The following is a 57,671-nucleotide window of genomic DNA, read 5'->3' on the forward strand; positions in this document are numbered from 1 at the left end:
ATCGTCAGCCCCTTTTTTTAGTCCGGTAACGCGGTCTTCACTACTGTTTTTCGCAGTTAAGAACATGATGGGTACTACGGTGTTTTGCAAACGGATCGTTTCTGCCACTTGAAAACCATCAATCTCCGGGATCATCACGTCTAAGATGACCAAGTTGAACCGTTCTTCTTTGAATATTTTTAAGGCTTTTTTCCCATCGGTAGCGGTGGTTACTCGGTAACCTTCCATTTCCAGATTTAGCTTGATCGCCTCCAACAAATGCTCTTCTCTTCGACTAATAATATACGTTGCTTAGCTTGCATAATTTCCAAAATTTACTTCAAAAATACTTCCATTTGGTGTATTGTCTTTCACACGGATCGCAGCTTCATGCTTTTGCAATACAGATTTTACTATATATAAACCCAATCCTGTCCCTTTAGTTTTGCGAGTTGCCTCGCTACCTACTCGGTAAAACTTGTTGAATATCAATTTCTTCTCTGCATCTGAGATTCCTTCTCCGAAATCGGCCACCTCTAATACAATACCTTCGTCGCGCTGCTCCAGAATAACATTGATGTGCGCGCAAGGCGGAGAATACTTGATAGCGTTCTCGACCAGATTACTCACCACATTGATGATGGCAAATTTATCGGCATGAATCATCAGACCCGATTGTATGTTGGCTACGATAGCTTGTTGCGATTTACATGCGTTCTTCTGCAAGCGATCTACCACATTGTTCACGATTTCACTGAGCTCGAAGTTTTCTTTTGGAAAACTAAATGTCCGGCTTTCTAATTTAGTGGCCAATAATACATTTTCGACCAAGTAATCTAATCGTTCAATATCTTTTAGCGAGTTACCTAGAAATACCTGCTGCTGTTCTCTATCTAAATCCCTTTTCAAGATGGTTTGCAAATACAGCTTGACGGATGCTAAAGGCGACTTCAATTCATGGGTAACGGACAACAAAAAGTTTTGCTGTTGTTGGTGGTAATTGCGCTCGCGTTGCAAATGATTTTTAAGACGTATCACAGCCATAATAAAGATGGCCAAAAAAATCATTCCCTCGCCGATAATCATGCCCATGCGCTCAGGCACGTATTTGACAAAAATATAACCCCAGCTAATAAGCTGACACAAGGCGTAAAAAGCTAATACGTACAACCAAAAAAGGGCTCTCTTCATCTCAATAATTGAACAACAACAAAAATACTTAAATAAGCGATCATAAGAAAATTAGCTATGCTTTATGACAGAAAGAACAGATAGCCCATACTTCATTACTGGAGACTGATGTATCTTTGCACTATGTTTACTCATAAAAAAGACATTTTCTTTGATCTGGATCACACTATTTGGGATTTTGACCGCAACGCAACCGAAACTTTACAGGAGCTGTACGTAAAGTACGGATTTGATGAACTATGCGGTCATGCGGCTCCCGACAGCTTTATCACTGCATACACGAGCAACAATCACCGGCTTTGGGGGCTGTACCATCATAATAAGATTGACAAACCAACACTGCGTCGCCTGCGCTTTGAAGATACATTCACTGAGTTGGGTATCGATCCTAATTTGTTTCCTTGGGATTTTGAGGAGGAATATTTGGCCGTTTGTCCTAATAAAACGCATTTGTTTCCGCATGCCCACGAAACACTATCGTACCTAAAGGATCGTTATACTTTGCATTTGATTTCTAATGGTTTTCAGGAAGCTTGCGAGCGGAAATTGGCCGGAAACCAGCTGGCTGATTACTTCGACACGATTACCATATCAGAATTAGTTGGTATAAATAAACCGGATGCGCGGATTTTCCAGCATGCGCTTCATGAAGCAAAGGCAGCTAAGCAGGAATCCATCATGATTGGCGATAATCTAGATGCTGATGTGCGCGGCGCACAGAATTTTGGAATGGACGCTATCTTTTTCAATCCGCTCAGCGCAGCTGTACCAGACGATATTGAGCATAGCATTGCGGATTTGAAAGAACTGCAAAGATTGTTTTAAAGCTTCTATCAACAGCTATCTGTTTAATTAGACAATAAAAGCAGCAAAAGAAAAAGGCTTCTTCACGATGACGTGAAGAAGCCTTTTTCTTTTGCAAATTGTGAGCTATTACAACACCTTTACAGTGATGTTTCTCATCCATACTTTATCGCCATGATCTTGAAAACCAACTACACCAGATTTGCTCTTACCACCAACATTGTTCAGCAAGTGAAATGCCAATGGCCATTTAGCTTCGCTAAATTTACTTGCTTGCAACATTTGCGTCCATTCTGGAGTCCACAAAGCGTATTCTACTACTTTTTCATCGTTTTGGTAGTGGGTTACTTTTCCTTTATTAACGACGATTTTTGCTCTGTTCCATTGCTCGAATGGGAAACCATTTTGTGGCTTTGCTGGAATCATGTCATATAGTGAGCCTGATTTTCTGTTACCGTCTACTCCCATTTTAGCATCGGGGTGATTCTCATTGTCCAACAATTGATATTCTGGAGAAGAAATGTAGATGGGTTGTCCTTTCACTTCTTTGGCTAAGAAGAAAGCTCCAGAGTTACCTGATTTAGCTACTTTCCATTCAAATTCGAATTCGAAATTTTTCAAATCTGCTGCAAAGATGATATCGCCACCTTCTGGATTTTGCACACCGTCAGGCTTTGGATTGAAGTGCAATGTACCATTATCGATAGTCCACTTGCTAGGCACATGATCTTTAGCATACCCGCGCCATCCTTCAAGTGATGTACCATCAAAAATTACATGTGCTCCTGCGGAGTTTTTCTTAAATGACTTAACATTAACCATCGGTAATTCGAGTACCTCATATTCTGGTACGTTAGCCTCGTTTGTCATACTTTTTTTAGATGAACATGCCGAATGTGACATCATCATAACTACGGCTCCCAATACACCGAAAATTTTGTTCTTATTCATAGATTTATAAAATTTTATTCAAAGTAAGTAAAGCATTTCACAAACGGAAATTTAACTTAAAACTCTCCACCACCCATTTCTTCTGGGCCACTACCATTACGTTGGTCATCTCGTTTGAAAAGGTCTTGAACACCAAAGCGATAGGTAAATGTGAGTGTTAGCATTCGGCGGTTCCACCTGTTGGCCATAGCGATAGTTCGGTCTGGCAGAAAACTTTCCATCTCAAATCTTCTGGAGTTAAATACATCACGCACATTGAAAAGAATACTTCCTTTGTTGCGCAACACATCTTTTTTAAGTGCCATATCGACTCCCCACATGGCATTCATACGGCCTTGCGGACGCTCTCGACCGCTACGGTAATCGCCACGCATTTGCAATGAAAATGTAGGCATAAACTTCACATTGGTCATCAAGTTTCCATCCCAGTTAATGGTATTAACACGGTTTAGCCCCACTCCTTCTATATTTGGAGTAATGCGATTGTTGAATATATTGGCATTAGCCGTCACATCCCACCAAGGTGCCAGATCTACTTTCGAAATTAGCTCCAAACCGGCGTCATTGGATTGCCCGACGTTTTCCCATACAAAGTAAGATGCATTCTGAAACTCCTGCGGAAGATCAATTTCGGAAGGATCCCTTTGTAACGGATTGATCATATCGTTGGTACGGCGGTAAAACAATGTACTCACAAAGTTCCAGCGGTTATAAGATTTGGAGAAAGCTACCTCTGCTGCGTGAATATCCTCCGGTCTTAAGTTTGGATTACCTTGACGCAAATTGGACTCATCCGATGCGCTAATAAATGGATTTACTTGCCAACCATTCGGCCGACGGATACGACGTGAATAACTTACCTGAATTTTATCTCCTTGGCTACCTACTTCATAGGTTAGGTATGCGCTTGGGAAAAGTCGGAAAAAATCAAACCCTCCCTGAGTAGCGGGGCCAGTCCTTGGCACTGCCGTTTCAGACTCTACTTCGTAATAAGTGGATGTGAGTTGCATTTGCTCACCACGTAAGCCAATTTGTGCTCCTAATTTGGATGTCAGCATACGCTGATAATTGGCATACAAAGCGTGCACTTCATTTTTAAGATCAAATTCGTTACTGAAGAGGCCGTCGAGATTTAGATTCCCGGTATTTTCGCGATCTACAAAAGAATATTGCGCATCTTCGGAAGTACGTATAATCGAGCGATATCCGGCTTCAAATTTATGGTTTTCACCTATCGGCAATAGGTAGTCAATTTGCGCATTCCAGTTTCTTCCCATCTCCGTCGTGAGGTTCTGGCGTACGATATCTAAACGAGAGCCAGCAAAGATTTCATTAAAATCATTGGTACCATCTTCTGTACTGTAGCCATAAGAAGCATTGGCCGTGATCTCTTCTCCAGGTCGATTGAGTACTTGACGGAAGTCGAATTGTAAATCAAAACCCAAATCGTCTTCGTACTGCTGCGACACCCGGCTACCTGTAGGGCCATTTAGCGGAATGTTGTTGTATTGATATTGTAGCTCTTGCCGACGATTGTTGTCACGTAGGCTAAGGTTTCCGGCAAGACTGAATGTGGTCTTATCTGTCATGAAATAATCGCTACCCAATCTTACCGTGTGGTTTAGGCCTGTACGTCGAGAATCATTTTCGGAAAATATGCGACGCGGTGCTTCCAGTTCGCCTGTGTTGTCTCTGTATATGATGTTCTCATTAAAACCATCCCCACGGTTTACACGCCGGTTGAAATTGTAGCTACCAAAATGGTTGAATTTATTATCCCGGTAATTCAAGGTCGCGCTACCCATAGCATTACCAAAAGATCCCCCAGTCGCATTCAGCGATCCGTTGAAACCGATACGAGCGTTTTTCTTCAACACAATATTGATAATACCTGATTGGCCTTCGGCATCGTATTTTGAAGATGGGTTGGTCATGATCTCCACTTTGTCAATCACTTCTGCTGGCAGACTTTGCAATAATGCCGCAATATCTGACCCTGCCATCGCCGACTCTTTGCCATCAATCAGAATTCGCACACTGGAAGATCCACGTAAGCTTACCGTTCCATCCTGATCTACTTGCAGCGTAGGTACATTAGCCAATAATTCACTCGCTGTACCGCCCGCACTTACTAAAGACTGCGATACATCAAATATTTTTCGGTCGATACCGATTTTCATATCTGGTGTACGGCCTTGCACGGTAACTTCGGAGATCACCTTACTCTCTGTATGTAAAAAAACGGTATCTATTCTGAGTTGTTGACCAGCGGTCAATGAAACATTATCTTGCAGATAATCGTCGTACCCGACATTGGAAATACGCAGGGCAAATGTAGAAGCATCTAAATTGTCAATGGCAAACTGGCCATTTTGCTCACTTTGAGCACCACGTAAATAGGCTTTAGTAGTTTGCGTCAGGATATTGATGCTGGCGCCTGCAATAGGAGCTTTGGTCTCTGCATCAACAACGATACCGCGTATTTGAGCTTTTTGTTGCGCTTGTAATAATACTGGTAGGAGTAATAAAACGGCGCTAAAATTTCGGATTAAGAGCATGTTCATAAGTTTCGTATAGCAAAAATGGGCATTTGCTAGCGTAACTACGAGCACGTAACCGCATTATTACCTTACTAAAATTTTATTCCACGCTAACGGTAAGTCCTTCGGATTTAAGAATTTTGCGATAAATCTCCATTTCGGTATAAGAACCTTCCAGAATGGCACATTTGCCTTCGGTATGTACTTTAAATGCGATACGTGATGCTTCCCCTTCGGAGTATTGAAGATGATGCATCATGCAATGGATTACATGATCGAACGTATTAAAATCATCGTTCCATAAGATTAGACGATGTCCATCCTTTGCTGCCGCCAGAATCTCTTCTAACGTAAATGTCTCTGTAACGGTCTCCGTACCCATACTCGCAAAAATAAGGTATTTTTAGAAAATTCTCTACTTTTGTCGGGATTTCATAGTTAGCGAAAAAAGAAGGTATGTTTCAATCGAAGATAGCCGGCATAGGACATTACGTGCCAAAAAATGTATATACAAACAACGATCTGACCAAATTCATGAACACAAGCGACGCTTGGATACAAGAGCGCACGGGTATTCAAGAACGGCGCTATGCCGATCGAATTGGTGAAACGACTACTTCAATGGGCGTGGAAGCGAGTAAAATTGCATTAGATCGTGCTGGCATAACCGCTGCCGAAGTTGACTTTATTATTTTCGCGACGCTTTCGCCAGATTATTATTTTCCGGGATGTGGTGTGCTTTTACAACGGGAAATGGGTATGGGTGAGATTGGGGCGTTGGATGTTCGAAATCAGTGTTCTGGATTTGTTTATGCCCTCTCGATTGCCGATCAGTTTATCAAAACGGGCATGTACAAAAACGTACTGGTTGTTGGCTCAGAAAAACAATCTTTTGCTATGGATTTTGATACACGAAGTAGACACGTATCCGTCATCTTTGGCGATGGCGCAGGCGCAGTTGTGATGCAACCTACTACCGAAGCGGGAAAAGGCGTATTGAGCACGCACTTACATTCGGATGGTGCCGAAGCAGAAAAATTAGCGATGTACTATCCGGGCGCTGCTGCTGGCTTTGGATTAGAAAATCCGCCTCAATGGCCAGATCAAGAATTGGGCGGCATGCTCATGACGCCGCAAATGCTGGAAGATGGCACAGCGTACCCAACTATGGATGGCCAAGCAGTATTTAAAAAAGCTGTGGTGAAATTCCCTGAGGTAATCCACGAAGCTTTAACAAAGAACAATTTGTCGCCATCTGACATCGACCTTTTAATACCACATCAGGCGAACCTTCGTATCTCGCAATATGTGCAAAAGACACTCGGTTTGCCTGATGAGAAAATCTACAGCAACATCCAACGTTATGGCAATACAACAGCCGCCTCTATACCAATCGCGCTATCTGAAGCGTGGCAAGAAGGATTGATCAAAGAGGGCGATCTAGTATGTTTTGCAGCTTTTGGAGCTGGGTTTACGTGGGGATCGGCGTTGATCCGTTGGTAGTAGATGTTGCGGTATTTTAGGATTATTTTTTGGTATCAACTTTTTTAGCTGCGGCTTTTGTCGTTAATTCAATAACTCCGTTCGCTCCGGCTTTTCCGTATTTGTTTGTAGCGTTCGCATCTTTCCATACGTGCATAGATTCTATCGTATTGGGATCAAGCGTCTTGATATCAAATCCCTCTTTTTGAACAACTCCGTCAATTAATACTACAGGTTTTTTATCTGATGCCGTTTTGCTATTCACAGATTGTACTTCTTGATCATAGGATTTCGTATCGGTTTTTTCATCAGCTTTTATCCCACGATTGAAGTTCTTTGTCGATATTAAAACAACCCCATCTTTAGCTTTTTCACCATAGATTGCGCGAGCACTATTATCTTTAATAACACTGATACTTTCGATGCTATTAGGATCAATACCATCTAAATCACCTTTACTTTGTGGCACTCCATCAAGCACGTATAATGGTTGAGCGTCATCCCCAGACGATCTCTTCAATAGATAGGTCATGGTGCTATCTTTTTGAAATGTACTACGATCGGTTGCTGTTTTAGATTTTTCTAATGCACCTTTAGTTGATATTATTACAACCCCATTTTTTCCTTTATCTCCGTATGCTGCGGTAGCCGAACCTTCTTTTAATACATCAATTCTATCGATATCATTTGGATCGAGTTTTTTAAAATCCTTCGGTAGCATTACGATTCCATCTACTACATACAGTGGATCGACGGGTTGTTTTCCGATTGTTACTCCCTCATGCGCACCATCTGATTCATCTAACCGAGCATCAACTTGCTTAGGTATCACGGTATCTGCGGGATTAATGGTATTTTCCTTTTGCGATTCTGTCGATTGCAAATCATCTTTAAAAATACTCGCTTGACCCAATTCGACCGCATCTTTAATATTGGCTTCTACTTGGTTTACGGTGAATGCAGCTGAGGCGAGCACCAACACGGGTATGAGCATTGCATATTTGCTCAACTCCAACTTGGAGGAGCGCTTTTTGTTCATCATCATAATTCTTTGTTTTAACATTTTAAAATTGAACTTATTTGTGATCGGGGTAGCTAATCCCGTTCTGTTAACATGCAATAGATTGTATTGGTACGTCTGGCGGTCAATTCCTAAATCAAGCACCTGCTGATCCGTCAAGAATTCTAGATTCTGATGAATAGCGCTGCGCATAAGGAAAACCAATGGGTTGTACCAGCAGCAGATATATACCAACTCTGTCAAAAGCACATCCAACGAATGCAAGCCGTTGGTGTGTACCAACTCGTGTTTGAAAATATGCACGAGCTCTTGCTCATCGTGTTGCTTACGGTACAGGTATATATGCCGAAGAAAAGAAAATGGCACTACTGGAAAACGAACATTACGGTAGGAAAAGCTATGCCATAAGGCCGAAGACGAATTCCAATGGACGCGCAACACACTAGCCGACTGAATTAGTAGCCGCAAAAAGAAGAATGTTACGCCAACTGCGACTGCAACGAGCACGACATTATTAATGCTGTACAAATTGTCGGAAGCTGGTGTCGACACAAAATCTGGCATAAAATCCACCAATTCGCCAATGGGTTCTACATGGCGCGCAAACCAACTCCTGACATCTAAAAATGGATAGACGAAACTAAACAGCATGCCGACCAAAAAATAACCACGATTCAGGTTATAAAATGTAAGACCTTTTAGCAACAATATGTAACCTAGGTACACGACGCTCAACAATACATTGACCTGCAGAATATAGATTAATAGCTTTTCCATATTACGTGGTTTTATTGTTTTTAATCATATCAAGGATTTCTTCTAATTCTGCTGATGACAAGCGCTCTTCTTTGATGAAAAACGACACCATATCTTTATACGAATTGTGAAAATAATTGCCTACAAAGCCATTCATGAACTTCGCTTTGTATTCTAATGCAGATATTATTGGTTCATAGCGTTTTGCATTCCCCGCTTTTACCGCTTTTACATACCCTTTTTTCTCTAAATTACGAACGGTGGATGCCAAGGTGGTATAAGGCATTTCCTCGGAAGATTTTAGATTTGCCAAAATGTCGCGGATAAATCCACCCTCGGTTTCCCAAATGGCACGCATCGCTTCTTCTTCTTGTATTGTAAGTTTTTCCATAACTGAATCAATCATTTATACAATGTTACGAAAAGTTCGTAGAAACAAAGAAGGTTTTTGATTTTTTTACGAATTTTTCGTAGATGTCGATTTTACACGATGTATATATGTTGATATATCTTATTATATATGACGATTTCATGTTAATTTAATGCTTATCCACAGTCGAACTGTTTTTGATTTTTTATACATTTGTAGAAATCGAGTCAGAAAATTATGTCAGATAATAAAGCTTCAATAAACTTAAATGGGCAATCCTACGATCTTCCTGTAATCGTTGGAACCGAAAATGAGAAAGCAATAGATATCTCCAAACTGCGAGATCAATCCGAATTCATCACATTAGACCCAGGTTACAAAAACACGGGTGCTACCAAAAGTGCGATCACGTATTTGGATGGAGAGAATGGTATATTACATTATCGTGGATATCCAATTGAGCAGCTTGCAGAGAAATGCTTATTCTTAGAAGTTGCTTATTTATTAATATATGGTGAGCTACCAACGAAACAAGAATTAGAAAGCTTCCGCGCAGAGATCAAAGAACAAACCTTGATCCACGAAGACATGAAGAATTTCTTCGCAGGTTTCCCTTCTCAATCTCATCCGATGGGTCAGTTGTCTTGTTTGGTTGGCGCATTATCAGCTTTTTACCCGGAATCCTTGAATCCAAATGCGACCAAAGAGGAAGATAACAAAACGATTATCAACCTATTGGCCAAAATGCCTACGATTGTTTCTTGGATTCACAAAAAATCAATTGGCCACCCAATTGTTTACCCTAAGAAAGATTTGAATTACGTGGAGAATTTCATGAACATGCTATTCTCTGACGTTACTGCAGAAAGCTCTTTCGATCCTGCGATCATCAGTGCGATGCAAAAACTTTTGATTCTGCACGCAGATCACGAGCAAAACTGTTCGACATCTACCGTACGTATGGTAGGTTCGTCGAATGCCAACTTATACGCTTCTATCGCTTCTGGTATTAATGCGCTTTGGGGTCCACTACATGGTGGTGCGAACCAAGCTGTGATCGAAATGCTAGAAGCAATTAAAGATGATGGTGGTGATGCAGACAAGTATTTGGCAAAGGCTAAGGACAAAAATGATCCTTTCCGTTTGATGGGCTTTGGACACCGCGTTTACAAAAACTTTGATCCTCGTGCCAAGATCATTAAGCAGGCTTGCGATGATATTTTAGAAAAACTAGGTATCGATGATCCTGTTCTGGATATTGCTATCCGCTTGGAAGAAGCGGCTTTGAACGATCAATACTTCATCGATCGTAAATTATATCCAAACGTAGATTTCTATTCGGGAATTATCTACCGTGCCTTGAACTTTAAACCAGAGATGTTTACGGTATTGTTCGCGTTAGGCCGCCTACCGGGATGGATCGCACAATGGAAAGAAATGCGTGAAAACAAAGAGCCAATTGGTCGTCCAAGACAAGTATATACCGGCGAAACGAAAAGAGACGTCGTAGATATTGAAAAACGATAAATCGATAAAAATAAGAAGAAAAGCACCTCGATAGGTGCTTTTCTTTTAACCTATTAACCCATGCTTAGATTACCTCAATCCATTTTCCAAAAAAATACACGGATCGCTATCCTTGCCATTGCGCTACTATTTACATCATTACATGCTAAAGCGCAGTACGGTGGTTATCCATATGAACGCAATATGCGTCTAGGGTTAGTCATCAATCCCAACATCAGTTGGTTTAATTTTGATAGCTCGCACTCCAGTGGCAATCCAGGATATCGATTTGGCTATGGATTGTTAGCCGATTTTGGTTTTTCTAGAAATTATTATTTCTCGACCGGATTGATCATTAACGATCTACGTGCAGAGCAAGTTCAGTTATTCGAAGGAGGTACTCCCGCTACGGTGAATAACTCGATACGACTAAAATATGCAGAAGTACCCCTTACCATAAAACTGAAAACGGAAGATAGAGATTTTGGTCGTATCTATGGACAGTTTGGAGTTACTACGGGTATACGTGTATCCGCTAGACAGCAAAACGATTTGCCAAACGCAGAGACACAATCACTTTCTGGCACTGATTTAGTACGATTGGGATTACAGATCGGGACTGGAGTAGAATGGAATCTAGGTGGCAATCTCGGATTGTTGACAGGTGCAGCGTACAACAATGGTTTTACTCGCGCGATGCGCAACGGCGGCGAGCCAAAAATTTCCTACGTAGCACTCCAAGTCGGTCTATTATTTTAACATATTACTCATGAAAATCGCTTTAGCTCAACTCAATTATCGGATTGGAGATTTTGAAACGGATACCGCACAGATTATAGAAACCATAAACAAAGCTAAAAAGCAAGGAAACGAACTGATCATCTTTGCTGAATTGGCTATTGGTGGATATCCTGCTAAAGATTTGTTGCGCAATCCTGCCTATCTAAATGCCTGCGAGAAAGCTTTGCACGAAATTGCAAGTGCCTGTTGCGACATTTCTTGTATCATTGGTGCTCCAATTCGAAACAATCACTCGGAAGGAAAGCATTTGTTTAATGCGGCATTGGTTATTGAGCAAGGTGAGATAAAGCATACAGTTAAGAAAACGTACTTGCCGGATTATGACGTGTTTGACGAATACCGTTATTTTGAACCCAACAGAGACGTGCACTGTGTGACGATCGGCGACACAAAAATTGCTTTGACGATCTGTGAAGATTTGTGGGACAATGGGGTGGATAACACCTATATGGGTGACATCATTCAAGATCTAGCGGTAGAAAAACCTGACTTGATCGTCAACATAGCTGCCTCTCCTTTTTCATACACACATCACCAAACGCGTCTGGATATTATGCGGCGCGCGGTGTTGCGTATGCATGCGCCATTGATCTATCTCAATCAGTTAGGAGCTCATGCAGATATTATATTCGACGGACGATCTTTCGTATTGGATAACAATGGCGATGTAGTTACAGTTTTGTCGGCGTTTGATGCAGATTTCGCAGAACTGAGCTTAGAAAAAGGTAAATTTCAGCTAGAGGAACATCGAGAAGTATATCTGCCCGGATCGGAAATGGCTCAGATCCATGCGGCGTTGGTTTTCGGCATAAAAGAATATTTCACTAAATCAGGATTTTCAAAAGCAGTGTTGGGTTTATCAGGCGGCTTGGATTCTGCCATTGTCGCGGCATTAGCCTGTGAAGCTTTAGGCGCCGAGAATGTGCTGGCCATACTTCTACCTTCCAAATATTCTTCAGACCATTCGCTAAAAGATGCATTGGATTTAGTAGCTAATACCGGTTGCAACCATCAGATTGTACCTATACATAGTATGGTAGAAGCGTATGAAGAAGCATTGAGCGATCTTTTTAGCGGTTTAACGCCCGATCTTACAGAAGAAAATATACAGGCTCGTATACGGGCAACGGTACTGATGGCCGCCTCTAATAAATTTGGACATATCTTACTCAACACTTCCAACAAGAGCGAGGCTTCGGTTGGCTACGGCACGTTGTACGGCGATATGGCTGGCGCCTTAAGTGTTATTGGAGATGTGTACAAATCACAGGCATATCAATTAGCAGAATACATTAATCGGCATCACGAAATTATCCCGACAAATACTATCGTAAAACCACCTTCGGCAGAATTAAGACCAGACCAAAAGGATACAGATTCTCTTCCAGACTATGAATTACTAGATAGCGTTCTGTACCAATTGATTGAGCAGGAGAAATCAGCACAAGACATCATACAATTAGGTTTTGAAGAACAACTGGTAACCCGTGTTCAACATATGCTGAACAGAGCGGAATTCAAACGTTTTCAAGCGCCGCCTATATTGCGAATAAGCCCGAAAGCATTTGGCGCTGGTCGTGCCATGCCGCTAGTCGCTAAATATCCTGGTTAATCCTACGTCATTTCAACAGATTAACCATCTGTTATTTAGGAAAAATTCTATCTTTGAATCACGTTTGCTTTTGCGTAAGCCTGATCAGGTTGCTGTGCAAGAATAGTAAAAACATAATATCCTCATCAAAAACAGAATTTTAGTTTATGGAATCATACGATTTTGGTATAGTAGGTCTTGGTGTAATGGGTAGAAACCTATTACTTAATATGGCCGACCATACTTTTGCTGTGGCTGGATTAGACCTAGACACAGAGAAGGCTGCTTCATTACAGGCCGAAGCGGCAGCCAATCATCAAATCAAAGCTACCACAGATGTGGCAGCCTTTGTACAGGCGATTCGCAAACCACGTGCCATTATGCTACTTGTACCTGCTGGCAAACCTGTAGATAGCGCTATTGAAAGTTTGCTTCCTCACTTAGAAGAAGGCGATATACTAGTGGACGGTGGCAACTCGTATTTTCCTGATACAGAAAGACGATACACGTACCTTTCCGACAAGAATATTCATTTTTTTGGAATGGGAATCTCTGGCGGCGAAAAAGGCGCACGATTCGGGCCTAGTATGATGCCCGGCGGCGATGAAGTCGCTTACGAGCGTTTGCGCCCCATATTTGAAGCGATCTCTGCCAAAGTAAATGGCGATCCTTGCGTTGCCTACTTAGGCAGCGGGTCTGCCGGTAACTATGTAAAAATGGTGCACAATGGCATCGAATACGGTGTTATGCAATTGCTAGCAGAGATTTACGATCTGATGAAACGCGGTGCTGGCATCGCCGATGACAAGATTCAAGAGACATTTGCAAAATGGAATGAAACTGAGCTGCAATCGTTCTTAGTAGAGATAACAGGAGAAATCCTGAAACAAAAAGACGAAGATGGTACACCATTGATCCATGCGATCTCTGACTGGGCCAAATCCAAAGGAACAGGAAAATGGACTTCACAAAATGCCATGGACCTACAAGTACCTGTACCGGTAATTGATGCTGCAGTTAATATGCGCGACATCTCTAAATACAAACCGGAGCGTATCGAAGCGGCTAAACAACTGACATGGGAAGCGACTTCCTCATCCGACGTAGCAGAAGATCAACTGCTAAAACAGCTAAAAGATGCATTTCACGCGGCCATGCTTCTCACCTACGCACAAGGATTAGCACAGCTTACGGTCGCCTCTGATACCTACAAATACGGATTAGAATTAGAAACGGTCACGAAAATCTGGCGTGGAGGTTGTATCATTCGCGCAGCGGCGTTAGAAGATTTCCGCCAAGCTTACCACCGTAATCCAGACTTGCGCAACATCTTGCTAGATGAACAAATCGGTCAGCAATTACTGAAATTACAAGAGAATTTCCGCTCTGTAATCAATTTCGCAGTAGCAAAAGGTATTCCTGTAGCGGGGCTAATGAATGCCTTAGTATATTTTGATGCTTACCGCTCGGCCAACCTACCGACAAACTTGATACAAGCCCAACGCGATTATTTTGGTGCGCATACTTACGAGCGTATTGATCGCGAAGGAATTTTCCATACACAATGGGGCTAACGCCAAATGTTTTATCTGTCTAAACATGAAAACAAGTAAAAAAGCCAGACCAGCGATCATCGTTATATTTGGAGGAACAGGTGACCTCGCAAAGCGAAAATTAATTCCTGCCTTTTATAATCTTTTTCTGGACGACTGGATGCCCGAAAAATTTGCCATCATCGGGCTCGGAAGAACAGCACTTGACAATGATGCCTATCGCGAGCATTTGAAAGAAGGTTTGACCGAGTTTTCGCGTACGGGAGCACCCGATGCGGATAAGTGGACAGTTTTCAGTCCGCAGGTTAGCTACTTCCAATCGAATATTGAAACCCCAGAATCCTATCAAGAGTTGGCGGCTCAATTGGATGCGCTGGATGCCGAATGGGGAGAGCGAGCAAATCGTTTGTTTTATCTTTCAGTAGCACCGCGCTTTATTGGCGCAGCCGCATCAAACATCAATGCATCTGGCTTGGCTAGTATTCCAGCCCAAGACCGTATCGTAATCGAAAAGCCTTTCGGATACAATAAGAAAACAGCGATAGAACTGAATCAACTGTTGACCCAAACGTTTCAAGAAGATCAGATCTATCGTATCGATCATTATCTAGGCAAAGAAACGGTGCAAAATATCTTGGCATTTCGCTTTGGCAATGCGCTGTTCGAACCGTTGTGGAATCGTAATTACATTGATTCGATACAAATCACCGTGGCAGAGCAAGTCGGCGTAGAAAACCGAGGCGGCTACTACGAGGGAGCAGGCGCATTGCGCGATATGATTCAAAATCACCTCTTGCAAATCTTGTGCATGGTCGCAATGGAAGCTCCAGCTTCTTTCAAAGCCGAAGAAATTCGTAATCGCAAGGTCGATGTGCTGCGTTCGATACGCCGTATCAAACCCGAAGAAGTGAGCCGATATGCCGTACGTGGCCAATACCACGAAGGTTGGCTGCAAGGCGATAAAGTACCAGGTTATCGGGAAGAGACGGGTGTAAATCCGCAATCTAATACCGAAACGTATGCCGCCATTAAGTTTTATATGGACAACTGGCGTTGGCAAGGTGTACCGTTTTATTTAAGAACGGGCAAACGCATGCAGGAAAAACACTCGTCGATCACTATACAGTTTAAACCTGTTCCGCATTCTACGTTCTCCAATGGTGAGGCGGCAGAAAACCTGATGCCGAATCGACTGACCATCAACATTCAACCACAAATGGACATTCGATTGCGCTTCATGACCAAAAAACCAGGTTTGAGCATGAGTTTGAATCCTTCAGAAATGGTATTTGACTACGATACCTGCTCTACACAATCGCCAGAAGCATACGAAACCTTGCTGTTGGATGCTTTGAACGGAGATGCAACGTTATTCATGCGCTCGGATCAAGTCGAAGAAGCTTGGGACGTAATAACTCCAATACAAGAAGCGTGGGAAAGTCGGGATTCGTTGGATTTCCCGAATTATGCTGCGGGCACTTGGGGACCAGAAACGGCCGAAGTATTGGTCGCACAACAAGGACACGTGTGGGCAATTAATGCTTTGCATAAACCAAAAATAAAAGACGAAAACTGTGATTAAAATATACCCACAACCATCTGATATTTATCCTGCTGCTGCCGATCTTTTTGTGGCATCAGCTAAAAAAGCAATAGCTTCAAAAGGAAGCTTTACTGTGGCGTTGACTGGTGGATCCTCACCTGTAGAACTTTATAAGCTATTAGCAACGCCAGCTTACCTTGACCAGATCGACTGGACAAAAGTCTTTGTCTTCTGGGGCGACGAGCGCTGGGTGCCATTGGCTGATCCATTGAGCAATGCCAAGATGGCTTTCGAAACATTATTGCAACAAGTGCCTTTGCCAGAAGATCATATCTTTCCGATGTACGATATCGATCGCTCGCCGGAAGAATTTGCTGTTGTTTATGAGCAGCAGCTAAGAAGAGTACTTGGTACAGAAGGACAATTCGACTTGATTTTACTTGGTATGGGCGATGATGGACATACTGCTTCTCTGTTTCCGCATACGGCAGTATTGCAGGAGAAAACCAAATGGGTGGATGCCTATTATCTCGAGCCGCAGCAGATGCACCGCATTACGTTGACAGCAACTTTGCTCAACAAGGCAAAACAAATTTTAGTGATCACCTTCGGAGAAAAGAAAGCTCCAGCTTTGTACGAGGTATTAGAAGGCGTACGTAATTCAGAAGAATATCCTTCTCAATTGCTAAATCCTACTAATGGGGATATATTGTTTATGGTGGATAAGGATGCTGCATCTCGATTATCGGAAGCGGTAATTAGTCAATAATCTTTCAGCGGCTTGTATTACTCATTTCATGACCAAGGAAAAGCCTAACAAACTTATTGAAACAATAACGAGTTAGGCTTTTTAGCAGGTGATAGTTAAAGACATGAAACGAACAACGTACCGGCGTGATTAGTCCGTTGCAGACTAAACCAGAAACACTAAAAAATTAAGACATAACTTATTAAACCATTAACCTGGTAATGCGTCAAATAAGGAAGATAGACACTTGTTAGCAACTAAAAGTCATGAAAAAATACATCCTGCACATTAGCCTTCTTTTGGTAGTCACGCTAGTATTTTCAGCGTGTCGTACTAATAAATTCAACACCACTAAGGTGATGAATAAAGATTTCACCCAATACCGTACTTACGGTTGGTTGCCCCCTATTGATTCGTTATCAAAAGATTATTTTTCAAACGATATTGCACGTGAGAATATCATGATCGCTGCGAATACCGAAATCGAGAAGTTAGGGCTTACCTACTCGAAGGAGAATCCTGATATTTTGTTCCGTTATGTGGCCATTGTCAATAATAAAAGTCGCTTAATTTGGTCTAATCCAGGTTGGGGCGGCTGGGGAATGGGACCTTGGGGCTGGGGAATGGGCTGGGGAGGCGGTTGGTCTCAACCAGTTGGTCGCGAAGGCTATCGGTACGCTCATATCATTGTCGAAGCTTTTGATCGCCAAGCAGATGCCGTAGTGTGGCAAGCTCGAGGATCGAGAGAAGTCCGCAATCCAGAACGCGCTATTAACAGGCTTCCTACAATTCTACGTGGAATATTTAAACAATATCCAGTACGAAAATAGATTAGCATAAAATATTTATCATAACCAACGTACATCCGTACGTTGGTTATGATAAAGAAGGGGCAAGTGATAAACACTTGCCCCTTCTTTATTGGGAAAATTTTGGTAAAAAATATGTATTTTCGTTTTGCACCATGCGATGAACTAATCGCTAACCGACAGAATAGAACCTATATAGTGCGATACTAAATTAAAAAGAACACCTCATCTGACCATGAAGACATTAACAACTGACCAAAAAGAGAAACTGTTTGAAGGATTAGAAAAAAGATTTAGAGATAATGTACAAAGGCATATTGATCTAAAGTGGGATGATGTATTAAAGAAATTAGAAAGTGTATCCGACAATGCACTATATGCCCTGCATGCTATGGAGAATACGCAAGGGGAACCAGATGTGATCGGAACTGATGACAAAACTGGCGAATTTATTTTTTGCGATTGTGCGGCAGAAAGTCCTGTTGGCCGACGCAGTCTTTGTTACGATCAAGATGCCCTAGATTCGCGCAAACAAAATAAGCCAGCCGACAATGCGGTTGAGGCAGCACGTAAAATGGGTATAGAATTATTGGATGAGGAGGCTTACCATAGACTTCAAACCGTCGGAAATTTTGACACAAAAACCTCAAGCTGGCTCCGTACCCCTCATGAACTACGCAAATTAGGAGGTGCATTATTTGGTGATTACCGCTTTGGAAGAGTGTTTATATATCACAATGGTGCAGAATCCTACTATAGCGCACGCGGATTTCGAGGGCAAGTTTTTATATAAGGAAAAGAGAATAGCTAAGCTATTCTCTTTTCCTTATATAAAAACGTAAAATCTGTAACTGGTAGAGATGCAGCTATGATATAATTTATTCGGTGCGTGCCAGTTATACGATTAGCTTCCCTTTCGTACTTTTTTGCACCTGCTCTAATGTCACTCCTTGATGTAGTTCTACAATCTTGAAACCGCCCTCTGGAACGACATCGAATACGCCCAACTCTGTCACAATTTTTTTGACACAGCGTAGTCCTGTTAATGGCAGTCCGCAAGAGGGAAGTAATTTGGATTCACCTTGTCTGTTGACGTGCTGCATGGCCACAATAATATTTTGTGCGCTAGCTACTAAATCCATCGCCCCTCCCATACCTTTCACCATCTTGCCGGGAATCTTCCAGTTGGCAATATCGCCGTTTTCAGAAACTTCCATCGCACCTAAAATAGTTAAATCGACCTTTCTCGAGCGAATCATACCAAAGCTCATAGCAGAGTCGAAGAAAGCAGAGCCAGGTAATGTTGTGATTGTTTGTTTTCCGGCATTGATATAATCAGCATCTTCCTCCCCTTCGAAAGGAAATGGCCCCATACCGAGCAATCCATTTTCACTTTGCAGCACTACGTTAATATCTTCTGGAATATAATTGGCTACTAAAGTCGGTATTCCTATGCCCAGATTCACGTAATAGCCATCTTTCACTTCCTTCGCGATGCGTTTGGCAATTCCATATTTATCCAGCATATCAATCGTGTTTTTTGATGATCATGGCACTCGCTCCACCGCCGCCATTGCAGATTGCGGCTAAGCCATAGGTGCCACCTTCTTGCTTTAAAATGCTACTCAAGGTAACAAGTATGCGTGCGCCACTACAGCCGAGTGGGTGACCGAGCGCCACCGCACCGCCATATACGTTTATTTTGTCGGTCGATAATTCCAAAATTTTGGCATTGGCGAGTGCTACTACCGAAAAAGCTTCATTAAACTCATAGTAATCTATCTCATCTTTTGTCATGCCTGCTTTTTTAAGCACCTTCTCTGTCACAATACTTGGCGTAGTAGTAAACCATTCGGGATCTTGTTCTGCATCGGCATACGCGATTATTTCGGCGATGGGCTTTAGTCCAAGTTTCTGCACCTTTTCTTCACTAGCCAAAATCAATGCTGCTGCGCCATCACTCAATGTAGAAGCATTGGCAGCCGTTATGGTACCCACCTTATTGAAGGAAGGTCGTAGTTGTGGAATTTTATCTATGTTTACTTGTCTACACTCCTCATCTTCGGTAACCACAGTATCTCCTTTACGACCATTCACGGTGATTTCTACCACTTCGGTAGCGAATTTTTTGTCGTTCCATGCTTGTTTACTGCGCTGGTAAGATGAAATGGCATACTCATCCTGTTGCTCTCGTGTAAACTCGTATTTTGCGGCGCAAGCTTCACCGCAATTTCCCATTGCTTGCCCTGAATATACGTCGGTCAAACCATCTTTTTGCAAGCCGTCTATCAACTGCTGATGACCGTATTTTGCGCCCCAGCGTGCTGAAGCATCGTAAAATGGTACTTGACTCATGCTTTCCATACCACCAGCAACGACGATATCTGCATCACCTAATAAAATTTGTTGCACACCGATAGAAACAGCTTTCATACCGCTTGCACAAACTTTATTAATAGTTGTAGCGGGAATATTATCTGGAAGTCCTGCCTTGCGAGAAGCTTGCCTTGCTGGCGCTTGACCGACGTTGGCCGACAATACGTTTCCCATCAGAATCTCATCCAATTGATCTGCTGCAAGACCGCTTTGCTGTAAAGCCGCATCGATCGCCTTTGCGCCTAACTCGGGCGCGGAAAGGGAGGACAGGTTTCCGCCAAATCCACCAATTGGGGTACGCTTGGCTGCGACTATAAATACTTTTTTTGTTGTGTTTTGCATACTATTCTTTTTCTTTTGTGCTGTATGTGCGTTGTTCTATACGTTTTTCATATCGCTCGCCTTGGAAAATTCTATTTACATAGATTCCGGGCGTATGAATGTAGTTAGGATCCAATTGGCCGGGTTCCACCAATTCCTCCACTTCGGCAATGGTGATCTTGCCACACATAGCCATCGCGTGGTTAAAGTTGTTTGCTGTACCACGAAATACTAGATTGCCCATACGATCGCCCTTCCAAGCTTTCACCAAGGCAAAATCGGGTTCGAAAGCATATTCCATTAAATAATCTTTTTCTACGCCATGAAATGTAAATCGTCTTATTTCTTTGCCTTCGGCTACTTCAGTGCCAACGCCAGTCGGTGTATAGATTGCGGGCATTCCATAACCTGCTGCCATTAAGCGAGTCGCTAATGTACCTTGCGGCACCAATTCGACGTCGAGCTCACCGCTGAGCATTTGCCGCTCGAATTCTGCGTTTTCGCCAACATAGGACGCTATCATTTTTTTGATCTGCTTACGCTGTAGCAACAAACCAAGACCGAAATCATCGACTCCTGCATTATTACTGATACAGGTTAAATCCGTTATTTGCCTATCTATTAGAGCTTGTATTAAGTTTTCTGGAATTCCGCATAAACCAAAACCTCCGACAGCAATCGTCATACCTGACTGCACATCATCAGTGGCCTCAAGTGCGCTTGACACCGTTTTATCTATCATAAAGTTTATAATTCAAGGGTTAAAAACCTTAATAAAGGTACTAAATTAACCCTTCTTTCTGAACAGAAATCTTGTTTATGTTCAATATTATGACTAAAATTGACTTTATCATCATTGAAATATCAAAAAGTTTTACCCCATTATGTCTAGAGCATTTCTTACTACAGCGCTTCTTTTTTGCATCTTCATCTCATTTGGACAGAACAGACCTATGCTACCATATGCATTAAAAGGCGCGATAGATTCTCAGTTTTACTTTATCAATACACTATCACGTAGTCAGGATGCCGACACGAAGCTAATTCGGAAAACTAATTTGGAAATACTACGTAAAAATACTTCTGATACGATCAATCGGTTAAAACGTGAAATCACCGATCTTAATGAAGCTAGCTCTTCCTCGGTGGCCACTACGCGTAGCCTTCGTGACTCTGTAAGCACATTGGAAGGCGAACTTCGCGTAGAACGCGATCGTACGGATAGTATTTCGTTCTTGGGAATAGATTTTCAAAAAAGCACCTACCACACCATCGTATGGGTGCTGATCTGTGTATTTGCAGTCGCATTCATAGCCAGTTTTTTCGCTTTTAAAAAATCTAAGATCGACACTGTAGAACATCAAAAGACGGTCCATGAGCTACAAGATGAATTGCAGATGTTCAAAAAGAAATCGATGGAAAAAGAACAATTACTTAAAAGACAGCTATTGGACGAGCAACTGAAGAGAAATTCTTGATCTTCATCGTCCACATATTAATATCTAGTTAGGTGGCTTATGATACCACCCAAGGCAAAGATCGGAGGTGTTAACAGCATTCTCCGATTTTTTTTCGATGATTACCAAATATTCGTTACACCATTTCGGGTGCTTAGCGGTATATCGATCAGTCGGTTGGCGCATAATATTGAATACCGCAACACCACGTATATTTCCAACTGCTTATTTGACGATTTTTCATGCACGCACCGTCGCACGCTATTTTCTTTTTTTATGTTTTGGTTTTCAACGGATAAAAGCTATTTTTGCAAACCAAAATACACCACGACAGAAGTGGCTGTATATGAATGAATAATTATATTTAGTCCTATTAATATGCCCAATATTGGTAAAATAGCGCAGATTATCGGCCCCGTTGTTGACGTCAACTTTGCCGACAATGAAAATCTTCCGAAAATTTTTGACGCTCTGTACATTGAGAAAGAAAATGGTCAGCGTGTAGTTTTGGAAGTTCAAAAACACTTAGGTGAAGAACGTGTTCGTACTATCGCGATGGATGCTACGGAAGGTTTGGTTCGTGGTATGAAAGTAGTTGATACCGGAGCGCCAATTAAAATGCCTATTGGAGAAAGTATTAAAGGCCGTGTATTCAATGTCGTTGGAGATGCTATTGATGGTATCCAAAACGTAGACAAAGAAAACGGTCGCAGTATCCACAACGTACCTCCGCGTTTCGAGGATTTATCGACAGAGACGGAAGTGCTTTTTACAGGTATTAAAGTAATTGACTTACTAGAGCCTTATGCTAAAGGTGGTAAAATTGGATTATTCGGTGGTGCCGGTGTTGGTAAAACCGTATTGATTCAAGAGTTGATCAACAATATTGCTAAAGGACACGGTGGTCTTTCTGTATTTGCGGGTGTCGGTGAGCGTACACGTGAAGGAAATGACTTGTTACGTGAGATGCTAGAATCTGGCATTATCAAATATGGTGATCACTTCATGGAAGGCATGGAAAAAGGTCAGTGGCCTTTGGATCAAGTCGATCACGAATTGATGAAAGATTCTAAATGTACTTTCGTATTCGGACAAATGAATGAGCCTCCAGGTGCACGTGCACGTGTAGCCCTTTCAGGTCTTACAATTGCAGAATATTTCCGTGATGGTGAAGGCGAAGGTAAAGGTCGTGACGTTCTTTTCTTTATCGACAATATCTTCCGTTTTACGCAAGCGGGTTCTGAAGTATCTGCCCTTTTAGGTCGTATGCCTTCAGCAGTAGGTTATCAACCAACTTTGGCAACAGAGATGGGATTGATGCAAGAGCGTATTACCTCTACTAAAAACGGATCAATCACTTCGGTACAAGCAGTTTACGTTCCTGCCGATGACTTAACTGACCCTGCGCCAGCGACTACATTTGCTCACTTAGATGCGACTACGGTATTATCTCGTAAAATTGCCGAGTTAGGTATCTATCCTGCGGTAGATCCATTAGATTCTACTTCAAGAATCTTGTCTCCAGCGGTGTTAGGCGATGAGCACTACAATACCGCACAACGTGTAAAAGAGATTTTGCAACGTTACAAAGAACTACAAGATATCATTGCTATCTTAGGTATGGATGAATTGTCGGATGAAGATAAATTGACAGTAACTCGCGCTCGTCGTGTACAACGTTTCTTGTCACAACCTTTCCACGTAGCAGAGCAATTTACTGGTCTAAAAGGTGTGTTGGTAGATATCAAAGATACCATCAAAGGTTTCAACATGATCATTGATGGTGAAGTAGATGAGTATCCAGAAGCATCTTTCAACTTGGTAGGTACCATTGAAGAAGCTATTGAAAAAGGTAAAAAACTAATAGCTGAAGCTGTTTAATATGAAATTAACAATCATAACTCCCGATAAGTTAGCATACGAAGGCGATGTAACAGCAGTAACCGTACCCGGTAGTGCTGGTTCTTTCCAGATATTGAAAGATCACGCAGCAATCGTATCTACATTGGAAGATGGTAAAGTAATCATTAATACGGGTACTGCAGAAGAAGTATTCCAAATCAAAGGTGGCGTTGTTGAAGCTAAAGACAATATCATAACGGTATTAGCCGAAGGTATACGCTAGTAGATTTTTTCAAAATCACCAAAGAGATTAGCCTCTTAAAACATACTGTTTTAAGAGGCTTTTTTTATAAATTAAGTATCCCTATTTGGCATTTTAGGCAGAAAACTACCGGCCTAGCAAAAAAATTGAATTCCACAAGGGTAGACTGATTTTAATATTAGTCTACTTTAAACAAAATAAAATTTCACAAAAAAATCATTTACTCAAAATTTAAAATCACAAATAACACGATTGCCAAATAAAAAACTTTTTTAAAATTCAACCAAGCGCTATTGCTTTAAAAATACATTCGCTTTATCTTACAAAAACAAAAAGGGAAGACCTGTCTCTACTATGATGACATCAGACAGCAGATCGTAAAACCAGGAAAGCTATGCAGTATTATAATCAAGACACGTACATTTATTTAGATGGCGAATTTGTAAAGGCGAGCGAAGCGGGCACAGACTTCTTCGGGCAGGCCTTGCACTACGGTTATGGTGCCTTTGAAGGGCTACGCGCATACAGCACACATAATGGTGTTCGTATGTTTAAAGCGGAAGCTCACTTTGATCGACTACGCACTTCTTGCGAATCGATTAACTTGCCTTTTCCTTGGTCTACACGCGAACTGATTGAGCAAACTTACGAGTTGCTAGCAAAAAACAATATGCGTGCAGCCTATATCCGACCGCTCGTGTTTTCAGGCTCCAATATGCATCTGACTTCTGCGGCCAACTCCAGCATTGTGATTGCCGCTTGGGAATGGGGACCATTCTTAGGTCAGAATTTGCTCAAAGTTTGTCTTTCTGACATTCGTAGACCGCATCCAAAATCTTTCCAGATCGATGCCAAGATTTCGGGTCAGTACATTAATGCGATTCGTGCTACGAGTGATGCCATCCGCAAAGGCTTTGACGAAGCGCTGATGCTCGATCAAGATGGTTTTGTGGCACAAGCGTCGAGTGAAAATCTTTTCATAGAAAAAGATTTCAAGTTATACACCCCACCTGTACAACACGTCTTCCCTGGTATTACTAGACAAACGGTCATTGACATCTGCCGGGATCTCAACTTCGATCTCATCGAAAAAAGATTAACTATTGAAGATTTATACACAGCAGATAGTGCATTCTTATGTGGTACAGCAGCAGGTATTATTGGAATTAAACAAATAGATGATACAGCCTATCCTGAAGATTGGGAACACACGATAGGCGCATCCATACAACGTACATACAAAAAATTAGTATTAGAGCAAGAGAATTATGAAGTCATCATCTGACAACGAAAACACGTTAAACAGATATAGCCGCATCTTTACACAAGATGCCACACAACCAGCCGCTAAAGCAATGCTTTACGGAATTGGATTGACTGATCAGGACATGGCGAAGGCACAAGTCGGCATTGCCAGCATGGGATATGATGGCAACACATGCAACATGCACTTGAACGACCTCGCAAAAGAAGTCAAAAAAGGTGTTTGGTCTGAAGATTTAGTAGGATTAATATTCAATACCATCGGTGTGAGTGATGGGATGAGTAATGGTACAGACGGTATGCGCTACTCCTTGGTGAGCCGTGATGTCATCGCAGATAGTATTGAAACTATTTGTGGCGGACAATATTATGATGGCGTGATCGCCATCCCCGGTTGTGACAAAAATATGCCCGGTGCTATTATGGCGATGGCACGTTTAGACCGCCCTTCTTTAATGGTGTATGGAGGTACGATTGCTCCAGGCCATTATAAAGGTGAAGAATTGAATATCGTATCCGCATTTGAAGCCTTAGGACAAAAAATCTGTGGCAACATTTCGGACGAAGATTACGAAGGTGTCATTAAACACACCTGCCCAGGCGCTGGCGCATGTGGTGGTATGTACACCGCTAATACAATGGCTTCGGCGATCGAAGCATTGGGCATGAGCCTTCCCTACTCGGCCTCGAATCCTGCAGTAAGCGCAGAAAAAAAACAAGAATGTCTTGATGCTGGAAAATACATTCGTATTCTGTTAGAAAAAGACATTAAGCCGTCCGATATCATGACGCGTAAGGCATTTGAAAATGCCATACGTAGTATTATTGTATTAGGCGGTAGTACCAACGCGGTGCTACATTTCATTGCCATCGGTAAAGCGATTGGTGTAGAGATTACGCAAGATGACTTCCAACGCATGAGTAATGAAACGCCTGTATTGGCAGATTTCAAACCGAGCGGCAAATACTTAATGCAAGATTTACATCAATATGGCGGTACGCCAGCCGTGATGCGTTACTTATTGGACGAAGGATTGATCCACGGTGATTGCCTTACCGTAACGGGGAAAACTGTCGCAGAGAATTTGGCTGATGTAAAATCGATCATCGATTACAATCAACCGATTATCCGCCCATTATCTGATCCAATCAAAGCAACGGGCCACTTACAAATATTGTACGGAAATATTGCTGAAAAAGGCTCCGTGGCCAAAATATCAGGTAAAGAAGGCGAGCGTTTTGAAGGACCTGCCCGCGTTTTTGATGGCGAGCAAAACCTCATTCAAGGTATTTCTTCGGGACTCGTAAAACCAGGCGATGTTGTTGTTATTACAAACGCAGGACCAAAAGGAGCGCCAGGCATGCCAGAGATGTTAAAACCAACCTCTGCTATTATTGGTGCAGGTTTGGGTAAATCGGTCGCATTGATCACAGATGGTCGCTTCTCAGGCGGTACACACGGTTTTGTCGTTGGCCACATCACACCAGAATCGTATGCCGGCGGATTGATCGGTTTGATCGAAGATAATGACCATATCGTGATCGATGCCGTTAATAACACCATCAACGTTTCGTTGACCGACGAGGAAATTGCTGCTCGCCGAGCCAGATGGCAACAACCAGCATTAAAAGTATCCAAAGGAGTATTATATAAATATGCAAAAACGGTGGCCGACGCTTCCGAAGGCTGTGTAACAGATCTTTAATCACGTCGAGACACCCTTTACGCGGAATATATCATGAGCACATTAGAAAAAACGCAGTTAGAAAAAGAAACGGCTACGACAACCCAATTAAGTGGTTCGCAAGCGGTCTTGGAAGCTTTGCTTCAAGAAGGCGTAGATACCGTATTTGGTTATCCGGGCGGCGCGATTATGCCGATCTACGATGCCTTGTACGATTACAATGAGAAATTGAAACATATTCTCGTGCGTCATGAGCAGGAGGCATACATGCAGCACAAGGTTATGCACGTACTTCTGGGAAAGTTGGCGTGGCATTCGCGACCAGCGGCCCAGGAGCAACTAACTTGGTTACAGGACTGGCAGATGCTATGATTGATAGCAATCCAATTGTTTGCGTGACTGGGCAGGTTTTTGCTGCATTACTAGGTACCGATGCTTTTCAAGAAACAGACGTGATTAATATCACCACACCCGTAACAAAGTGGAACTACCAAGTGACCGATGCCAATGAAATACCAGAGGTAATGGCCAAAGCATTCTATATCGCCAAAACTGGCGCCCCGGCCCAGTGTTAGTGGATATCACCAAGAATGCACAACTTCAGTTGTTTGACTTTTTGGGGTACAAGAAATGTAACCATATTCGGAGTTATCGACCAAAACCAGTAGTGCGTAACGAATACATCACGCAAGCTGCCGAGGTCATTAATAAAGCCAAGAAACCATTTGTACTATTCGGACAAGGTGTGATCTTGGGCAAAGCGGAAGCCGAATTCAGAGCATTTATAGAAAAAGGTGGCTTTCCAGCTGCTTGGACCGTCATGGGATTAAGCGCATTGGAGACAGAACATCCACTGAATGTAGGAATGTTGGGCATGCATGGTAATTATGCGCCCAACGTCATGACGAATGAGTGTGATGTGCTGATAGCTGTCGGTATGCGTTTCGATGACCGCGTTACGGGTCGGTTAGATAAATATGCAAAACAAGCCAAAATTGTACACTTGGATATTGACCCTGCCGAGATTGATAAGAATGTGAAATCTACCGTACCCGTTTGGGGAGATTGTAAGGAAACGCTACCAGCGCTTACTGCACTGCTACAAGAAAACGATCATAGCGCTTGGGTGGGGGAATTCCGCGAACTGGAGAAAGAGGAAATCAAGGAAGTAATTCAAGATGAACTGAACCCTACGACCGATATCATGACGATGGGCGAAGTGCTCAAAACCTTAAATGAACTGACCAACGGCGATGCAATTATCGTGACCGATGTAGGCCAACACCAGATGGTGACTTGTCGTTACGCTAAGTTTAATTCCAGCCGATCCAACGTCACTTCGGGCGGTTTAGGTACGATGGGATTTGGTTTACCAGCTGCTATTGGAGCTTGGTACGGCGCACCGCATCGTGATGTAGTCGCCATTATCGGCGATGGCGGTATTCAGATGACGATTCAAGAACTAGGCACCATCATGCAATTCGGTGCAAAAGTCAAAATTTTGATTTTGAACAACGAGTTTTTAGGAATGGTACGTCAGTGGCAGCAGCTCTTCCATCAGCGCCGTTACTCTTTTGTAGACATTACCAGTCCAGATTTCGTAGCCGTGGCCAAAGGATACTACATCAACGGCAACAAAATTTCGGAGCGCAAGGACCTGAAATCTGCTTTGAAAACGATGTTAGATCACGACGGGGCTTATTTATTAGAAGTCATGGTAGGCAAGGAAAACAACGTGTTTCCAATGGTGGCGCAGGGTACTTCGGTTTCAGAAATACGGTTGAAGTAAAAGAAATTAGAAATGGAAAAGCAAGAATATACCATCACCTTATACACCGAAAATTCGATCGGGATGATCGGTCGTATATCTACGATATTTTCTCGACGCAAGATCAATATTGAGAGTCTAAACACCTCGCCATCTGAGGTGGAAGGCATACACCGTTTTACCATCGTCATCAGCGAAAGCGAGGAAGTGGTGCGCAAACTATGCCGTCAGATTGAAAAACAAGTCGAAGTATTGAAAGCGTACTACAATACCAACGATGAGTTGGTATGGCAAGAACAAGCATTATATAAAGTTCCTGCTGACGTGATTGCAGAAAAGGCCTACGTGGAGCGCTTGTTACGTCAATATGGCGCGAGTGCCGTCGTGATTCGTAATGATTACATCGTCTTCGAGACTGCAGGTCATCGCGAGGAGATCGACCGACTAACAGCCGAACTCACCAAATATAATTTGATTGAATTCGTGCGTGGCGCCCGTATTGCCATTATCAAAGAAAGCGCTGGTTTCCACAAGAAATTGAAAGAGTTTGAACAACAAGAACCATCTCCTGATGTGGTCGAGAACGAATTCTTGGATCAACAGGATCGTGTATTTACCATGTAATCTCCGAAGCAGCAATGACAGAAGTATTCCAATTTATTCGCGATTCTAGGCGAGCCTTTATCGAACTATTAGATACGCTAACGCTAGAGCAGCTCAACGAAATTCCGGCAGGATACAATAATAACATCATCTGGAACTTTGGTCATATCGTTGTGTCAACACAAGGTTTGTGTTACACGCGATCAGGCATCCGACCAGACACGAATGATATTTCCTATTTTTCGACGTATGCTAAGGGTACCAAACCAACGTACTTCGTTGATCAGGCAGAAGTAGATGCGCTAAAAAAATTGGCGATCGATACGATAGATGTGTTGCAGCGTGATTACGAAGCAAATGTATTCGCAGATTTCAGCCCATTTGAGACAAGTACATACAAAGCCACACTACACACGATCGAAGACGTCATCGTGACCACGGCCGGTCACGACAATTGGCACTTTGGCTATGCCACAGCGCAAAAAAGAAGCATTAAATAACCTCAATCGATATCTAAAAAAATATAAATATAGAACAATGGCAAATTATTTTAATACCCTATCACTTAGAGAGCAATTAACCCAATTAGGACATGCTGAATTTTTAGACGCTAGCGCTTTTACAGATGGCGTTGATGCACTAAAAGGCAAGAAAATCGTAATTGTAGGTGCTGGCGCACAAGGTTTGAATCAAGGTTTGAACCTTAGAGATAGCGGTTTAGATGTTTCTTACGCGCTGCGTAAGGAGGCCATCGAGCAAAAAAGAGATTCTTGGAAAAACGCCACAGACAACAATTTTGCTGTAGGCACATACGAGGAGTTAATCCCTTCGGCAGATCTTGTGATCAACTTGACACCGGATAAACAACACACAAATGTCGTAAACGCAGTACAACCTTTGATGAAAGAAGGTGCTACTTTGTCTTATTCGCACGGTTTCAACATCGTAGAAGAAGGATTGCAAGTACGTAAAGATTTGACCGTTATCATGGTAGCTCCAAAATCTCCAGGATCGGAAGTTCGTGCGGAGTTCTTACGCGGTTTTGGCGTCCCTACGCTTATTGCCGTTCACCCAGAAAATGATCCACAAGGAAAAGGATGGGCAGAAGCCAAAGCTTACTGTGTAGGTACAGGTGGGCACAAAGCCGGTGTATTGAAATCTTCTTTCGTAGCCGAAGTAAAATCGGATTTGATGGGTGAGCAAACCATCTTGTGTGGATTGCTACAAACAGGTTCTATCCTATCTTTCGACAAAATGGTCGAAAAAGGAATCGATGCCGGATATGCTTCAAAATTAGTACAATACGGTGTAGAAGTGATCACCGAAGCCTTGAAACACGGTGGTGTTAGCGGCATGTTGGATCGCTTAAGCAACCCAGCAAAGATCAAAGCTTATGAACTTTCAGAAGAATTGAAAGACATCATGCGTCCATTATTCCAAAAACACCAAGACGATATTATGTCGGGCGAATTCAGCAAAACCATGATGGAAGATTGGGCAAATGACGATGTCAACCTATTGAAATGGCGCGCCGAAACAGGTGAAACTGCTTTCGAAAAAACACCGGCTGGCGATGTACAGATCAATGAGCAAGAATACTTTGACAATTATACATTAATGGTTGCCTTCGTACGTGCTGGCGTAGAATTGGCCTTCGAAGTGATGGTAGAAGCAGGAATCAAACCAGAAAGTGCATATTACGAATCATTACACGAGACACCATTGATCGCTAACACGATTGCCCGCAAGAAATTATTCGAAATGAACCGCGTGATTTCTGATACCGCAGAATATGGCTGTTATCTATTCGATCAAGCATGTAAACCATTGTTGACGGACTTCATGAGAACGGTAGATACGGATGTTGTTGGCAAAAACTTCAACGATGGCAAAGACGGTGCAGTCGACAATTCGAAGTTAGTATCCATCAACGAAAAATTGCGCAACCATCCGGTAGAAATCGTTGGGCGTGAACTACGTAAGGCGATGAAGGCCATGAAAACGATCAAAACGGCTTAAACGAGAAATCAGGATAATCCATTAAAATTTTCGTAATTTTGATAGACATATCACGGGTCAAATTGACGATATGTCAAGACCCGTATCCATAATACCACAATTTGAGAGAGAGCATAATGGGAAAGACATTAGTAGAAAAAATTTGGGACGCGCACGTTGTGAAACGCCAAGAAGGTTTTCCAGACATCCTGTATATCGATACACACCTCATCCATGAGGTGACTTCGCCACAGGCTTTCGACGGATTACGCAAGCGTAATTTACCGGTGTTCAGACCGAATCAGACGGTAGCGACAGCCGATCATAACGTACCGACAATCGATCAGCACCTGCCAATCAAAGAAGAATTATCCAGATATCAGGTCGATATGTTGAGCAAAAACACCAGCGAATTTGGTGTGGAGCTTTACGGATTAGGCCACCCATATCAAGGAATCGTACACGTGATTGGTCCTGAGTTGGGTATTACTTTACCAGGAAAAACCATGGTATGTGGCGATAGCCATACTTCTACGCATGGCGCTTTTGGCGCGATTGCTTTCGGAATCGGAACCTCACAAGTAGAGCAAGTTTTTGCTACGCAATGCTTGTTGCAACAGGCACCAAAAACCATGAAAATCGAGGTTAATGGCACATTGCAGCCGGGCGTAGGTGCTAAAGACATCATTCTATATATTATTGCCAAAATTTCTGCCGCAGGCGGAACAGGCTATTTCATTGAATATGCCGGCTCTGCTATTCGTGCTCTGAGCATGGAAGCAAGAATGACGATCTGCAACATGAGTATCGAAATGGGTGCACGTGGTGGACTGATCGCTCCAGATGATATTACTTTTAATTACATCAAAGGGCGCGAATTTGCTCCAAAAGATCAGAAATGGGACGAATCATTAGCGTACTGGAAGACTTTGTATTCTGACGAAGATGCGCAATTTGATGCTGTCTTAGAGTTTTCGGCAGAAGATATCGAGCCGATGGTAACCTATGGTACCAATCCAGGAATGGGAATGGGCGTCACTGAGCACATTCCGGCAACAGAAGCGCAACCAGAATCTGAACGGCCTTCATACAAAAAGGCATTAAACTACATGGGTTTCGAAGACGATCAGCCGCTTTTAGGCCGTCCGATCGACTACGTATTCATTGGTAGCTGTACCAATTCCCGTATCGAAGATTTGCGTGAAGTTGCCAACTTCGTACGTGGCAAGCAAAAAGCAGAACAGGTAGAAGTATGGATTGTTCCTGGTTCGAAACAAGTAGAAGCGCAGGCCAAAGCCGAAGGCATTGACAAGGTTTTGGAAGCGGCTGGTTTTACATTGCGTGAGCCGGGCTGTTCAGCTTGCTTAGGAATGAATGAAGATAAGATTCCTGCCGGAAAATATTGTATATCCACGTCGAACAGAAATTTTGAAGGTAGACAAGGTCCTAATGCACGTACCTTGTTAGCGAGCCCGTTGACAGCCGCTGCAGCAGCCATCACAGGCAAGATTACGGATATCCGCGAATTTTTGGGTGCAGAAGCTGTCGTTTAAAACTTTCTTTCATTCTTCATAAGCGCTAAATCACTATGCCAGCAATCAATTGGGACACCAAGCTATACAAGGAACAGCATCAATTCGTATCTGATTACGGTGTTGATGTATTGCAGTGGCTTGATCCTCAAGCTGGCGAACACATTTTAGAGATCGGGTGTGGCACCGGCGATTTGGCTCACAAGATACATGCTACCAAAGCTACGTTGATCGGTGTTGATGCCTCGGCAGACATGGTTGCATCAGCCAAGCAGAAATATCCAATGATCCAATTTGAGCAGAAAGATGCTGTTCAATTGGATTACCAAAACAAGTTCGATGCCGTATTTAGCAATGCGACATTTCATTGGATCGAAAATCAAACTGGCTTGTTGAACGGCATCTACAGTAGCTTAGTTACAGGAGGTCGTTTGGTAGCCGAATTTGGTGGCAAAGGAAATATCCAATCCATTGTCGATGCCATCGCATCTGCAGCTGTACAATTGGGAGTACGTAATCGTATTAAAACTGATTTTTGGTTTTTCCCTTCTATTGGGCAATACGCTACCATGTTAGAGTCAGCAGGATTTGAGACCGAACAAATGTGGTTGTTTGATCGACCAACAAAATTGGTGGGTGCAGATGGAATGCTTAAATGGATCCATCAATTTGCACCGCATGCCTTTGTACAGCTAAGTGCCGAAGAAGCTAGCGCTGTAACGAATCTTGCGATCGAAAGACTGAAGCCAGATTATTTTAAGAATGGCGAGTGGGTAGCGGACTATAAAAGATTGAGAATAAAAGCGGTAAAGAAGTAAAACACAACGTAAAAAAAATGACACTGGAAGTAGCCATATTGCATATCAAATCAGGACTTTCTCCGGCCTTTGAACAAGCTTTTTCAAAAGCGGAAAAGATTATTTGCAGTATGCGCGGTTACATGTCACATGAACTAAAAAAATGTATAGAAGAACAAGACAAATATATTCTTTTAGTAAAATGGGAAACTTTGGAAGACCACACACATGGTTTCCGTCAATCTGACGAATACCAAGAGTGGAAAGCCTTACTGCATCATTTTTACGAGCCATTTCCAGTGGTAGAACACTATGTATAGATCTTTTATTTTTTTGACTTCGAAATATGTGTAATATCTGCGAGACCGTGACAGCATCAGAAAACAAAATAATAGATAGAGCATCGCAAGGTGTGGCTACAGTTTTCAACCGAAGAACACTCGATCAAGATTATCGAACGTTAAAATCGGCATTGAGACCAGGTTTACGCGTCTTAGACATCGGATGTTCGACTGGAGCAATTACAAAAGACATTGCTAATATTGTAGGGCCGACTGGCTATGTTGTCGGAATTGACAATACGGCATCATTTATTGAAGAGGGAAAAAAACAGTATACTAATATTCAAAATTTGGAACTCCTACATTGTGAATTGTTAGATTTTGAGAGCGATCAACAATTTGATCTCATCGTATCGGCACGCACATTTCAATGGATTTCTACACTAAATACAGCTATTGAAAAAGTCAAGCGCTTACTAAAACCTAATGGACAGGTTTCTATTCTCGATTATAATCACGAAGCCATCAATTGGAATCCACCCATTCCAAAGAGTATGGACAACTTCTATCATATGTTTTTGATGTGGAGAAAAGATGCTGGCATGAATAATAGAATTGCTTATGATCTGGAAGAATTGCTGGAAGAACATGGATTTGGGCAGGTTGAAGTCATTAACGCCGATGAACATTACGAAGGCAACAACCCTTTACATATAGACAAAATCAAAGTTTGGTCGCAGGTAGCCAGCTCCAAACAAATGGTTGACGAAGGTTATATTTCCGAACAAAACCGTTTAGAAGCCATTCAAGATTATAATCATTGGGCTGATCACGATGCTATCAGCATGACCATGAAATTGAGAGAAGTACGAGCAATATTAAAACAATAATATGAAAAAATTTGAAACATTACATTCTTCGGTAGTACCATTGCCGATAGAAAATATTGACACCGACCAGATCATTCCGGCACGTTTCCTAAAAGCAACGACGCGCGAAGGTTTTGGCGACAACCTATTTCGCGACTGGCGCTTTGATGGCGACAATCAACCTAAGGCTGATTTCGTGATGAATGATGCAACCTATTCGGGGAAAATCTTGGTAGCAGGTAAGAACTTTGGTTGTGGTTCATCCCGTGAGCACGCTGCTTGGGCTATTCAAGATTATGGATTTGATGTAGTTATTAGCTCCTTCTTTGCCGATATCTTTAAAGGTAACGCACTTAATAATGGCGTACTTCCGATTCAAGTGACCGAAGAGTTCTTGGAAAAGATCTTTGCATCCACATTTAAAAATCCGGAATCCAAACTGGTAATCGATCTAGAAGCGCAAACCGTGACTATTCAAGATAGCAATGAGTCATTCTCCTTCGAAATCAATCCTTATAAAAAATCATGTTTGATCAATGGATATGACGACATTGATTATATCTTAAGTCACCGTTCGGAAATCGAAGAATTCGAAAAAACGCGTCCATATAGCTATGTCTAAACCACTGGTTCACATACAAGACCTTTGCATACGATACGGTTCTAAAACTGTGTTGCAGGACTTGGTGTGGACTTATGAGCATGGCACACATTGGGCGATTGGTGGCGAAAGCGGGTCTGGAAAAACAACCTTAGCGCGTGCACTGGCCAATCAAATCCCTTATCAGGGTACGATTGAGTTGAATTTGCCAAGCGATAGATCGCCTGCTGTACTTTACGTTCCTAACTGGTATCAGTTTACCAACTTAGAAGGCGATCGCAACTTTTACTATCAGCAACGCTACAATACCCATCAAGGGCGAGATACCAAAACGGTAGCTGGCGAATTAGCGTATTTTGCAGAACAGGAAAACCTTGTTTTAGCAGCAGCAATTCCCTTTGTGCAAGCGCTGGGATTTGAGCAGCAAATGGATTCGCAATTGATTGAACTTTCTAGTGGCGAACACAAGAAATTACAGTTAGTAAAAGCACTGTGGAGCAATCCACAGCTTCTCATCATTGATGAGCCGTATACCGGTTTGGACAAAGCATCAAGAAAATCACTAAACGATTGTATTGACAGCTTGGCCGCACAAGGCACACAGGTAATTTTATTGACGAATGACACCAACTTACCGCAATGCATCAATGCATTCGCAATCGTGCAATCTGGCCAGTTACGAGAAGTAGCTAGTCCGGATGATTTTATCGTGGCTAAGCCGCGACAATCACGCGCTTTACCCGAATTTCTAAAAGCAGCACCCGAAGCAACTAGCGAGCAAATCATTCAGCTCAACAACATACATGTTCGCTATGGCGACAAAACTGTTTTGCAGGATATCTCTTGGACCGTCAACCGAGGCGACAAATGGGTCATTCAAGGTGCCAATGGATCGGGAAAATCTACCTTATTGAGCCTCATCAATGGCGATCATCCTCAAGCATACGGTTTAGACATTCGCTTGTTTGGCAATCAACGTGGTTCTGGCGAAAGCATCTGGGATATTAAGCAAAAGATCGGGTTAATTTCGCCCGAAATGCACTGGTATTTTGACCAAACTGCTACTGTATGGCACACCGTCACGTCGGGATTTTTCGACAGCATCGGCTTATATGCTGAAGCCTCTTTTCAACAAAAGAAGCAAGTGGATGAATTGCTACATTTTTTTGATCTGTATACTGTCAAAAGCGAACTGCTGAGCACGTTGCCTTTAGGCAAACAACGTTTGGCATTATTGGCCAGAACAGTGATCAAAAATCCACCATTATTGGTATTGGATGAGCCCTGCCAAGGTTTGGATCAAACGCAAACACAATATTTCAACGACGTAGTAGATGAATTGTGCCAACATGGCAAAACATTGCTTTACGTCGGGCATTACGAAAGTCAATTACCTCAATCCATCGACCACCGTTTGGTATTGGAAAAGGGAAAAATAGTTAAACCACAACACAAAATTATACTAGAAGAACGAGTGTAAAAACTCGACAAGTAACGACATAACATGAAGAAGAATATATTAATCATCCCGGGTGATGGTATCGGACAAGAAGTAACAGAGTGGGGTAAGCAGGTACTGGAAGTAATCGCTTCCAAATTTGGACATGAGTTTGCCTTTGACAACGCTATTATGGGGCATACTGCGATCGAAGCTACAGGCAATCCACTGCCTGACGAAACTTTGGCAAAAGCCAAAGCTTCTGACGCGATTTTGTTCGGCGCGATTGGTCATGCTAAATACGACAATGACCCTTCTGCCAAAGTACGCCCCGAGCAAGGTTTGTTGAAAATCCGCAAGGAACTGGGTTTGTACGCTAACTTACGCCCTATTTTATTGTTCGATGAGCTGTTGGATGCTTCTAGCTTAAAGCCAGAAATCCTTCGCGGCACCGATATATTATTCTTCCGTGAGTTAACTGGTGATGTATATTTCGGCGAGAAATTGCGCAATGCCGATAATACATTTGCTTCCGACCTAATGAATTACCACCGCTACGAAGTAGAGCGCATTGCACGCAAAGCGTTTGAAGCGGCGCAAACACGTGGCAAACGTCTTTGCTCGGTAGATAAAGCCAATGTATTAGAAACCTCGCGCCTTTGGAGAGAAGTAGTGCAAGGATTGGCCGCCGAATACCCCGATGTTGAAACCGAGCACATGTTTATCGACAATGCGGCTATGCAATTGGTCAAAAATCCAAAGAAATTTGATGTGGTATTGACCGCGAATCTATTTGGCGATATCTTGACCGACGAAGCTTCACAGATTGCTGGCTCGATGGGCATGCTCGCCTCCGCTTCTATTGGCGATGGCACCGGATTTTTTGAACCGATTCACGGATCTGCACACGATATTGCTGGCCAAGACAAAGCCAATCCATTAGCCTCTATCCTATCAGCAGCATTGATGTTGGACATTGCTTTCGGATTGCAAGAAGAAGCAAAAGCTGTAACCGACGCCGTAGACCAAGCATTGAAAGCAGGTTGGAGAACGAGTGATATCGCGGTGAACGATACGCCTACCGATCGTATCTTGGGCACTGTCGCCATGGGCCAAAAAGTCATTGAATTATTGAAGTCAAGATAACCGATATATAAACATACTGTAAAGTACTAAATTTCGAAACTTATGTTACACGATCCGAATCATTTGTATATCTTCGACACCACGCTCAGAGATGGTGAACAAGTACCTGGCTGTCAGCTAACGACACCAGAAAAAATCGAAATAGCCAGGGATCTGGAAACGCTAGGCGTGGATATCATTGAAGCAGGTTTTCCCGTATCCAGTCCCGGAGATTTCCAATCCGTTGTCGAGCTTTCCAAAGCCGTGGACAATGTCATCATCTGTGCCCTTACGCGGGCAAACGAAAACGATATCAATATCGCAGCCGAAGCTTTAAAATATGCCAAACGCCCACGTATCCACACCGGCATAGGTTCGTCAGACATGCACATTAAGTACAAATTTAACAGCACACGTGAAGAAATATTAGATCGCGCAGTAGCCGCTGTTAAACATGCCAAAAGTCTGGTAGAGGATGTAGAGTTCTTTGCTGAAGACGCGGGACGCGCCGATCTTCCATATTTAGCGCAGATGGTCGAAGCGGTGATTGCTGCAGGTGCTACTGTCGTTAATATTCCAGATACCAACGGCTACTGCTTGCCAGATCAATATGGCTCCAAAATCCAATATCTGAAAGAAAATGTGAAGAATATTGATCAGGCGATCATTTCAGCACATTGCCATAATGACCTAGCTTAGCCACTGCCAATTCAATCGCGGCCGTTCAACAAGGTGCACGTCAGGTAGAATGTACCATTAATGGTATCGGCGAGCGCGCAGGAAACACTTCGCTAGAAGAAGTAGCGATGATCTTGAAAGTACATGCCGCGCACTTCCCTGGCCTTACGTCGAACATCAACAGCAGGCTGTTCACCGCCATTTCACAAAAAGTGAGCTCAATGATGCGCATGCCGGTACAACCTAACAAAGCTATCGTCGGTAAAAATGCCTTTGCACACAGTTCAGGTATTCACCAAGATGGTTTCTTAAAGCACCGCGAGAATTACGAAATCATCCGCCCAGAAGATGTAGGTTTGGATGAAGCTGGTATTATTCTTACCGCTCGCTCTGGTCGTCATGCATTAAAGCATCATCTTGAGCGATTAGGTTATACCTTGGATAAAGAAGCCTTGGCATCTACCTACGAGCGTTTTCTTGTATTGGCAGATGCCAAAAAAGACATTGTAGACGAGGATCTTTTGACCTTAGTCAAATAACTCGTCTTCTATACATAACAATAAACAATACATGAATCTATCCACGTTGGAAATCGACTGTCTGGCTGCCAAAGAACGTATCCAAGATGTCGTTTTTCGCACGCCATTACAATACAATCATCACCTGTCGGAAAAGTACGGCGCAGATATCTATCTAAAACGTGAAGACCTACAAGTTGTGCGTTCGTACAAATTGCGCGGTGCATTCAATAAGATTAGTAGCCTGTCGGCAGATGATTTAAAGCGCGGCGTCGTATGTGCCAGTGCGGGCAATCACGCTCAGGGCGTGGCACTGTCGTGCAAAAAATTAAACATTAAAGGCGTAATCTTTATGCCTGGACCAACGCCACGCCAAAAGATTACACAAACAGAAATGTGGGGCAATGGCAATATAGAAATTGTATTGACCGGCGATACGTTTGATGATTGCCAAAAGGCCGCTTTGGATTACGCAGCCGAACACTCCATGGTATTCATTCCACCGTTTGATGACATCAAGATCATCGAAGGCCAAGGTACCGTAGCAGTAGAAATCTTGGAAGACTTGCCTGATGTCGAAGCGGTAATTATGCCCATCGGTGGCGGAGGATTATCTTCCGGACTGAGCTTGTACATGAAGCAGTATTCGCCTACAACCAAATTATATGGTGTAGAGCCAGAAGGTGCTCCATCTATGCAAGCTGCAATGGAACATGGTGGGCCAATCGAGTTAGAAAGCATCAACAAGTTTGTGGATGGTGCTGCCGTGAAGAAAATAGGCGTGCTGCCTTTTGCCATCTCTAGTGAATTATTGGATAGCGTACGATCCGTGCCCGAAGGTAAAATCTGTACAACCATTCTGGAGCTGTATAACAAAGATGCCATTGTAGCCGAACCTGCTGGAGCATTATCTATCGCTGCATTAGATTTTCACCAAGAAGAGATTCGCGGGAAAAAAGTTGTATGTATTGTTTCGGGTGGCAACAATGATATCGATCGCATGGGCGAGATCAAAGAGATGTCATTATTGTACGAAGGTATCAAGCACTATTTTATTGTGCGTTTTCCACAACGTCCCGGTGCATTAAGATTATTAGTAACCGAAGTATTGGGACCAAAAGATGATATTACCCGCTTCGAATACATTAAAAAAACCGAGCGCGAACGCGGACCAGCACTGATTGGCGTCGAGCTCGGCTCCGCCAAAGATTACACCAGTCTAATCGAGCGCCTCAAAGCGTATAAGTTCGATTTTATTGAAATCAATAAGGATCAAACGCTTTTTGAGTATTTGGTGTAATTCATTCAAGTAACAACTTCTATCCGAAGCTATAGCACAAAATAAATAAGCAATATTTTATACTAAAATTGCTTATTTATTTTGTGATTAGTACTAACTTAGGGTCACCAAATATCCTATTATTAGTTTAAGTTAGTATGTCTTCAAAACACCACTCTCTTATCATAGGCGCTGTCTTAGCCGCGCTTTTACTATTGGTATGTAGCATAGCAACGAAAGCTCAAACAACCACATCCGTTGATTGGTCTGCTATGGATTCTGTGCTAGAGAAAGTACGAGAAGATTATCATGTAGCCGGATTTTCAGTCGCAGTCGTACAAAAGGATAGTTTGCTCTATAGCAAAGGCTTCGGTTTTAGTAACTATGAGGATAAGTTACCTGCTACGCCACAAACTTTGTATGCTATTGGCTCTTCAACCAAGGCCTTCACGGCAGGATTAATCGGTAAAATATTTGGCGACAGCTTGTCTTTAGACGATAAAATCACCCAACATTTGCCTGCCTTACGTTTTCAAGATGGACGCGAAAGCCAAGTGACTGTACGTGACTTGATGGCGCACCGTACCGGACTTTCTCGATATGACCTTTCATGGTATCTATTTAATACCAGTAATCGCGACAGCCTATTAGCTCGCGTACAATACATGAAACCGACTGCGACCTGCGAACTACTTATTTTTATAACAACTTCATGTACCTAGCACAAGGCATGATTGCAGAGAAGATGACTGGAAAATCTTGGGAAGATAATATTCGCACGCATTTTTTTAATCCGCTTGGCATGTCGCAAAGTAATCTCAGCATTGCCGCCATGAAAGCTGATAAAAATGCTGCTCTGGGATATACCGTAGACGACAATAAAAACATTACCTACATGCCTTACTACAATATCAATGGCATGGGGCCAGCGGGCAGTATCAATAGTAGCGTAGCAGAGATGGCGAATTGGTTGAAAGTTTGGTTGAATGGTGGAAAGTTTAACGGGCAGCAAATTTTACCTGCAAGCTATGTGCAAGAAGCCATGAGCTCGCAGATGGTAATGGCTGCCAGTTTGCCAACCTCAAAGCGTCCTGATCTACATTTTGCCAATTATGGTTTAGGATGGATGACAGCGTCCTACCGAGGTCACTATCGCGTGGAACATGGAGGTAACATCGATGGATTTTCAGCATCTGTTGCTTTCTTTCCTAGCGATTCTGTAGGCATTGTGGTTCTGACCAATCAAAATGGTTCCGATGTTCCAGGCGTAGTACGCAATTTGATCTCGGATCAATTGTTGGGATTATCATATGTAAATTGGAATACGCGTGGTGTGGAACAAGATAGCGCAGAAACGGAAATAAAGCCTCTAGAAGAAGATTTAAAACAAGTGAAAGGTACAAAGCCATCCCATTTGTTAGCGGATTATGTTGGACAATATCATCATCCAGCTTATGGTCAATTAGAGATACGCTTCGAAAACGGTGTTTTAAAAACACATTTAGCGACAAAAGAACACAGCTTGGAGCATTATCATTATGACACGTTCACGCTTAGAGAGCGAAGTACAGATAAAGAGAAAAAGCAAGATGACGATGAAGCGCAAAAGATTACTTTTCACACCGACTTTGATGGCAATATCAAAAGTGCCGAAATAGATCTTCCAGAATCCTTTGAATTTGCACGAAAACCTGCGGCAAAGGAAGTAAGCACAAAAGATATAGCGGCATATGTCGGCCAGTACATAGTTGGTAATATGAAGATTACTATCACTGCAAAAGACGGTATCATCTATATGGACGTACCCGGACAGAAAAATTATGAAACAGTATCTCAAGGCAATCATAATTTTAAGATCAAGGATCTTGCTGGTTTTGCGATTCGCTTCGAAATAGATGAAACCAGCGCAAGGGCAACCAATCTCTATGCAATCCAACCGAATGGCACTTTCGTTGCAAAAAGAATTAATGAGTAGCATGTTCTGATAGAATATAGATACTCGGCTTGTTGTACCATCTTTTATGATTAATTTCATAATATCGAGACAATAAAATCATTCCACCAATAAGCTGCTAACACTCACCAACTGCTTGTACGAGTACTTGGTAACTTCATTTTTTCTTAACTAATGAACTCATAGCGGCAATCCTCATTTTCAAAACTAATTTTCCTAAGACGGAATAATTTTATACATTTTTATTCCATCCGCACCATTTTTTATTACATTTGGTTACTATACCTAGTAATATATAAACTTAGAAAATGTACGCTTTGGCGCAGATTAATCACACTGCCCCAAATTTTGAGCGTAGAAACTACTATTTTATAAACTTAAAATACAACACAGATGAAATCAAAATTACCTTCTCAAGGTATTCGCATGCTTGTGTCTTCGCTCGTACTTTTCCTACTGTATGGAAATATCGCGTTTGCGCAAAATGCTACCTTCAATGGCAAAGTTATGGGGGATGGACAGGCTATTTCTGGAGCCACCTTGACCTTAGTAGAGTTAGATCGTAAAGCAGGCACCGACGCCAGTGGCACATTTAGTTTCAGTGCGGTTGCACCTGGAAGCTACACGTTAATTGTTTCCTTTCTAGGCTATGAAACATACCGAGAAACTGTTAGCGTCACCGAGGATATGTCGCCATTGAACATTAATTTGCAAGCTTCTTCCAGTGACGATATTGGAGAGATCACCGTCGTTGGTTACGCATCCGTACAGCGCAAAGATCTTACTGGCGCAGTTACAAAAGTGAGTGAAAAAGATTTTAACCAAGGTCCATTCACTGCACCAGATCAATTGATACAGGGTAAAGCTCCAGGCGTGCAAATGATTAATAATAGCGGCCAACCTGGTGGTGAAACGACTGTGCGTATCCGTGGTAACTCGGCCGTAACTGGCGATGGCCAACCATTATATGTCGTGGACGGAATCGCTTTAGATGGTCGCTCCCCTCGTCCCGATCGGAGTGCTGCTACAGGATCGACGCCCGGCGGAAATCCATTGGTGTTTCTCAACACTTCGGATATCGAAAGTATGGAAATCCTCAAAGATGCTTCTGCTACTGCGATCTACGGCGCACGCGCAGCTTACGGGGTGGTTTTAATCAATACCAAACGAGGCAAAGCAGGCGATTTGCAGGTCAATGTAAACGCTTCTACTGGTGTATCCTCCTTGATGCGTCGTTTGGATATTCTAGATGGAAATCAGTTTCGTAATGCATTAAATAGTTATGGTATTACGGGAGGTGATCTAGGCGATAATGTGGATGCGATGGGCGCGATTACACGTAATGCCATCATCCAAGATTACGCAGTATCAATGAGTGGTGGAACCGAAGATGCCAAATTCCGCGCTTCCATTGGTTACCAAGACCAAGAAGGTATTCTCATCAAAAGTGGCTTTAAAAAGGTTGCAGCTTCGGTCAACGGAAATTTTCGTATGCTGGAAAGCAAAAAGTTAGGTCTTGATTTGGGGTTGATCGGTACGCAAACCAATGAGCAATTGGCCGCAGTGACGACTGATGCCGGTTTTGAAGGCAGCTTAGTAGGCCAAGCATTGAATTGGAATCCAACTGAACCTTTGTACAATCCAGATGGATCGCTCAACATTAAATACGGTACTTCTATCATCAACCCATTGGGAATGGCGGAGGCCAACAACGATCATGCACGGGTATCTACTATTATTGGTAGCGTCTCGCCATACTACAAATTCAATGACTGGTTGGAATATCGTGCACTTGGCGCTGTAAATTACAGTTCTGGTATTCGTCGTGCTTCTACCAGAAGCTGGATCAATATCCCAGGTATTGTAGCCGATCAGGATGGTGGAGCATTGGGTGGCGAAGCTTCTTATGCGAATAACGAACTGATGACTAGCCAATTGACACACACCTTAACATTCAATCGTGAGATTGCCAATAAGTTGAATTTAAATGCAGTCCTCGGCTATGAATACATGAATTTCATGTACAAAGGAATGGATTTCCGAGGGATCAATTATGGCGATATAGATATCGATTACACCGATGCGTTACAAGCCGGATCTAGCGGAAACCGCACAATCAATTCTTTCAATGATCCAACTACTGAATTGCAATCTTACTTCTTCCGCGCTATATTTAACTACGACTCTCGCTATTTATTGACAGCCACTGTACGACGTGATGGTTCTACTAAATTCGGAGCTAACAATAAATACGGCAACTTTCCTTCTTTCTCGGCCGCCTGGAATATCCGCAATGAAAGCTTTATGCAGGATGTCGCTTGGTTAAGCGAATTGCGCTTACGCGCTGGTTGGGGACGTACCGGTAACCAAGAATTCCCAGCCGGATCAGCCATTAATCGTTATGGCTTTATTAATGATAATGCCGTGCGACCGATCAATAACGGAAATCCAAATTTGCGCTGGCAAAGTGACGAGCAGCTGAACATTGGTTTAGACTTTGGATTGTTTGGCACCAAGTTAACGGGCTCGATTGATGTTTTCGACAAGAAAACCACCGACCTACTCTATCCGACTATTCCATTGTATCCAAATGCACCAGACGCCCCTATCATTTACAGCAATCTGGATGGAGAGATCCGTAATCGCGGGGTAGAATTTGGCTTGCATTCCAACGTCATTCAGAAAGAAAACTTGACTTGGAATATCGGGGCTAATCTGACTTTATTGAAAAATGAAGTGAACAATATGAATAATGTAATCCTGACAGGAGCACTGAGTGGCCAAGGTGTATCCGGAGCTACCATACAAGTAATCCAAGCAGGGCTACCCATGTTTGCTATGATGACACGTGAATATTTAGGATTAAGTCCAGAAGGATTTTCAACTTATACAGACGACGGCTTTAGCATGCTATATATGGGCAATCCAAATCCTAGTGCCTTGATTGGTTTTAGTACCGATATAGCATACAAAAGATTTACTTTCTCTGCTAACTTCAATGGTATGTTGGGGCAAGATATTTATAATAATACCGCCAATACGGTATTACCAATCACCAATTTGGGCGGATTTAGAAATATCGCATCAGGATTGCTGAACTCCCCTATCCAGGAATCACTGACCAACTCGGCCGCACCTTCCTCCCGTTTTATAGAAGATGGTAGCTATATTAAATTGGCGAACGCAACGATCGGTTACCAGATAGGAAATATCGGCGCCTCGTTGAAAAATCTAAATATCTTCTTCAACGGGACGAATTTATTGCTATTCACCAAGTACACCGGGTTTGATCCAGAAGTCAACACCGCCAAAGGTGTCGGCAACACCGGTTCTGCTGGAATCGATTACATTGCTATCCGCCAGCACGAACTTTCAATCTAGGCGTAAACTTCTCTCTCTAATTTCCGAAAACATGAAAAAGCACATATATACCATAATACTAGCGAGCTGCATTGCATTGAGCGGATGCACCAAGCTAGATGAAAAACTCAATGGGCAAATCTCGGACACTAATCCAGGAGCAGTAAATGCGACGGCTTTGCTGCAAGGAGCTTATATATCTATGCGCTCGCCGTACCAAGGGAATGGTGGCTGGTGGGCATTACAGCAAACAACTTCAGACGAAACGATCCCTCCGACACGTGGTGGTGACTGGGACGACAACGGCGCTTGGCGCGCTTTATTCTTACATCAATGGCAGGCCGATCACGTCCGCATTCACGATGTATTCCGAAACCTGAACGCTGTAAGCTATGCCGGTACAGATCTATTGCGATACGATCCTACAGCAAGACAAGCGGCAGAAGCACGATTTATCAGAGCCTTTGCGCAGTTTTCTATTTTGGACGGCTGGGGGCAAGTGCCTTATCGCGAGCCTGGAGAAGATATTTTGGGCATGCCTCGTGTACGTGGAGCAGAAGAGCAGATAGCCTATTTAATCGAAGAATTAAACGAGATCATGTCGGATTTGCCAACAGGTAATCCTCAAGTAGCGAACCAAGACGCTGCTCGCATGTTGCTCATGAAAACATACCTCAACAAAGGAACCTTCCTTAACAGGGAAGCACCCACTTTTAGCAATGAAGATATGCAAATGGTCGTAACTTTGGCCGACCAAATCATTGGCCGCTACTCACTTGCTGAAAACTATTTTGACAATTTTGCGCTCAACAATCATGAGTCGCCCGAGAATATCTTCGTTGGTGCAAACATTGGTGGCAGTAATTCTGGAGATATTTATTCCCTGCTAAGAACTACTTTACATTACAACATGAATCCGAGTGGTTGGAATGGTTTTGCTACGCTATCCAACTTCTATGATAAGTACGAGCAAGACGATCAGCGTCGTAGTTCCACGTATCCCGGCGTGACCAATATCTCGGGCATGAATATGGGCTTCTTATTGGGTCAGCAGGTAAATGCTCAAGGTGAAGCACGAGAAGACCGCCGCGGCAATCCGTTGAGTTTCACTCCAGAAGTAAGTATCATAGAACGTGGAAACAATCTGGAAGTAACAGGAATACGTGTAGTAAAATATGTTCCAGATTATACTAATATTGGTGCCGGCCATGCAGAGAATGACTGGGTATTCTATCGCTATTCGGATGTGCTACTGATGAAAGCTGAAGCCTTACTTCGTATGAATCAAGCTGCAGCCGCTTTGTCGTTGGTGAATGAAGTCCGCACGCAAAGAAACGCAACGCCGTTGGCCACACTGACGACAGACAATTTATTGGATGAGTTAGGTCGCGAATTCTTCTGGGAATCTCACCGCCGAACAGATTTAATTCGATTTGGCAAGTACTTAGATGCCTGGCAAGAGAAACCAGCATCCGATCCCCGTGCCTTGCTGTTCCCGATTCCTTTAAATCAATTGGGCAATACCAATCTCACACAAAACCCAGGTTATTAGACAACATCTCCTAGTCAATTTACCGATTAAAATTGCAATTCCTTCGGACAGCAAATCCGAAGGAATTGCTTTTTTTGGGGATGTGCTACCTGTGTTTTCATGATTAATTACTATACAAAATTTATTCAACATGACAAATAATAAAGTCGCCATTTTCATGCTATTTTTACGTAAAAATTAACGTAGATTTGGGCGATATCTCGCGAAAATATTTGTGGCTTTTCAAAGTTATCCACATACTTTACACTTTGTATATCAGCAGATTAATAATTTCTACATTCGGGAAGCGAACTTTAGCCGCCTTGCATTCTCGAGATGTGGAAAAGTCCGACTCACTCGCGCAGATAAAATATATGATCTTTGTTTAAGACAAAGGAATCGTTGCGATTCCGATTCAATAGAATATTTATTTATGGCAAACGTAAGCTGATCCCAAAAAGGTTGGCTTAAAGTTACCCCCCAAAAGATTTTAAATAGACATGGCAAGAATCATTAAATTTGAAAAGAATGACTGTGCACCATGCGCACAGGTATCTTCCTACTTGGACAACAAGGGTGTATCTTACGAAACAATCAATCCATTTGATGAACCGGAGTTGGCAGTAAAATTCAAAGTACGTACCGTTCCTACCGTACTCGTACTTGAGGAGGACGAAATCAAACATAGAATCATTGGCTTCAAACCAGAGGAACTAGATCATATCGCGTTGTAAACCGTATTGTAAACCCTCTAAATACGAGCTATGATTCATATTTACTACGATTCAAAGACAGGAAATGTAGATCGCTTTATCAGTAAAGTGATCCAGATAACGGGGTGGCAAGCCACCCGTATCGAAGAGGATACCATACCATCAACTATGGGTCACTTGGTGACTTATACCATTAACTTTGGCAAAGTGCCTGAAAAGACACAAGCCTTTATCGATAAATATAGCCACATGATCCATTCGGTCAGTTCAAGTGGTAATCGCAACTGGGGAAGAAACTTCGCAGTAGCAGCCGATAAACTCGCAGAAAACTTCGACCTTCCTATCGGTTTAAAGTTCGAACTTTCGGGGACTTTGGTAGATATAAACGAGTTTATTGACAGTATAAAAAATCAATATTATGATAGCAAACGACGTAGCGAAAAGCTGGATATTGCTTAACAACGAAATCATGATCAAACATGATGAGGAGTTTAGCTTACATAAAGACAAAGAAGCAGTAAGAGCTTATTTCCTAGAATATGTAAACAAGAACACGGTTTTCTTTTACAATCTAAAGGAAAAAGTCGATTACCTTATTGAGAACAATTATTACATTGATTTCTATCAATGGTTTACTTTTGAAGAGATTCAACAAGTATATGATTACGTATATGCGAAGAAATTTCGCTTCCAGTCTTTCATGGCAGCTTTCAAGTTTTTTCAAAGCTACGCGCTGCGTGACGATTCTGGCGAAAAATTTTTAGAGCGCTACGAAGATCGCGTCATGGCGGTTGCCTTGTTCTTGGCTCGCGAAGAAGGCGTACAAAAAGCTTTCGAATACGCAGAAATCATGATTAGCCAAGAATATCAGCCCGCTACGCCGACATTCTTGAATGCCGGAAAGAAAAGATCTGGCGAGTTGGTTTCTTGTTTCTTAGATGAAGTTGGCGACAACCTAAACGGTATTGGCTATGCGATTGATTCGGCGATGAAGTTATCGTCTATCGGTGGTGGTGTGTCGTTTAACATCTCCAAAATCCGTGCTCGTGGCGAAGCAATCAAAGGCGTAGATGGTCGTGCTGGAGGAGTATTACCGATCATGAAAATCATGGAAGATACGTTCTCTTACGCCAACCAGTTGGGTCAACGCCCTGGTGCAGGTGCGGTTTATCTAAATATTTTCCACTCGGATATTGAAGAGTTTTTGGATTGTAAGAAGATCAATGCCGATGAGAAAGTACGTATCAAATCGTTATCCATCGGTATCATCGTGCCCGACAAATTCATGGAATTGGCGGAAAAAGATGAAGCGTGCTATTTGATCTATCCACACACCGTGATGCAAGAGTATGGCAAATACCTAGATGAGTTGGATATGGATGCCATGTACGATGAGTTGATCACCAATCCAAACATCAAAAAGAAGAAAATCAATGCGCGCCATCTTTTGGTGAAAATCGCACAAACTCAAAAAGAGTCGGGATATCCGTATATCTTCTACAAAGAAAATGCGAATAGAGGGCATGCTCTTAACGGCATCGGTAAAGTAAAATTCTCAAATCTTTGTACCGAGATCATGCAAGTATCTGAAGTATCAGATATCAATATCTATGGCAAAGAAGATACGATCCGCTACGGTATTTCTTGTAATCTAGGTTCCCTCAATGTGGCTACCGTAATGGATAACAAACGCGTGAAAGAAGCAGTGAAAACGGCCATGCGTGCATTAACCGTAGTAACGGACGTGACAGATATCGAAATGGTTCCTACTATCGCTAAAGCGAACCGCGAATTGCATTCGGTAGGCTTAGGTGCGATGAACCTACACGGTTTCCTAGCCAAAAGCTTTATCATGTATGAATCGACTGAAGCGTTAGATTTCGCGAATACGTTCTTCATGATGATGAACTACTACTCTTTGGAAGCTTCTATGGAGATTGCTAAAGAGCGTGGTCGTACGTTCGTCGGGTTTGAAAAATCTGCGTACGCAGATGGTACTTATTTCGACAAATACCTCAACCGTGATTATCTTCCGAAAACAGATAAGGTTCAAGAATTGTTCGAAGGAGTACATATTCCAACTATTGCAGATTGGGAAAACCTGAAAGCGCAAGTGAAAGAGCATGGAATCTACCACGCGTATCGTTTAGCGATTGCTCCTAACCAATCTACTTCTTATATCATGAATGCGACCGCATCGGTGATGCCAATCGTAGATATTATTGAAGTGCGTGAGTACGGTGATAGTACGACGTATTATCCAATGCCATACCTGACGAACGATAATTACTTCTACTTCAAGTCGGCGTATGATATGGACCAGATGAAAGTATTGAAAATGATCTCGGTTATCCAACGCCACATCGATCAAGGTGTATCTACGATCTTGCATACCAACTCGAAAGACAGTACGCGCGACTTGGCGAAGTATTATATTTATGCACACAAACTAGGGCTGAAATCATTGTATTACACCCGTACACGTAAATCGACCATCGAGGAATGTATCTCGTGCTCGGCATAAAAAATTTATTATAGTATAATTCAATCCCAATCGGAACTGAATCGGAATACCTCGGTATACCGATTCAGTTTCTTTAAGTTATAAAGCACACCATGAGCAAACAATATACCGCAGTAAACTGGAACACACCCGATAATGATTATGCATTGATGTTCTGGGAACAGAATATTAAGCAATTTTGGATCGATACCGAATACATTCCTTCTAAGGATATTGATAGCTGGAAAGGCTTGAGCTGGGATATGAAAGAGTGCTATAAAAAAGCCTTGGGCGGTTTGACTTTGCTAGATACCTTGCAAAGCCATACCGGTATGCCTAAGATCATTGATCATATCAATTCTTTGCAGAATAAAGCGGTGTTATCGTACATGTGTATGATGGAAGCAATCCATGCCAAATCTTATTCTACGATCTTCACGACGGTATCAACAACCAATGAGATCAACGATGTATTTGGCTGGGTATCCGAAAATAAATTTTTGCAGTATAAGGCATCGACTATCGATCAATATTACCGCGCGATCGACAAAGAAACGGTCACTGACGAAGAGCTTTTTATGGCCTTAGGAGCTTCCGTATTATTGGAGTCTTTCTTATTCTATTCAGGCTTCTTCTTGCCACTGTGGTTATGCGGCCAAGGGCAAATGGTGGCTTCAGCAGACATCATCAAAAAAATCATTGCAGACGAATCGATCCACGGTGTATTCGTGGGCTTGATGGCGCAAGAAGTATTCAATAGATTGCCGAACAAGGAAGAAGTCAAAGCGCGTTTCTTGACGCTTTTAAATGACTTGTACGAGAATGAATTGAAATACACAGAAGAATTGTATACAGTCGTAGGATTAACGGCTGAGGTGAAAGAATATGTGCGTTATAACGGCAATAAGGCTTTGATGAATTTGGCGTTTGAGCCGATCTTCGAAGTGAAGCAAGTAAATCCTATCGTAATGAATGGACTAAGCACCGAAACCACTCAACACGATTTCTTTTCCAAAAAATCAACCAACTACGAGAAAGCTACAGAGATTGTGCATTTAATGCACGAAGATTTTGAAATGGATGCTACAGTAGATATATAAATCGTATCACGACCTATATTTATAGCATACTGATTAATAGTAATAACGCCGTGCAGAGCAGATTCTTCACGGCGTTATTAATTTAGCGGGATTATTTGCCAGCATTGGTATCGTTATTTTCGATACAATGTATTATCACGCTTCCACATCGCGATGATTTATCGCAAAAATAGCGACAAAGGAAACCATCATAAATACGCTTCCGATATAAAATAGCGGATAATAATTATCATTCTTAATCAAAAAAGCCATAGAAAATCCACCAATAGCCTGAAAAAAAGAAAAACCTAATGTGAGGTTGCTCCAAGCCAGTTTATACCTCAAATCTCCAAAAATCCGCAAGGCATAAGCAGATATTAAGGTAATCATACCTGGCGTAAAAAAACCTACAATAAAAGAAGACACGTACAATGCGATATCATGCTGAATAAAGACCGGCATAATTACGGCTATACAATCTGTAAAATAACTGATTAAAATGGTCTTCTTAATGCCGATAAGATCAGACAATTTGCCCAATAACACCGGACCGAGTAATGCTCCGAAGCCAAAAACAGCCCATCCCATCGAGCCAAAAACAAAGCTCTTATGCACCTGTCTCACTAGAAAATCTACATAAAAAAGTGTGTGCGGTAGATAACCAATGGCGTTACAGCAATAGGCTGTCAGAAGTAGCAAGAAGTTCCGATTGCGGTAGTCGAATCTAACGATCGATGGCTTTGCGTTATCATCCATTTGCTTGCTTTCTGAAGCGACAGGAACGCGATCCCACGTGTTCCAGGTAAACCACGTGAAAAGTAAGCAAACCACACCGAGGGCGACGAAAACTTCAGACAAACCAATACGCTGGTATAGATAGGGAATTAACAATCCGGAAACGCATACTCCAATACCAATTCCAGAAAAAACGATACCAGAAATAAGTCCTCTATTTTTAGATTTTTTATAAAATGGCAATATTAGCGTAGGCGAAAGCACCATCAGCAAAGCACCACCAAAACCGGCAATGAACCGCCAAACATACATCCAATAAAAACCTAAATCGTGGAAAGCGAGCATAATATAGCCCAACGCACACATAATTAAAGCTATTTTGATTAATACGGATGCTCGGAATCGATCTGGAGTGAAATTGATAAAAAGAGGGCCAGCAAGATATCCCACCAGCGCAGCAGCACCAAGTTGTGCTGCTTCAAAAGAAGAACTCCAGCCATCGTCGATAAGTAAAGGAATTAAGGCAGTATAGGCAAATCTTCCGATACCCAATCCGACCAATGTGCTTAATAATCCGGCCAACCAATAGGGACTTTTGGCTTTTACATATGTCATATTTCTTATCTGAGGAGTATTAATTGGGGTCGCGCAGTTTTTCATGCACTGCAGTTACTTGCTCCTCGATCAAATGTAATCTATTATTGACACATATTTTATTTCTTTCAAGGAAAATTATAATAGACAAAAAAAAGCTACAGCATATATGCTGTAGCTTTCCCTATTAAAGTATCAATGGATTAATTTGTTTGATACTCTGGATTTTGTGTAAGGTTTTTATTTCGTTGCAACTCATCCATCGAAATCGGAAAAAGTAAATCCGACTCTTTAAAGGTAGCACCAGAACCATTGGCAGCACCTACAAGCGATTGGAAAGTAACTTGTCCCTTTTCAGTCGATGAAATATTAGGGAACATGCCCGTCCGTAGACAGTCATCCCACATCTTAAATTCAAGTGGTAATTCGCGCAAGCGTTCTTTCCACACTTCTTGTACAAATTGCTCCACCGACAAGCTTTGTAATTGAGCGGTGATTTGTGCTACTGTTTCACCAGTTGTACTCGCACGCGCTCTCACTTCTGCTAGATGTCCTGCTGCAGTAGCGACCCCAGTGGCTCTTGCTTTTGCTTCGGCAGCAATCAATAATGCCTCGGCGTAGCGATAGATATTACGGTCTTTGATCGAGCGTCCTGTATTCAACAAGGCATCTTCTTCCACAAAATACCATACACCGGCTACATTACCACCTGTCCAAGTTTCGCCATTATCTGGGTTGGTATATTCCCAATGATAAAACTGGTTTGGCTGAATGCGCAAATCATCATCTTCGTAAATATTTAAGAAACGATTTGTCGGACCGTAAGCTCTTTCAAAAATAGTGTATTTATCAAATACGGAGTTTGCAGAAGCAGTGAAACCGTACGTTGGCCAAGATCCTCCTGGATTGATCACGGCATCAAACTCGAAAGAATAAATAGTTTCGTCCAAAACATCGGAAGTACGCAGTTTATTATACCCACTATTTGCCCCAAGGTCAGTATTCGGTGCCAGAGCATGGCCGGATTGAAGAACAATATCAATGTACTGCGCTGCTTCTGGAAATTTACTTTGCTGCAAATATACATTGGCCAAAGCCATAGCAGCCACATTGCGATTTACCCGTCGTCCGCTAGTATTGAAGATGCCATTGGGCAAAGCTTCTACAGCCGCAATCAGATCCTCTTCAATAACTGCATATACTTCTTCTACCGAACTACGCTCTAAAAAGAAATCTCGATCCAGCGAATCGTATGGCTCGGTAGATAATGGTAAGGCACCAAACATTTTGACTAGATAGAAATAATTAAAGGCTCTGAAAAAGCGTGCTTCTGCAATGTACTGACTCTTTAAATTATCCGCCATCTCAATGTTCGGAATATTCTTAATAGCACCATTGGCAATGTTGATCGCTAAGAAGGAGTTGTTCCAGATATCATTCATTCTATTGGAAACAACACGGGTATTTTGCTGACGAGTGAGTTGCCGCGAATACAAATTGATTAATTCTTGACCTTCGTAACTGTTCGTAAAATAGCCGGTTAACATAACAGGTATGGAAGCGAAGGGACCTTGATAGGCGCCATTGGCGTTACCATAAAACGTAGGTCCGCCGATGCGGTACAAGCTATTGATATTCTCCAAAGCTTGTGCCTGCGTTTTGTAATAACTATCTCCTCCTACTTCTGTTCTAGGATTTTCATCCAAAAAGTCTTTACAGGCATTCATCGTCAGCAAAGCTGATCCGCAAAGGCCTAGTATGATATATTTAATGTTCATTAGTGTAAATATTAGGTAATTAAATTACAGGGTAAGATTCAAACCAAAAGTAAATGTCTTAGCTCTAGGATATGAAAAGAACGTGACGTTTTGGCCAAACTTGTTGTCATCTCCAGTAGAAGTACTTTCCGGATCATATCCTCTGAAGTCTTTTGAGGTAATCACCCATGGGTTGTTTGCACTCGCATAGACACGTAATGCAGAGATTCCTAAACGCTGTGCCCAATCCGAATTGAAGCTATACCCTAATTGGATTAAGTTGAAACGCAAAAATGAACCATCTACAATCCAAGAAGAATCAACTACTGTATTCTGCCCGGCATGTCCGTTATTGGTCAAGAAAATAGCCTGCTGCATCGTATTTGGATTGGAAGGACTATATGCATCTGTAAGGATGTCACTCAAGCCATTTGTAATACCAAAACGGTCGTACGTAGAGTGATAAAACTGCTGTAAGGTCTCTACTCCGTATACGATTTGCATATCTACCGTCATATCAAAACCTTTATAGGCAAAGGTATTGATAAAACTTCCCGACCAATCTGGAATACCTTTTCCTAAGATTTCTTGATTGTTGGAGCGATTTGGTCTACCAATTTGGTCTGCATCGATCAAACCATTTTCAAAATCTTCTACGGTAAAGATGCCATTACGACGGTATCCATAAAAGCTATTTAAGTTTTCGCCCACACGAATGATACTGTTTGGTGCGCCCACAAAATTGTTCAACAAGATATCGGCATTATCATCCCCTAAACGGATCACCTCATTTTTGTTGTAGTTCATGTTTAGCGTAGAAGTCCATTGGAAATTCTCATTTCTCACTGGAGAACCACTAATCATAATATCGAAACCTTTATTGTTAACGGCACCAATATTACGCATCACAAAATCAAATCCAGAAGCATACGGAAGAGGAGCTTCTAGCAATAAGTCGGTGGTTCTACGATTATAGTAGGAAATATCAAAGTTTAACCGATTTTGAAATAATCCCATTTCGAAACCACCATCGATTGTCGCCGTCTTCTCCCAACGCAAATCTGGGTTAGGTAAGAATTGTAAATAAGAATAAGGGACACGGGTATTATTACCAACTTGCGTACCATTCAAAGCACGAGCAATCGCCTGATACGGATTGATCTCCGAGTTACCGGTGATACCAAAGCTAGAACGGAATTTCAAATTATTTAACCAACTAACTCCTTGTAAGAAAGATTCATTGGAGGCAATCCAAGCCAGACCCATAGATGGGAAGAAAGCATATTTATTATTGGCACCAAAACGTGATGAACCATCGTAGCGTCCGGTTACTGTCGCAGTATATTTGTCATTCAACGTATATGATGCACGCATAAAATAGGAATTCATGGCCCAACGATCATAAGCAGATTGAGGCGCTTGTGGCAAGGAGCCTGCCGCCATATTATTCCATTTAAAGAAGTCGTTAGTAAAACCCTCCGTACGGTTGAAACTAAAATCCCGAGTACGTTCTTGCCAAGAGAGACCGGCCATCGCATTAATACGGTGATTATCAAACTGCTTGTTATACGTTAGGTAGGTTTCCTGTTGCCAGTAGAAAGTATCTTCATTTTCTATCTCTGCCCAACCATTTGGACGGGAGATATTATGCAATAAGATCGAAGAATAACCATTATATAATCTTCTTTGTTTATCTACACCGTACTGGGTTTTTAAATCCAAACCATCTGCAAGATGGAAAGTCAACGCGGCATTACCAAATATTTGTGTGTTGGCACGACGTCTTTCCTGCAAATCTAAAATAGACACCGGGTTAGACATTCCTTCAAAACCTAGTACTCCATTGACGGTAGATGAACCCGAATAAGTGTATTCGCCATTAGGTTGGTAAACCGGTAACCAAGGTAGCATCTCAATCATCGTCCGACGGGCTTCCTGACCACCACCATCTTCTGGTGTGAAACGACCGAAAGTATGATTTGCGGTTAAATTGATACTAGCAGAAAGCCAGTCTTTGACTTTAGTATCATACGCTAATTTACCGTTCAAACGTTTATTGAACGTATTATTGACTATACCCTGTTGGTCGGTATAGTTGATGAAAGCACCCATTGACGAATTCTCATCGCCCTGCTGAATATTTAATTGATGGTTTTGAGAGATCGCTGTACGGGTCGCTTCACGTTGCCAATCGGTATTATATAAAGGATTTCCATTTCCATCAAAGTAATTGGGATCATTAAACCAATCCCTCCGATCTAATGACCATTCATATCCTTGATAGCGATTCTCGTTTTCCAGACCAATCATAAAGGCATCAACCCACTGATTCGCATCTAATAAATCCATGTAACGTTGAGGAGAACTGATACTGGTCGATCCTTGATAGCTCAATGTTCTGCGACCATCTTTTGAACCACGTTTGGTCGTCACTAATATTACCCCATTAGCACCGCGTGCTCCATAGATCGCGGCAGATGAAGCGTCTTTTAAGACTTCCATACGCTCAATGTCATTCGGGTTAAGTAAATGGAAATTTTCCATTACTACACCATCCACAACGTACAAAGGGTTTGACGCGGAGTTAATCGTAGCGGTACCTCGGATCACAACTCTGTTGGCATAGGCACCAGGTTGACTAGAATTGGAGTACACATTCACACCAGCAGCTTGGCCACGCAAGTTATCCAGCGCACTAAAGTTCTGTGCTTTTACCATTTCTTCCCCTTTAGCCACGGAAATCGAACCAGTAACATCGGACTTTCGCATGGTACCGTAACCTACTACTACGACTTCTTCCAGATCTTCGCCTTCGGTATCCAATGAAAAGTTTACAGTAGTAGAACTAACACGCATTTCGGCTCTTTTGTAGCCTAAAAAAGTAGCAACAAGCGTTTGTCCATTGCTAGCATCAATGGTAAACTGCCCGTTTTCGTCTGTTTGCGTACTTACATTGGTTCCTCTTACGGTAATCGTGACACCGCTAATAGGTTCATTGGTACTAGCGTCGTTCACTCGACCCATCACCTTTTCTTGGCGCTGTGTAATCTGTGCCCGCTCACTAGCGCGAGGAGAATTTGGAATCGCTTGCAAACTATTGAAGCTCA

General features: G+C 42.4%; 47 protein-coding genes and 3 pseudogenes (2 of these 50 cut by a window edge). 37 read left to right on the forward strand and 13 right to left on the reverse strand.

Annotated elements, in window-relative coordinates; all coding sequences use genetic code 11:
• Positions 1-302 (reverse strand): annotated as a pseudogene (locus A0125_RS12475) (response regulator transcription factor); it reaches 396 nt to the left of the window's first position.
• Complete coding sequence (locus A0125_RS12480; RefSeq protein WP_066756700.1) at positions 292-1,170, reverse strand: sensor histidine kinase; 879 nt, start codon at positions 1,168-1,170, stop codon at positions 292-294. The pseudogene A0125_RS12475 and the gene A0125_RS12480 overlap by 11 nt, the downstream one beginning before the upstream one ends.
• Positions 1,171-1,293: 123 nt before the next feature.
• Between A0125_RS12480 and A0125_RS12485 the strand changes: the two genes are divergently transcribed.
• Entirely contained in the window at positions 1,294-1,995 is a 702-nt protein-coding gene (locus A0125_RS12485; protein WP_066756703.1) for a YjjG family noncanonical pyrimidine nucleotidase, read from the forward strand.
• Positions 1,996-2,103: 108 nt separating this feature from the next.
• On the opposite strand, the gene A0125_RS12490 is transcribed toward A0125_RS12485, so the two are convergent.
• From A0125_RS12490 to A0125_RS12500, 3 genes are all read right to left on the reverse strand, one after another.
• The gene (locus A0125_RS12490) at positions 2,104-2,925 is read right to left on the reverse strand and encodes a 3-keto-disaccharide hydrolase (RefSeq protein ID WP_066756706.1); all 822 of its coding nucleotides are present in this window, start codon (positions 2,923-2,925) and stop codon (positions 2,104-2,106) included.
• Positions 2,926-2,981: 56 nt separating this feature from the next.
• Positions 2,982-5,489: an outer membrane beta-barrel family protein gene (locus A0125_RS12495; RefSeq protein WP_066756709.1), complete on the reverse strand. Its 2,508-nt coding sequence runs from the start codon at positions 5,487-5,489 to the stop codon at positions 2,982-2,984.
• A gap of 76 nt (positions 5,490-5,565) precedes the next feature.
• On the reverse strand, positions 5,566-5,847 hold the full coding sequence (locus A0125_RS12500) for an ATP-dependent Clp protease adaptor ClpS (RefSeq protein ID WP_066756711.1): 282 nt from the start codon (positions 5,845-5,847) through the stop codon (positions 5,566-5,568).
• A gap of 74 nt (positions 5,848-5,921) precedes the next feature.
• Between A0125_RS12500 and A0125_RS12505 the strand changes: the two genes are divergently transcribed.
• Positions 5,922-6,968, forward strand: coding sequence for a 3-oxoacyl-ACP synthase III family protein (locus A0125_RS12505; RefSeq protein WP_066756713.1), 1,047 nt, complete (start codon positions 5,922-5,924; stop codon positions 6,966-6,968).
• A gap of 22 nt (positions 6,969-6,990) precedes the next feature.
• On the opposite strand, the gene A0125_RS16195 is transcribed toward A0125_RS12505, so the two are convergent.
• Together A0125_RS16195 and A0125_RS12515 are read right to left on the reverse strand one after the other, a co-directional pair.
• Positions 6,991-8,745 (reverse strand): M56 family metallopeptidase, encoded by a 1,755-nt coding sequence (locus A0125_RS16195; RefSeq protein ID WP_066756716.1) that lies wholly within the window; start codon positions 8,743-8,745, stop codon positions 6,991-6,993.
• A 1-nt stretch (position 8,746) separates the two neighbouring features.
• Complete coding sequence (locus A0125_RS12515) at positions 8,747-9,115, reverse strand: BlaI/MecI/CopY family transcriptional regulator (protein WP_066757263.1); 369 nt, start codon at positions 9,113-9,115, stop codon at positions 8,747-8,749.
• A gap of 216 nt (positions 9,116-9,331) precedes the next feature.
• Between A0125_RS12515 and A0125_RS12520 the strand changes: the two genes are divergently transcribed.
• The 8 genes from A0125_RS12520 to A0125_RS12555 all read left to right on the forward strand — a co-directional run bounded on the left by A0125_RS12520 (position 9,332) and on the right by A0125_RS12555 (position 18,438).
• A complete protein-coding gene (locus tag A0125_RS12520; RefSeq protein WP_066756718.1) occupies positions 9,332-10,621 on the forward strand; it encodes a citrate synthase in 1,290 nt (429 codons plus the stop codon).
• A gap of 60 nt (positions 10,622-10,681) precedes the next feature.
• A complete protein-coding gene (locus A0125_RS12525; RefSeq protein WP_066756722.1) occupies positions 10,682-11,359 on the forward strand; it encodes an outer membrane beta-barrel protein in 678 nt (225 codons plus the stop codon).
• A 10-nt stretch (positions 11,360-11,369) separates the two neighbouring features.
• Positions 11,370-13,013 carry an NAD+ synthase gene (locus tag A0125_RS12530; RefSeq protein ID WP_066756725.1) on the forward strand — a complete coding sequence of 548 codons (1,644 nt, stop codon included), beginning with the start codon at positions 11,370-11,372 and terminating at the stop codon, positions 13,011-13,013.
• A gap of 146 nt (positions 13,014-13,159) precedes the next feature.
• Complete coding sequence (gndA, locus tag A0125_RS12535) at positions 13,160-14,566, forward strand: NADP-dependent phosphogluconate dehydrogenase (RefSeq protein WP_066756727.1); 1,407 nt, start codon at positions 13,160-13,162, stop codon at positions 14,564-14,566.
• 25 nt (positions 14,567-14,591) lie between these two features.
• Positions 14,592-16,127 carry a glucose-6-phosphate dehydrogenase gene (gene zwf, locus A0125_RS12540; RefSeq protein WP_066756734.1) on the forward strand — a complete coding sequence of 512 codons (1,536 nt, stop codon included), beginning with the start codon at positions 14,592-14,594 and terminating at the stop codon, positions 16,125-16,127.
• Positions 16,120-16,857: a 6-phosphogluconolactonase gene (gene pgl / locus A0125_RS12545; RefSeq protein WP_066756737.1), complete on the forward strand. Its 738-nt coding sequence runs from the start codon at positions 16,120-16,122 to the stop codon at positions 16,855-16,857. Before zwf ends, pgl begins: the two co-directional genes overlap by 8 nt.
• A 245-nt stretch (positions 16,858-17,102) precedes the next feature.
• Positions 17,103-17,666: a DUF4136 domain-containing protein gene (locus tag A0125_RS12550; protein WP_066756740.1), complete on the forward strand. Its 564-nt coding sequence runs from the start codon at positions 17,103-17,105 to the stop codon at positions 17,664-17,666.
• A 214-nt stretch (positions 17,667-17,880) separates the two neighbouring features.
• Positions 17,881-18,438: a DUF4256 domain-containing protein gene (locus A0125_RS12555; RefSeq protein ID WP_066756742.1), complete on the forward strand. Its 558-nt coding sequence runs from the start codon at positions 17,881-17,883 to the stop codon at positions 18,436-18,438.
• A gap of 103 nt (positions 18,439-18,541) precedes the next feature.
• Here the strand turns inward: A0125_RS12555 and A0125_RS12560 are convergent, their stop codons facing one another.
• Genes A0125_RS12560 through A0125_RS12570 form a run of 3 tightly spaced genes read right to left on the reverse strand, consistent with a single transcriptional unit; the run spans position 18,542 to position 21,084 of the window.
• The gene (locus A0125_RS12560) at positions 18,542-19,171 is read right to left on the reverse strand and encodes a 3-oxoacid CoA-transferase subunit B (RefSeq protein WP_066756745.1); all 630 of its coding nucleotides are present in this window, start codon (positions 19,169-19,171) and stop codon (positions 18,542-18,544) included.
• A 1-nt stretch (position 19,172) separates the two neighbouring features.
• Positions 19,173-20,363, reverse strand: a complete 1,191-nt coding sequence (locus tag A0125_RS12565) for an acetyl-CoA C-acyltransferase (protein WP_066756746.1) — start codon at positions 20,361-20,363, stop codon at positions 19,173-19,175.
• Position 20,364: 1 nt separating this feature from the next.
• On the reverse strand, positions 20,365-21,084 hold the full coding sequence (locus tag A0125_RS12570; protein ID WP_066756748.1) for a CoA transferase subunit A: 720 nt from the start codon (positions 21,082-21,084) through the stop codon (positions 20,365-20,367).
• Between the two features lie 142 nt (positions 21,085-21,226).
• Between A0125_RS12570 and A0125_RS12575 the strand changes: the two genes are divergently transcribed.
• The 27 genes and pseudogenes from A0125_RS12575 (at position 21,227) to nrdF (ending at position 51,499) form a co-directional block, all read left to right on the forward strand.
• A complete protein-coding gene (locus A0125_RS12575) occupies positions 21,227-21,820 on the forward strand; it encodes a hypothetical protein (RefSeq protein ID WP_156472543.1) in 594 nt (197 codons plus the stop codon).
• A gap of 357 nt (positions 21,821-22,177) precedes the next feature.
• A complete protein-coding gene (atpD, locus tag A0125_RS12585) occupies positions 22,178-23,680 on the forward strand; it encodes a F0F1 ATP synthase subunit beta (RefSeq protein ID WP_066756755.1) in 1,503 nt (500 codons plus the stop codon).
• A gap of 1 nt (position 23,681) precedes the next feature.
• Positions 23,682-23,924, forward strand: coding sequence for an ATP synthase F1 subunit epsilon (gene atpC, locus A0125_RS12590; protein WP_066756758.1), 243 nt, complete (start codon positions 23,682-23,684; stop codon positions 23,922-23,924).
• Between the two features lie 373 nt (positions 23,925-24,297).
• Complete coding sequence (locus A0125_RS12595; protein ID WP_066756761.1) at positions 24,298-25,188, forward strand: branched-chain amino acid transaminase; 891 nt, start codon at positions 24,298-24,300, stop codon at positions 25,186-25,188.
• Positions 25,172-26,872 (forward strand): dihydroxy-acid dehydratase, encoded by a 1,701-nt coding sequence (gene ilvD / locus A0125_RS12600; protein WP_066756763.1) that lies wholly within the window; start codon positions 25,172-25,174, stop codon positions 26,870-26,872. Before A0125_RS12595 ends, ilvD begins: the two co-directional genes overlap by 17 nt.
• 33 nt (positions 26,873-26,905) lie before the next feature.
• Positions 26,906-28,640, forward strand: a pseudogene (ilvB, locus tag A0125_RS12605) (biosynthetic-type acetolactate synthase large subunit).
• Positions 28,641-28,652: 12 nt separating this feature from the next.
• Positions 28,653-29,243 (forward strand): acetolactate synthase small subunit, encoded by a 591-nt coding sequence (gene ilvN / locus A0125_RS12610; RefSeq protein ID WP_066756766.1) that lies wholly within the window; start codon positions 28,653-28,655, stop codon positions 29,241-29,243.
• Between the two features lie 14 nt (positions 29,244-29,257).
• Entirely contained in the window at positions 29,258-29,722 is a 465-nt protein-coding gene (locus tag A0125_RS12615; RefSeq protein WP_066756769.1) for a DinB family protein, read from the forward strand.
• 37 nt (positions 29,723-29,759) lie between these two features.
• Positions 29,760-31,241: a ketol-acid reductoisomerase gene (gene ilvC / locus A0125_RS12620; protein ID WP_066757266.1), complete on the forward strand. Its 1,482-nt coding sequence runs from the start codon at positions 29,760-29,762 to the stop codon at positions 31,239-31,241.
• Positions 31,242-31,357: 116 nt separating this feature from the next.
• Entirely contained in the window at positions 31,358-32,773 is a 1,416-nt protein-coding gene (gene leuC, locus A0125_RS12625; protein WP_066756772.1) for a 3-isopropylmalate dehydratase large subunit, read from the forward strand.
• 35 nt (positions 32,774-32,808) lie between these two features.
• Entirely contained in the window at positions 32,809-33,570 is a 762-nt protein-coding gene (locus tag A0125_RS12630) for a class I SAM-dependent methyltransferase (RefSeq protein WP_066756775.1), read from the forward strand.
• A 17-nt stretch (positions 33,571-33,587) separates the two neighbouring features.
• Positions 33,588-33,869 carry an antibiotic biosynthesis monooxygenase family protein gene (locus tag A0125_RS12635; protein WP_066756778.1) on the forward strand — a complete coding sequence of 94 codons (282 nt, stop codon included), beginning with the start codon at positions 33,588-33,590 and terminating at the stop codon, positions 33,867-33,869.
• A gap of 47 nt (positions 33,870-33,916) precedes the next feature.
• Positions 33,917-34,720 carry a methyltransferase domain-containing protein gene (locus tag A0125_RS12640; RefSeq protein ID WP_231863229.1) on the forward strand — a complete coding sequence of 268 codons (804 nt, stop codon included), beginning with the start codon at positions 33,917-33,919 and terminating at the stop codon, positions 34,718-34,720.
• A 1-nt stretch (position 34,721) separates the two neighbouring features.
• The gene (gene leuD / locus A0125_RS12645; RefSeq protein ID WP_066756784.1) at positions 34,722-35,321 is read left to right on the forward strand and encodes a 3-isopropylmalate dehydratase small subunit; all 600 of its coding nucleotides are present in this window, start codon (positions 34,722-34,724) and stop codon (positions 35,319-35,321) included.
• Positions 35,314-36,780 (forward strand): ATP-binding cassette domain-containing protein, encoded by a 1,467-nt coding sequence (locus tag A0125_RS12650; RefSeq protein WP_066756787.1) that lies wholly within the window; start codon positions 35,314-35,316, stop codon positions 36,778-36,780. The genes leuD and A0125_RS12650 overlap by 8 nt, the downstream gene beginning before the upstream one ends.
• Positions 36,781-36,804: 24 nt before the next feature.
• Positions 36,805-37,884 carry a 3-isopropylmalate dehydrogenase gene (leuB, locus tag A0125_RS12655; RefSeq protein WP_066756789.1) on the forward strand — a complete coding sequence of 360 codons (1,080 nt, stop codon included), beginning with the start codon at positions 36,805-36,807 and terminating at the stop codon, positions 37,882-37,884.
• 42 nt (positions 37,885-37,926) lie between these two features.
• Positions 37,927-38,690, forward strand: a pseudogene (locus A0125_RS12660) (2-isopropylmalate synthase); the annotation flags it as partial.
• Positions 38,691-38,771: 81 nt separating this feature from the next.
• Positions 38,772-39,080 (forward strand): homocitrate synthase/isopropylmalate synthase family protein, encoded by a 309-nt coding sequence (locus A0125_RS16665; RefSeq protein ID WP_410528184.1) that lies wholly within the window; start codon positions 38,772-38,774, stop codon positions 39,078-39,080.
• Positions 39,081-39,111: 31 nt separating this feature from the next.
• Positions 39,112-40,359, forward strand: a complete 1,248-nt coding sequence (gene ilvA, locus A0125_RS12665; RefSeq protein WP_082785035.1) for a threonine ammonia-lyase IlvA — start codon at positions 39,112-39,114, stop codon at positions 40,357-40,359.
• A 137-nt stretch (positions 40,360-40,496) separates the two neighbouring features.
• Positions 40,497-41,060, forward strand: a complete 564-nt coding sequence (locus A0125_RS16430; protein WP_066756795.1) for a serine hydrolase domain-containing protein — start codon at positions 40,497-40,499, stop codon at positions 41,058-41,060.
• Positions 41,051-42,313, forward strand: coding sequence for a DUF3471 domain-containing protein (locus A0125_RS16435; protein WP_066756804.1), 1,263 nt, complete (start codon positions 41,051-41,053; stop codon positions 42,311-42,313). The genes A0125_RS16430 and A0125_RS16435 overlap by 10 nt, the downstream gene beginning before the upstream one ends.
• Positions 42,314-42,685: 372 nt before the next feature.
• On the forward strand, positions 42,686-45,673 hold the full coding sequence (locus A0125_RS12680; RefSeq protein ID WP_066756807.1) for a SusC/RagA family TonB-linked outer membrane protein: 2,988 nt from the start codon (positions 42,686-42,688) through the stop codon (positions 45,671-45,673).
• 31 nt (positions 45,674-45,704) lie between these two features.
• Positions 45,705-47,204, forward strand: a complete 1,500-nt coding sequence (locus A0125_RS12685; RefSeq protein ID WP_066756810.1) for a RagB/SusD family nutrient uptake outer membrane protein — start codon at positions 45,705-45,707, stop codon at positions 47,202-47,204.
• Between the two features lie 479 nt (positions 47,205-47,683).
• The gene (locus A0125_RS12690) at positions 47,684-47,917 is read left to right on the forward strand and encodes a glutaredoxin family protein (RefSeq protein ID WP_066756813.1); all 234 of its coding nucleotides are present in this window, start codon (positions 47,684-47,686) and stop codon (positions 47,915-47,917) included.
• Between the two features lie 30 nt (positions 47,918-47,947).
• A complete protein-coding gene (nrdI, locus tag A0125_RS12695; RefSeq protein ID WP_066756816.1) occupies positions 47,948-48,355 on the forward strand; it encodes a class Ib ribonucleoside-diphosphate reductase assembly flavoprotein NrdI in 408 nt (135 codons plus the stop codon).
• Positions 48,315-50,420, forward strand: a complete 2,106-nt coding sequence (gene nrdE / locus A0125_RS12700) for a class 1b ribonucleoside-diphosphate reductase subunit alpha (protein WP_066756819.1) — start codon at positions 48,315-48,317, stop codon at positions 50,418-50,420. Before nrdI ends, nrdE begins: the two co-directional genes overlap by 41 nt.
• 92 nt (positions 50,421-50,512) lie before the next feature.
• On the forward strand, positions 50,513-51,499 hold the full coding sequence (gene nrdF / locus A0125_RS12705) for a class 1b ribonucleoside-diphosphate reductase subunit beta (RefSeq protein WP_066756822.1): 987 nt from the start codon (positions 50,513-50,515) through the stop codon (positions 51,497-51,499).
• Positions 51,500-51,634: 135 nt separating this feature from the next.
• Here nrdF and A0125_RS12710 read toward each other — a convergent pair whose 3' ends face one another.
• The 3 genes from A0125_RS12710 to A0125_RS12720 form a co-directional block, all read right to left on the reverse strand.
• Positions 51,635-52,828 (reverse strand): YbfB/YjiJ family MFS transporter, encoded by a 1,194-nt coding sequence (locus A0125_RS12710; RefSeq protein ID WP_066756828.1) that lies wholly within the window; start codon positions 52,826-52,828, stop codon positions 51,635-51,637.
• A 182-nt stretch (positions 52,829-53,010) separates the two neighbouring features.
• A complete protein-coding gene (locus A0125_RS12715) occupies positions 53,011-54,585 on the reverse strand; it encodes a RagB/SusD family nutrient uptake outer membrane protein (RefSeq protein WP_066756830.1) in 1,575 nt (524 codons plus the stop codon).
• Between the two features lie 24 nt (positions 54,586-54,609).
• Positions 54,610-57,671 carry the 3' portion of a SusC/RagA family TonB-linked outer membrane protein gene (locus tag A0125_RS12720; protein ID WP_066756833.1) on the reverse strand. The gene runs 61 nt beyond the window's last position, so the window shows 3,062 of its 3,123 coding nt (coding positions 62-3,123); its start codon lies beyond the right edge, outside the window; it ends in the stop codon at positions 54,610-54,612.

Source organism: Sphingobacterium populi (assembly GCF_001586775.1).
Taxonomy (GTDB): Bacteria; Bacteroidota; Bacteroidia; order Sphingobacteriales; family Sphingobacteriaceae; genus Sphingobacterium; species Sphingobacterium populi.

Excerpts from the sequence above, each read along its gene's own strand:
- A0125_RS12595 (WP_066756761.1), top strand. The coding sequence starts at position 24,298 with ATGCAGTATTATAATCAAGACACGTACATTTATTTAGATGGCGAATTT.
- A0125_RS16430 (WP_066756795.1), top strand. The coding sequence starts at position 40,497 with ATGTCTTCAAAACACCACTCTCTTATCATAGGCGCTGTCTTAGCCGCG.
- A0125_RS12710 (WP_066756828.1), bottom strand. The coding sequence starts at position 52,828 with ATGACATATGTAAAAGCCAAAAGTCCCTATTGGTTGGCCGGATTATTA.
- A0125_RS12520 (WP_066756718.1), top strand. The coding sequence starts at position 9,332 with ATGTCAGATAATAAAGCTTCAATAAACTTAAATGGGCAATCCTACGAT.
- ilvA (WP_082785035.1), top strand. The coding sequence starts at position 39,112 with ATGAATCTATCCACGTTGGAAATCGACTGTCTGGCTGCCAAAGAACGT.
- atpC (WP_066756758.1), top strand. The coding sequence starts at position 23,682 with ATGAAATTAACAATCATAACTCCCGATAAGTTAGCATACGAAGGCGAT.
- A0125_RS12565 (WP_066756746.1), bottom strand. The coding sequence starts at position 20,363 with ATGCAAAACACAACAAAAAAAGTATTTATAGTCGCAGCCAAGCGTACC.
- leuD (WP_066756784.1), top strand. The coding sequence starts at position 34,722 with ATGAAAAAATTTGAAACATTACATTCTTCGGTAGTACCATTGCCGATA.
- A0125_RS12635 (WP_066756778.1), top strand. The coding sequence starts at position 33,588 with ATGACACTGGAAGTAGCCATATTGCATATCAAATCAGGACTTTCTCCG.
- zwf (WP_066756734.1), top strand. The coding sequence starts at position 14,592 with ATGAAAACAAGTAAAAAAGCCAGACCAGCGATCATCGTTATATTTGGA.
- A0125_RS12550 (WP_066756740.1), top strand. The coding sequence starts at position 17,103 with ATGAAAAAATACATCCTGCACATTAGCCTTCTTTTGGTAGTCACGCTA.
- A0125_RS12485 (WP_066756703.1), top strand. The coding sequence starts at position 1,294 with ATGTTTACTCATAAAAAAGACATTTTCTTTGATCTGGATCACACTATT.
- A0125_RS12575 (WP_156472543.1), top strand. The coding sequence starts at position 21,227 with ATGTCTAGAGCATTTCTTACTACAGCGCTTCTTTTTTGCATCTTCATC.
- A0125_RS16435 (WP_066756804.1), top strand. The coding sequence starts at position 41,051 with ATGTACCTAGCACAAGGCATGATTGCAGAGAAGATGACTGGAAAATCT.
- A0125_RS12495 (WP_066756709.1), bottom strand. The coding sequence starts at position 5,489 with ATGAACATGCTCTTAATCCGAAATTTTAGCGCCGTTTTATTACTCCTA.
- A0125_RS12490 (WP_066756706.1), bottom strand. The coding sequence starts at position 2,925 with ATGAATAAGAACAAAATTTTCGGTGTATTGGGAGCCGTAGTTATGATG.
- A0125_RS12685 (WP_066756810.1), top strand. The coding sequence starts at position 45,705 with ATGAAAAAGCACATATATACCATAATACTAGCGAGCTGCATTGCATTG.
- A0125_RS12555 (WP_066756742.1), top strand. The coding sequence starts at position 17,881 with ATGAAGACATTAACAACTGACCAAAAAGAGAAACTGTTTGAAGGATTA.
- A0125_RS12560 (WP_066756745.1), bottom strand. The coding sequence starts at position 19,171 with ATGCTGGATAAATATGGAATTGCCAAACGCATCGCGAAGGAAGTGAAA.
- nrdF (WP_066756822.1), top strand. The coding sequence starts at position 50,513 with ATGAGCAAACAATATACCGCAGTAAACTGGAACACACCCGATAATGAT.
- leuB (WP_066756789.1), top strand. The coding sequence starts at position 36,805 with ATGAAGAAGAATATATTAATCATCCCGGGTGATGGTATCGGACAAGAA.
- A0125_RS12615 (WP_066756769.1), top strand. The coding sequence starts at position 29,258 with ATGACAGAAGTATTCCAATTTATTCGCGATTCTAGGCGAGCCTTTATC.
- A0125_RS12515 (WP_066757263.1), bottom strand. The coding sequence starts at position 9,115 with ATGGAAAAACTTACAATACAAGAAGAAGAAGCGATGCGTGCCATTTGG.
- A0125_RS12690 (WP_066756813.1), top strand. The coding sequence starts at position 47,684 with ATGGCAAGAATCATTAAATTTGAAAAGAATGACTGTGCACCATGCGCA.
- A0125_RS12530 (WP_066756725.1), top strand. The coding sequence starts at position 11,370 with ATGAAAATCGCTTTAGCTCAACTCAATTATCGGATTGGAGATTTTGAA.
- ilvC (WP_066757266.1), top strand. The coding sequence starts at position 29,760 with ATGGCAAATTATTTTAATACCCTATCACTTAGAGAGCAATTAACCCAA.
- A0125_RS12525 (WP_066756722.1), top strand. The coding sequence starts at position 10,682 with ATGCTTAGATTACCTCAATCCATTTTCCAAAAAAATACACGGATCGCT.
- A0125_RS12505 (WP_066756713.1), top strand. The coding sequence starts at position 5,922 with ATGTTTCAATCGAAGATAGCCGGCATAGGACATTACGTGCCAAAAAAT.
- A0125_RS12715 (WP_066756830.1), bottom strand. The coding sequence starts at position 54,585 with ATGAACATTAAATATATCATACTAGGCCTTTGCGGATCAGCTTTGCTG.
- A0125_RS12630 (WP_066756775.1), top strand. The coding sequence starts at position 32,809 with ATGCCAGCAATCAATTGGGACACCAAGCTATACAAGGAACAGCATCAA.
- ilvD (WP_066756763.1), top strand. The coding sequence starts at position 25,172 with ATGAAGTCATCATCTGACAACGAAAACACGTTAAACAGATATAGCCGC.
- ilvN (WP_066756766.1), top strand. The coding sequence starts at position 28,653 with ATGGAAAAGCAAGAATATACCATCACCTTATACACCGAAAATTCGATC.
- A0125_RS16665 (WP_410528184.1), top strand. The coding sequence starts at position 38,772 with ATGCCGGTACAACCTAACAAAGCTATCGTCGGTAAAAATGCCTTTGCA.
- A0125_RS12500 (WP_066756711.1), bottom strand. The coding sequence starts at position 5,847 with ATGGGTACGGAGACCGTTACAGAGACATTTACGTTAGAAGAGATTCTG.
- A0125_RS16195 (WP_066756716.1), bottom strand. The coding sequence starts at position 8,745 with ATGGAAAAGCTATTAATCTATATTCTGCAGGTCAATGTATTGTTGAGC.
- nrdE (WP_066756819.1), top strand. The coding sequence starts at position 48,315 with ATGATAGCAAACGACGTAGCGAAAAGCTGGATATTGCTTAACAACGAA.
- leuC (WP_066756772.1), top strand. The coding sequence starts at position 31,358 with ATGGGAAAGACATTAGTAGAAAAAATTTGGGACGCGCACGTTGTGAAA.
- A0125_RS12570 (WP_066756748.1), bottom strand. The coding sequence starts at position 21,084 with ATGATAGATAAAACGGTGTCAAGCGCACTTGAGGCCACTGATGATGTG.
- nrdI (WP_066756816.1), top strand. The coding sequence starts at position 47,948 with ATGATTCATATTTACTACGATTCAAAGACAGGAAATGTAGATCGCTTT.
- atpD (WP_066756755.1), top strand. The coding sequence starts at position 22,178 with ATGCCCAATATTGGTAAAATAGCGCAGATTATCGGCCCCGTTGTTGAC.
- gndA (WP_066756727.1), top strand. The coding sequence starts at position 13,160 with ATGGAATCATACGATTTTGGTATAGTAGGTCTTGGTGTAATGGGTAGA.
- A0125_RS12650 (WP_066756787.1), top strand. The coding sequence starts at position 35,314 with ATGTCTAAACCACTGGTTCACATACAAGACCTTTGCATACGATACGGT.
- A0125_RS12680 (WP_066756807.1), top strand. The coding sequence starts at position 42,686 with ATGAAATCAAAATTACCTTCTCAAGGTATTCGCATGCTTGTGTCTTCG.
- A0125_RS12480 (WP_066756700.1), bottom strand. The coding sequence starts at position 1,170 with ATGAAGAGAGCCCTTTTTTGGTTGTACGTATTAGCTTTTTACGCCTTG.